Annotated in this window: 48 protein-coding genes and 1 riboswitch (1 of these 49 cut by a window edge); of the genes, 28 read left to right on the top strand and 20 right to left on the bottom strand. The window is 71.8% G+C overall.

What is annotated here, in order from left to right; translation table 11 throughout:
• Nucleotides 1-238 precede the first annotated feature (238 nt).
• From ACFXG1_RS03495 to ACFXG1_RS03480, 4 genes are all read right to left on the bottom strand, one after another.
• The gene (locus ACFXG1_RS03495) at nucleotides 239-556 is read right to left on the bottom strand and encodes a DUF6479 family protein (RefSeq protein ID WP_384715842.1); all 318 of its coding nucleotides are present in this window, start codon (nucleotides 554-556) and stop codon (nucleotides 239-241) included.
• Between the two features lie 116 nt (nucleotides 557-672).
• Nucleotides 673-1,026, bottom strand: coding sequence for a hypothetical protein (locus ACFXG1_RS03490; protein ID WP_384715845.1), 354 nt, complete (start codon nucleotides 1,024-1,026; stop codon nucleotides 673-675).
• Between the two features lie 151 nt (nucleotides 1,027-1,177).
• The gene (locus ACFXG1_RS03485; protein ID WP_384715848.1) at nucleotides 1,178-2,380 is read right to left on the bottom strand and encodes a type III polyketide synthase; all 1,203 of its coding nucleotides are present in this window, start codon (nucleotides 2,378-2,380) and stop codon (nucleotides 1,178-1,180) included.
• Nucleotides 2,381-2,637: 257 nt separating this feature from the next.
• Nucleotides 2,638-3,336: a maleylpyruvate isomerase family mycothiol-dependent enzyme gene (locus ACFXG1_RS03480; protein ID WP_384715851.1), complete on the bottom strand. Its 699-nt coding sequence runs from the start codon at nucleotides 3,334-3,336 to the stop codon at nucleotides 2,638-2,640.
• A 68-nt stretch (nucleotides 3,337-3,404) separates the two neighbouring features.
• Between ACFXG1_RS03480 and ACFXG1_RS03475 the strand changes: the two genes are divergently transcribed.
• From ACFXG1_RS03475 to ACFXG1_RS03460, 4 genes are all read left to right on the top strand, one after another.
• Nucleotides 3,405-4,130, top strand: a complete 726-nt coding sequence (locus tag ACFXG1_RS03475) for a hypothetical protein (RefSeq protein WP_384715854.1) — start codon at nucleotides 3,405-3,407, stop codon at nucleotides 4,128-4,130.
• Nucleotides 4,131-4,171: 41 nt separating this feature from the next.
• Nucleotides 4,172-4,750 carry a hypothetical protein gene (locus ACFXG1_RS03470; RefSeq protein WP_384715857.1) on the top strand — a complete coding sequence of 193 codons (579 nt, stop codon included), beginning with the start codon at nucleotides 4,172-4,174 and terminating at the stop codon, nucleotides 4,748-4,750.
• 164 nt (nucleotides 4,751-4,914) lie between these two features.
• Nucleotides 4,915-6,138 (top strand): Cmx/CmrA family chloramphenicol efflux MFS transporter, encoded by a 1,224-nt coding sequence (locus ACFXG1_RS03465; protein WP_384715872.1) that lies wholly within the window; start codon nucleotides 4,915-4,917, stop codon nucleotides 6,136-6,138.
• Nucleotides 6,139-6,285: 147 nt separating this feature from the next.
• On the top strand, nucleotides 6,286-6,888 hold the full coding sequence (locus tag ACFXG1_RS03460) for a Uma2 family endonuclease (protein ID WP_384715860.1): 603 nt from the start codon (nucleotides 6,286-6,288) through the stop codon (nucleotides 6,886-6,888).
• An 11-nt stretch (nucleotides 6,889-6,899) separates the two neighbouring features.
• Here ACFXG1_RS03460 and ACFXG1_RS03455 read toward each other — a convergent pair whose 3' ends face one another.
• Both ACFXG1_RS03455 and ACFXG1_RS03450 read right to left on the bottom strand, forming a co-directional pair.
• Nucleotides 6,900-7,166, bottom strand: coding sequence for a DUF4031 domain-containing protein (locus ACFXG1_RS03455; protein ID WP_384715863.1), 267 nt, complete (start codon nucleotides 7,164-7,166; stop codon nucleotides 6,900-6,902).
• Nucleotides 7,163-7,570 (bottom strand): hypothetical protein, encoded by a 408-nt coding sequence (locus tag ACFXG1_RS03450; RefSeq protein WP_384715866.1) that lies wholly within the window; start codon nucleotides 7,568-7,570, stop codon nucleotides 7,163-7,165. Before ACFXG1_RS03450 ends, ACFXG1_RS03455 begins: the two co-directional genes overlap by 4 nt.
• A gap of 149 nt (nucleotides 7,571-7,719) precedes the next feature.
• Between ACFXG1_RS03450 and ACFXG1_RS03445 the strand changes: the two genes are divergently transcribed.
• Both ACFXG1_RS03445 and murQ read left to right on the top strand, forming a co-directional pair.
• Entirely contained in the window at nucleotides 7,720-8,661 is a 942-nt protein-coding gene (locus ACFXG1_RS03445; RefSeq protein WP_384740598.1) for a MurR/RpiR family transcriptional regulator, read from the top strand.
• Nucleotides 8,662-8,672: 11 nt separating this feature from the next.
• Nucleotides 8,673-9,608 carry an N-acetylmuramic acid 6-phosphate etherase gene (murQ, locus tag ACFXG1_RS03440; protein ID WP_384710092.1) on the top strand — a complete coding sequence of 312 codons (936 nt, stop codon included), beginning with the start codon at nucleotides 8,673-8,675 and terminating at the stop codon, nucleotides 9,606-9,608.
• 107 nt (nucleotides 9,609-9,715) lie between these two features.
• Here the strand turns inward: murQ and ACFXG1_RS03435 are convergent, their stop codons facing one another.
• Nucleotides 9,716-10,279, bottom strand: coding sequence for a TetR/AcrR family transcriptional regulator (locus ACFXG1_RS03435; protein WP_384710095.1), 564 nt, complete (start codon nucleotides 10,277-10,279; stop codon nucleotides 9,716-9,718).
• 120 nt (nucleotides 10,280-10,399) lie between these two features.
• On the opposite strand from ACFXG1_RS03435, the gene ACFXG1_RS03430 reads away from it, so the two are divergent.
• Entirely contained in the window at nucleotides 10,400-11,029 is a 630-nt protein-coding gene (locus tag ACFXG1_RS03430; RefSeq protein ID WP_384710098.1) for a DUF2867 domain-containing protein, read from the top strand.
• Nucleotides 11,030-11,105: 76 nt separating this feature from the next.
• Here ACFXG1_RS03430 and ACFXG1_RS03425 read toward each other — a convergent pair whose 3' ends face one another.
• Nucleotides 11,106-11,474, bottom strand: coding sequence for a cupin domain-containing protein (locus ACFXG1_RS03425; RefSeq protein WP_384710142.1), 369 nt, complete (start codon nucleotides 11,472-11,474; stop codon nucleotides 11,106-11,108).
• Nucleotides 11,475-11,560: 86 nt separating this feature from the next.
• On the opposite strand from ACFXG1_RS03425, the gene ACFXG1_RS03420 reads away from it, so the two are divergent.
• Together ACFXG1_RS03420 and ACFXG1_RS03415 are read left to right on the top strand one after the other, a co-directional pair.
• Nucleotides 11,561-12,511 (top strand): GlxA family transcriptional regulator, encoded by a 951-nt coding sequence (locus ACFXG1_RS03420; protein WP_384710101.1) that lies wholly within the window; start codon nucleotides 11,561-11,563, stop codon nucleotides 12,509-12,511.
• A gap of 127 nt (nucleotides 12,512-12,638) precedes the next feature.
• Nucleotides 12,639-13,172, top strand: a complete 534-nt coding sequence (locus tag ACFXG1_RS03415; RefSeq protein WP_384710104.1) for a hypothetical protein — start codon at nucleotides 12,639-12,641, stop codon at nucleotides 13,170-13,172.
• Between the two features lie 44 nt (nucleotides 13,173-13,216).
• Here ACFXG1_RS03415 and ACFXG1_RS03410 read toward each other — a convergent pair whose 3' ends face one another.
• From ACFXG1_RS03410 to ACFXG1_RS03395, 4 genes are all read right to left on the bottom strand, one after another.
• The gene (locus ACFXG1_RS03410; RefSeq protein WP_384740612.1) at nucleotides 13,217-13,435 is read right to left on the bottom strand and encodes a DUF397 domain-containing protein; all 219 of its coding nucleotides are present in this window, start codon (nucleotides 13,433-13,435) and stop codon (nucleotides 13,217-13,219) included.
• Nucleotides 13,408-14,256 (bottom strand): helix-turn-helix domain-containing protein, encoded by an 849-nt coding sequence (locus ACFXG1_RS03405; protein ID WP_384710107.1) that lies wholly within the window; start codon nucleotides 14,254-14,256, stop codon nucleotides 13,408-13,410. The genes ACFXG1_RS03410 and ACFXG1_RS03405 overlap by 28 nt, the downstream gene beginning before the upstream one ends.
• Before the next feature lie 248 nt (nucleotides 14,257-14,504).
• Complete coding sequence (locus ACFXG1_RS03400; RefSeq protein WP_384710110.1) at nucleotides 14,505-14,798, bottom strand: DUF397 domain-containing protein; 294 nt, start codon at nucleotides 14,796-14,798, stop codon at nucleotides 14,505-14,507.
• Complete coding sequence (locus ACFXG1_RS03395; RefSeq protein WP_384710113.1) at nucleotides 14,774-15,622, bottom strand: helix-turn-helix domain-containing protein; 849 nt, start codon at nucleotides 15,620-15,622, stop codon at nucleotides 14,774-14,776. Before ACFXG1_RS03395 ends, ACFXG1_RS03400 begins: the two co-directional genes overlap by 25 nt.
• 179 nt (nucleotides 15,623-15,801) lie before the next feature.
• Between ACFXG1_RS03395 and ACFXG1_RS03390 the strand changes: the two genes are divergently transcribed.
• The 5 genes from ACFXG1_RS03390 to ACFXG1_RS03370 all read left to right on the top strand — a co-directional run bounded on the left by ACFXG1_RS03390 (nucleotide 15,802) and on the right by ACFXG1_RS03370 (nucleotide 19,532).
• Nucleotides 15,802-16,014, top strand: a complete 213-nt coding sequence (locus ACFXG1_RS03390) for a hypothetical protein (protein WP_384740591.1) — start codon at nucleotides 15,802-15,804, stop codon at nucleotides 16,012-16,014.
• Complete coding sequence (locus tag ACFXG1_RS03385) at nucleotides 16,011-16,283, top strand: hypothetical protein (RefSeq protein WP_384710119.1); 273 nt, start codon at nucleotides 16,011-16,013, stop codon at nucleotides 16,281-16,283. Before ACFXG1_RS03390 ends, ACFXG1_RS03385 begins: the two co-directional genes overlap by 4 nt.
• A gap of 519 nt (nucleotides 16,284-16,802) precedes the next feature.
• Nucleotides 16,803-17,219: a hypothetical protein gene (locus tag ACFXG1_RS03380; RefSeq protein WP_384710122.1), complete on the top strand. Its 417-nt coding sequence runs from the start codon at nucleotides 16,803-16,805 to the stop codon at nucleotides 17,217-17,219.
• Nucleotides 17,219-18,643, top strand: a complete 1,425-nt coding sequence (locus ACFXG1_RS03375) for a hypothetical protein (protein WP_384710125.1) — start codon at nucleotides 17,219-17,221, stop codon at nucleotides 18,641-18,643. The genes ACFXG1_RS03380 and ACFXG1_RS03375 overlap by 1 nt, the downstream gene beginning before the upstream one ends.
• Nucleotides 18,644-18,647: 4 nt before the next feature.
• Nucleotides 18,648-19,532 carry a hypothetical protein gene (locus tag ACFXG1_RS03370; RefSeq protein ID WP_384710128.1) on the top strand — a complete coding sequence of 295 codons (885 nt, stop codon included), beginning with the start codon at nucleotides 18,648-18,650 and terminating at the stop codon, nucleotides 19,530-19,532.
• Nucleotides 19,533-19,557: 25 nt separating this feature from the next.
• On the opposite strand, the gene ACFXG1_RS03365 is transcribed toward ACFXG1_RS03370, so the two are convergent.
• A complete protein-coding gene (locus ACFXG1_RS03365) occupies nucleotides 19,558-20,490 on the bottom strand; it encodes an SIS domain-containing protein (protein ID WP_384710131.1) in 933 nt (310 codons plus the stop codon).
• A gap of 459 nt (nucleotides 20,491-20,949) precedes the next feature.
• On the opposite strand from ACFXG1_RS03365, the gene ACFXG1_RS03360 reads away from it, so the two are divergent.
• From ACFXG1_RS03360 to otsB, 3 genes are read left to right on the top strand one after another with little or no spacing between them, the layout of a single operon-like run.
• A complete protein-coding gene (locus tag ACFXG1_RS03360; RefSeq protein ID WP_384710148.1) occupies nucleotides 20,950-22,170 on the top strand; it encodes an extracellular solute-binding protein in 1,221 nt (406 codons plus the stop codon).
• Between the two features lie 51 nt (nucleotides 22,171-22,221).
• Nucleotides 22,222-22,503: a DUF3263 domain-containing protein gene (locus tag ACFXG1_RS03355; protein ID WP_384710134.1), complete on the top strand. Its 282-nt coding sequence runs from the start codon at nucleotides 22,222-22,224 to the stop codon at nucleotides 22,501-22,503.
• Nucleotides 22,504-22,512: 9 nt separating this feature from the next.
• A complete protein-coding gene (gene otsB / locus ACFXG1_RS03350) occupies nucleotides 22,513-23,406 on the top strand; it encodes a trehalose-phosphatase (protein WP_384710137.1) in 894 nt (297 codons plus the stop codon).
• Between the two features lie 70 nt (nucleotides 23,407-23,476).
• On the opposite strand, the gene ACFXG1_RS03345 is transcribed toward otsB, so the two are convergent.
• The 3 genes from ACFXG1_RS03345 to ACFXG1_RS03335 are packed head-to-tail and all read right to left on the bottom strand — an operon-like array spanning nucleotide 23,477 to nucleotide 26,358.
• On the bottom strand, nucleotides 23,477-24,895 hold the full coding sequence (locus tag ACFXG1_RS03345; RefSeq protein WP_384710139.1) for a trehalose-6-phosphate synthase: 1,419 nt from the start codon (nucleotides 24,893-24,895) through the stop codon (nucleotides 23,477-23,479).
• Between the two features lie 30 nt (nucleotides 24,896-24,925).
• Nucleotides 24,926-25,369 (bottom strand): hypothetical protein, encoded by a 444-nt coding sequence (locus ACFXG1_RS03340; RefSeq protein WP_384740584.1) that lies wholly within the window; start codon nucleotides 25,367-25,369, stop codon nucleotides 24,926-24,928.
• A gap of 38 nt (nucleotides 25,370-25,407) precedes the next feature.
• Nucleotides 25,408-26,358, bottom strand: coding sequence for a glucosyl-3-phosphoglycerate synthase (locus ACFXG1_RS03335; RefSeq protein ID WP_384709562.1), 951 nt, complete (start codon nucleotides 26,356-26,358; stop codon nucleotides 25,408-25,410).
• A gap of 210 nt (nucleotides 26,359-26,568) precedes the next feature.
• Nucleotides 26,569-26,760, top strand: a riboswitch (SAM riboswitch).
• 17 nt (nucleotides 26,761-26,777) lie between these two features.
• On the opposite strand from ACFXG1_RS03335, the gene thrC reads away from it, so the two are divergent.
• The 10 genes from thrC to ACFXG1_RS03285 all read left to right on the top strand — a co-directional run bounded on the left by thrC (nucleotide 26,778) and on the right by ACFXG1_RS03285 (nucleotide 39,065).
• Entirely contained in the window at nucleotides 26,778-28,112 is a 1,335-nt protein-coding gene (thrC, locus tag ACFXG1_RS03330; protein ID WP_384740581.1) for a threonine synthase, read from the top strand.
• Nucleotides 28,113-28,252: 140 nt separating this feature from the next.
• Nucleotides 28,253-28,531 (top strand): MoaD/ThiS family protein, encoded by a 279-nt coding sequence (locus ACFXG1_RS03325; protein WP_384709568.1) that lies wholly within the window; start codon nucleotides 28,253-28,255, stop codon nucleotides 28,529-28,531.
• Nucleotides 28,532-29,010: 479 nt separating this feature from the next.
• Nucleotides 29,011-29,214 carry a cold-shock protein gene (locus ACFXG1_RS03320; RefSeq protein WP_006348514.1) on the top strand — a complete coding sequence of 68 codons (204 nt, stop codon included), beginning with the start codon at nucleotides 29,011-29,013 and terminating at the stop codon, nucleotides 29,212-29,214.
• Nucleotides 29,215-29,612: 398 nt separating this feature from the next.
• Nucleotides 29,613-31,235 carry a chaperonin GroEL gene (gene groL, locus ACFXG1_RS03315; protein WP_384709573.1) on the top strand — a complete coding sequence of 541 codons (1,623 nt, stop codon included), beginning with the start codon at nucleotides 29,613-29,615 and terminating at the stop codon, nucleotides 31,233-31,235.
• Between the two features lie 344 nt (nucleotides 31,236-31,579).
• The gene (locus ACFXG1_RS03310; RefSeq protein ID WP_384718594.1) at nucleotides 31,580-33,136 is read left to right on the top strand and encodes an alpha/beta hydrolase; all 1,557 of its coding nucleotides are present in this window, start codon (nucleotides 31,580-31,582) and stop codon (nucleotides 33,134-33,136) included.
• A gap of 71 nt (nucleotides 33,137-33,207) precedes the next feature.
• Complete coding sequence (locus ACFXG1_RS03305; protein WP_384718596.1) at nucleotides 33,208-34,758, top strand: alpha/beta hydrolase; 1,551 nt, start codon at nucleotides 33,208-33,210, stop codon at nucleotides 34,756-34,758.
• 169 nt (nucleotides 34,759-34,927) lie between these two features.
• The gene (locus ACFXG1_RS03300; RefSeq protein WP_384740575.1) at nucleotides 34,928-35,338 is read left to right on the top strand and encodes a RidA family protein; all 411 of its coding nucleotides are present in this window, start codon (nucleotides 34,928-34,930) and stop codon (nucleotides 35,336-35,338) included.
• A gap of 231 nt (nucleotides 35,339-35,569) precedes the next feature.
• Nucleotides 35,570-36,631 carry a Clp protease N-terminal domain-containing protein gene (locus ACFXG1_RS03295; protein ID WP_384740572.1) on the top strand — a complete coding sequence of 354 codons (1,062 nt, stop codon included), beginning with the start codon at nucleotides 35,570-35,572 and terminating at the stop codon, nucleotides 36,629-36,631.
• Nucleotides 36,632-36,685: 54 nt separating this feature from the next.
• The gene (gene aroQ / locus ACFXG1_RS03290; RefSeq protein WP_384740568.1) at nucleotides 36,686-37,369 is read left to right on the top strand and encodes a gamma subclass chorismate mutase AroQ; all 684 of its coding nucleotides are present in this window, start codon (nucleotides 36,686-36,688) and stop codon (nucleotides 37,367-37,369) included.
• Between the two features lie 256 nt (nucleotides 37,370-37,625).
• The gene (locus tag ACFXG1_RS03285) at nucleotides 37,626-39,065 is read left to right on the top strand and encodes an aldehyde dehydrogenase family protein (RefSeq protein ID WP_384713253.1); all 1,440 of its coding nucleotides are present in this window, start codon (nucleotides 37,626-37,628) and stop codon (nucleotides 39,063-39,065) included.
• On the opposite strand, the gene ACFXG1_RS03280 is transcribed toward ACFXG1_RS03285, so the two are convergent.
• The 4 genes from ACFXG1_RS03280 to ACFXG1_RS03265 form a co-directional block, all read right to left on the bottom strand.
• Nucleotides 39,055-40,476, bottom strand: a complete 1,422-nt coding sequence (locus ACFXG1_RS03280) for a PTS transporter subunit EIIC (RefSeq protein WP_384713256.1) — start codon at nucleotides 40,474-40,476, stop codon at nucleotides 39,055-39,057. The genes ACFXG1_RS03285 and ACFXG1_RS03280 overlap by 11 nt on opposite strands.
• Entirely contained in the window at nucleotides 40,473-42,908 is a 2,436-nt protein-coding gene (locus ACFXG1_RS03275) for an NACHT domain-containing protein (RefSeq protein ID WP_384713259.1), read from the bottom strand. The genes ACFXG1_RS03280 and ACFXG1_RS03275 overlap by 4 nt, the downstream gene beginning before the upstream one ends.
• A 464-nt stretch (nucleotides 42,909-43,372) precedes the next feature.
• The gene (locus ACFXG1_RS03270; protein ID WP_384713261.1) at nucleotides 43,373-44,137 is read right to left on the bottom strand and encodes a hypothetical protein; all 765 of its coding nucleotides are present in this window, start codon (nucleotides 44,135-44,137) and stop codon (nucleotides 43,373-43,375) included.
• Nucleotides 44,134-44,961: an iron-containing redox enzyme family protein gene (locus ACFXG1_RS03265; protein ID WP_384713264.1), complete on the bottom strand. Its 828-nt coding sequence runs from the start codon at nucleotides 44,959-44,961 to the stop codon at nucleotides 44,134-44,136. The genes ACFXG1_RS03270 and ACFXG1_RS03265 overlap by 4 nt, the downstream gene beginning before the upstream one ends.
• A gap of 354 nt (nucleotides 44,962-45,315) precedes the next feature.
• Here ACFXG1_RS03265 and ACFXG1_RS03260 point away from each other — a divergent pair, with 354 nt between their 5' ends.
• Nucleotides 45,316-45,605, top strand: partial view of an ROK family protein gene (locus tag ACFXG1_RS03260; protein WP_384713267.1) — the start only. The gene runs 649 nt beyond the window's last position; only the first 290 of its 939 coding nucleotides appear in the window; it begins with the start codon at nucleotides 45,316-45,318; the stop codon falls past the right edge of the window.

The raw sequence follows: 45,605 nt of genomic DNA, 5'->3' as shown, positions 1-45,605 counted from the left end.
GGGTTTTGGGGGGGGGCCACCGGCGGTGGGCGGGGGTCCTCCCCGCCGGGTCGTTGGGTGGGGGGGGGGGGGGGGGGGGCACTCGGTCGGCGCCCCGGGGGGGTTCCCCCGCCCGGGGCCCCTTCCGTATCGCCGGACGGAGGTCCGTACAACGGTGCCGCATACGGTCACCCGCCGACGGGCGGGCCTTCTGTCCTCCGTCCGGGGTCCACCGGATTCCGCCGGACCCGGTCCGGGCTCAGCCGCCCAGTCCGCCGCTGCCGAAGGAACCGCTGTGGGCGTTCGGCCCGTGCTTGGGCCGGGACTCCCGCCCCTTGCCGGTGCTGTGGCTGCTGTGCGGACGCATGTTGTACGGGAGCAGCCGTCCACCGTCCTGGGGGAAGGCGTCGGGGCCGTCCTCCTCACGGACCTCCTCGACGTGCTCACTGTGCTCGGGGCGGTGCGGCTGCTCGTCGGGGCGCGGAGTCACCAGATTCGCGCGCCGCCGGCCGTCCCACCACATCGCGGCGCAGAGCATGCCCGCGAGGAGGAGCCCGAAAATGATCATTCCGGCCATGTCCGCCTCCGTATGACGTGGCACCCGGGGTGCTTCCCCGCCTTCCAGTGTCACCCCACTGGATGATTCCGGCACATTTCCGATATCTGTGCCCCTCCCCGAGGGCCCCGGGTGCCTCAGTCGAAGACGACGGACCGCACCTTCAGCCGCTCCGACGCCCCGCCGGTCTCCGGCCGGAGCCGGAAGACGGCGCCCGTACAGCCCGATCCGGAGTAGACCGTCGCCCAGGAGTCGGTACGGTTCTTCGGCGAGTGGCCGGGCTCGGGGTTCTCCGGGCCGACCCCGGGGAGGTCCAGGCACTCGCCGCTCGGCGGGTTGTTCAGGAAGCCGGAGGCCTGGTAGCCGTCGACGGTCGTGTAGTCGTAACGGAACTGCCCCGTGGCGGCGGAGGCGGAGGCCGGGACGGCCACGAGGAGCAGGACGGCGCCGAGGGCCGCGGTGCCGGCGGTGACGGCGGAACGAAGACGCATCAGACGCATCAAGGGGTCTTTCTGCTGGTCGGGCGGTTGCCGTGGCGATTCATGCCCGGTGGGCCGCCCCGCATCCGCGCGTCACACGCACGGATGGTGGGGAAACGGTCCGGCATCACCCGAACGGCGCAGGGCGCGACGGCGGGGCCGGTCAGCCGGTGCCGGTGGTCCCGCCGGGCCACCCGGTCCCTGCGGTCCGCCCGGCGCGGCTGGCCTGCCCGGCCTGCCCGGCCCGTTCGGTCCGTGCGGCCCCGTCGTCGTGCCAGGAGCCGGCGAGCACCTCGGTGGTGAACCCGGGCCCGAAGGCGACGATCAGACCCCGCGATCCCGGCTCCGGGGTGCCCGACTCCGGGGAACCGTCCCCGTGGTGCCGCCGGAGGACGTCGAAGACGGAGACGCTGGAGGTGTTCCCCATCCGGGCCATGCTCTCCCGGCTGTGCCTCAGAGTCCCCGGCCGCAGCCCGAGGCCCTCTTCCACGCCGTCCATGATGACCGGCCCGCCGGTGTGGGAGACACAGAATTCCAGCTCGTCCGGCTTCCAGCCGAGCTCGGTGAGGAAGGCCTCGATCTCGGGAATCACCCGGGGCACCGTGGAACGCACCCGGGGATCGGTCCGGAAGTGGAAGCCCTCCTCGGTGGTGCTGCCCGTGATCACCGACTGGGATTCGGGGAGCAGATGCTGCCGGGCGGCGTGGATCCGGAAGCCCGTGGCCCCGGGGGTCGCGCGGCGCAGTACGGCGGCGGCGGCGCCGTCGCCGAAGACGCCGTTGGAGATGAAGTCGCTCAGCGAGTGCTGTTCGGGCTGGAAGGAGAGGGAGCTGAGTTCGGCGGCGACGACGAGGACCGTCGCTTCGGGGTAGCCCTGGAGGAAGTGGAACGCCTCCGCGAGGGCGGAGGCCCCGGCGGCGCAGCCCAGTTGCTGGATGGGGGTGCGCCGTACGGTCGGCCGGAGGCCGATCTCCTGGGCGATGTAGGCGTCCGGGCCGGGCAGCGCGTAGCCGGTGCAGGAGACGAAGACGAAGGCGTCGACGTCGGCGGGGTCGGTTCCGGCGGACCGGAGGGCCCGCTCAGCGGCCGAGGCCCCGAGCCGGACGACCTCCTTCCGGTAGTGGGCGTTGCGCAGGCCGAAGGAGCGGGGCGCGAGGATGGCCGGCAGGTCGGCGACCAGGCTGCGGGTCCGTACGGTGGTACTGCGCATCAGGTCGAGGCCGCGCTCGACATGGGGTATTCGGGCGAAGTGGTCCCCGAGGGCGCTGATCATCTCCTCCTGGGTGACCACATGGTCGGGGAGGACGACGGCGGGGCGGTGGATGGCGACGCGGGTACGGGGTTCCCGCTCGGGTGTGATCGTCACCGGTGCTTCCTTCATAGGTGGGGGGAGTGCGCGGATTCGGTGATGTGTTCGATGGGGGGTCCGCGCGTTAGGAAGCATGCGTCTCCGGATATCGCCCGGCAAGATCGACTTTCGGACAGCAGGAGCTCTCGAAGGTCGCCGAACGGCCTGCTCAGCAAGGGTCGTTGGCTTGAAGGGGGCCCGGCGGGGCGCGGGGACGCGCCGGCCGGGCCGCCGGGCGCGGGGCCTCTCGGCCGCCGCGTACCGACCCGGGGCGGCTATGCGAAGAAGACCAGTTCGGCCTCCGTCGCCCCGGTCAGCTCATAGCGCGTCCCCGTCAACGGACGCCCCGTGACCAGCCGGATCAGCGTCCCGGCCGGTCCCTTGTACAGGGCGGGCCCGGGGTTGTCCGCGCCGAGGACGAGCGGCGACCCGTGTCCGTCGAGCCGGGCCAGCAGCGGCTGGGCGCGGCGGGCCCGGCTGAGCGCGGCGAGCAGTGCGAGGGCGTGGGGCAGCCCTTCGCCCTCGTACGCCCCCGGTTCGCCGAGCGCGTCCCGCAGATCGCCCGCGTGCACCCACTCGCCGAAGCCGATGCCGTCGAGCTTGCCGTGCCCGGCGGCGGCGATCACCGGTCCCGCGTCGGTGAGCAGCCGTTCGAAGTCGTCGACGAGGTCCCGGTTCGACCGGTCGGCGACGCCCGCGATGTCGCGGTCGTTGGACGCGGGCGAGAAGACGTCCTTCTCGTAGCGGTTCTCGACCACCCGGGACAGTACGGTCACGCAGTGCGCGACGATATGCCGCACGGTCCAGCCGGGACAGCAGGTCCGGATCGCGAAGTCGTCGTCGGGCCGGGCCCGCAGCAGCGGGATCAGCGCGTCCCGCTCGGTCCTGAAGAGGAGGCCGGGCAGCTCCGGATCGCGGACCGGGCCGGTGCTCGTGGGGTCGGCGGGCCTGGTGGGTTCCGTGGTGGGTTCCATGGGGCCAGCCAAGCAAATGAGGGGGACCCGGGGCCAGGCTTCGTACCGCCCGGTTCTACAGTCGGCGCATGACCGCCGACTCCCCGTACGAGCCGTCCGACCCGGCCGTGCTGTCCGTGCTGCACGCGCGCTGGGCGCGGGCGCTGACCGGAGCACGGAACGTCCCCACCGCCGCACCCGGTCCGGGCCCAAGTCCCGCACCCGGTCCCGGCCGCGATCCGCGGCCGTACGCCGAGGAGCTGCTGGCCCGCTGGTCGGAGCCGCAGCGCCGGTACCACGGTACGGACCACCTGGTCGCCGTACTCGACCGGATCGACCTCGTCGCCGACCACGCCGCCGATCCCGACCTGGTCAGGATCGCGGCCTGGTTCCACGACGCGGTGTACCGCCCGGACCGCGCCGAGAACGAGGAGCGGTCGGCCCGGCTCGCGGAGCGCGCCCTCCCGGAGGCGGGCCTCGACCCGGCGGCGACGGCGGAGGTGGCCCGTCTGGTGCGGCTCACGGTCTCGCACGCGCCGGGCCCCGGCGACGCCAACGGCGCCGCGCTCTGCGACGCCGACCTGGGGGTCCTGGCGTCCGACCCGGAGGCGTACCGCGCCTATGCCGACGCGGTACGGGAGGAGTACGCCTTCGTCCCCGACGACGCGTTCCGGCGGGGCCGGGCGGAGATCCTGCGCCGGCTGCTGGAGCTGCCCCGGCTCTTCCACACCCCGTACGGCACCCGGGAGTGGGAGTCGGCGGCCCGGGCGAACATGACGGCCGAACTGGCGCGCCTCACCGCCGGGGCGGGCTGATCCACCGCTATAGGGTGTCGCCACACTCCTGGGGGTTGATCATGGTGCTCGTTTCTTCCGTCCCGCCCGCCACTCGATGGGCGCGCGGTCCCGTCGCGGTGGCCGCGCTGTCCGCCCTGCTGCTGCTCACGGGCTGTACGGACGGCGGTGACGACCGCCCCGCCGCGGCCCGCTCGTCCGCCGCGGCGCCCGCCGCCGGAAAGGACGCGATCTCGCGGGAGGTATCGCTGCCGCCGAAGGCGCGTACCGCCGAGGAGGTCCACGGCGCCGTACTGAACAAGATCGCGGAGGGCGAGGGGCGGTACGGCTCGGGGACCGGCTCGCCCTGCTCGACGGCGTCGGCCCGGATGTTCACGGAGAAGTGCGCCGCCGCCGCTGCCGCCACCGACGAGGCCGCGGCGCTGGCCCTGCGGGAGACCGCGGGACGGGAGGGCTTCGCGACGCTGACCGGCGTGGCGCGGAAGCTGCGGGACGCGGTCGGGACGTACGGAAGGCTGGAGTGCGCGAAGGCCCCCGCCGCGGAGTCGGCCAGGACCGCCTGCCGGGCCCCGGCGGCCCTGATCGCGCAGGGATACGAGGACCTGCGGGGCGGTGCGAACGCGGCGCTGACGGGCGGATAGTCGCCGGTCCCGCGCATCAAGGCTCTGTTGCGGAAAGGTGTCATCACCGCGGGCGGGGAATGCGTACGGCGTCCCCGGCGGTTCCCCTTGTCATGCCCGAATCCGCTCCCGTGCCGCCCCCCGCCCCCACCACCACCGTGACCGCCTCGCCCGAACGCCCCGGGATGCCGCTCGCGGTCTACATCCTCGGGCTCTCCGTCTTCGCCCTCGGCACCAGTGAGTTCATGCTCTCCGGGCTGCTGCCGCCCATCGCCGACGACATGGACGTCTCGATCCCGCAGGCGGGGCTGCTGATATCCGCCTTCGCGATCGGCATGGTCGTGGGCGCCCCGCTGCTCGCGGTCGCCACCCTCAAACTGCCCCGCAAGGCCACCCTGATCGCCCTGATCTCCGTCTTCGGCCTGGGCCAGGTGGCCGGCGCGCTGGCGCCGACGTACGAGATCCTGTTCGTGTCCCGGGTCGTCAGCGCGCTCGCCTGCGCCGGTTTCTGGGCGCTGGGCGCGGCCGTCGCGGTGGCGATGGTCCCGGTGAACTCCCGGGCGCGGGCCATGGCCGTGATGATCGGCGGACTGTCGATCGCCAATGTGCTGGGCGTCCCCCTGGGCGCCTTCCTCGGTGAGCAGCTGGGCTGGCGCTCCGCGTTCTGGGCGGTCGGCATCGCGTCGGCGGTGGCGCTGGTCGGCGTGGTGACCAAGATCCCGCACATCCCGGTCCCCGCCGAAAAGCCCCGGCTGAAGCGCGAGCTGTCGATCTTCGGCGACCGGCAGGTCTGGCTCGCGGTGGTCATCACGGCGCTCGCGGGCGGCGGCGTCTTCGCCGCGTTCTCGTATCTCGCCCCGCTGCTCACCGATGTCGCGGGCATCGGCGACGGCTGGGTCTCCACGGTCCTCGCGCTCTTCGGCATCGGCGCGCTGGTCGGTACGACGATCGGCGGCCGGGTCGCCGACGCGCATCTGTTCGGCGTGATGATCAGCGGTATCGCGGCGTCCACGGTCTTCCTGGCGGCGCTCGCGGTCTTCGCGACCGTACCGGCGGTGGTGATCGTCCTGGCGTTCCTGCTGGGTGTCTCGGCGTTCTACACGGCCCCGGCGCTGAACGCCCGGATCTTCAATGTGGCGAACGCGGCCCCGACGCTCGCGGCTGCGACCACGACCGCCGCGTTCAACCTGGGCAACACCGTGGGCCCCTGGCTCGGCGGCACGGTCATCGACGCCGACCTGGGCTACGAGTCCCCGGCCTGGGCGGGCGCGGCGATGCTGATCACGGCCCTGGCCCTGGTGATGGTCGCGATGCGCCTCCACGGCCGCTCGCGGGTGGTCACGGGCTCCGCCGCGCTGGCGGTCCACGCGGACGCGGTGCCGACCGGGACGGGCGCGGAACGGATCTGAGCCGCCGCCCGGACGCCCCGGACGCCCCGGAGCGTCCGGGTTCCGTTCGTCCGTCACCCGATCGTGGAATGCTGGCCGAAGTGGACGACGCGTGCGGCGCCACCTACCTACGTTGGCTCCGTCAGGCCATGGGGGAAGGGATCCGCGATGACAGCCGCGAAGACCGAAATGGTCCAGATGTCGCATGACCGACTGTGGGACTTGCTCCTGGACACCTGGCGAGAGCTGGACGTGCCCGAGGGGTGGCACGCGGAAATCGGTGAAGGACGGATCCGCCTGGTTTCGCCTCGGCACGCACAGCACAACCGGATCACGGCCAAGCTGCAACGGGCTCTGCTCACCGTGCTTCCCACCGAGTGGGAGATCTTCCAGACCCTGGGGATCCAGATCGTCGCCTCCGAGAAGCTCTGCATCCCCGATCTGGTCGTCGTCCCCGACGATGTGGTCGCCGCCGTGCCCGCCGGGAGGAACACTCCCGTGGACGCGGGGGAGGCGCTGCTGGTCGTCGAGGTCACCTCACCGTTCAACGCGGACGACGACCGGGTGACCAAGCGCGACGCGTACGCGCAGGCGGGGATCCCGACGTATCTCCTCGTGGACCGCTTCGACCGGCACGGGCCGACGTCGACGCTCTTCACCGAGCCGAAGAACGGCGCCTACCTGCTCACGCGGCGCGTACCGTTCGGCGACCAGCTCCACCTCCCCGAGCCGTTCGACCTCAAGATCGACACCTCGGCCTTCCCGGTTTGAACCGCGACGGGCTACGCCGGCCCGTTCCTGCGGTGGCGGAGGCCCGCCGCCAGGAGCAGGCGGACGATCTCGCGGCTGGGGATCTCGACGGCGCCCGCCGCGACGGCGTCGCGGTAGCGGTGGATCGGGACGTCGTAGTGGTCGCGTTCGAAGGCCCGGCGCGGGCAGCCGATGGAGGCGGCGAAGGCGTGGAGTTCGTCGTACGAGACATCGCTGATCAGGTGCGACCATGTCGTGCCGTGCCCCGGCCAGGTCGGCGGATCGATGTAGACGGTCATCCGGCGGTGTCCGCACCCGCCGCGCCGCCCGTGCCACCGGCGCCGCCCGCGCCGAGCGTTCCCACCCTGGCCACGACCACGCCCGCCTGCTCGCAGACCCAGTGGGGGTCATCGCCCAGTTCGGGCTCGACGCCGAGGGCGTGCGGGTCGCCGGTGTCGCAGACCGGGCAGAGGGGCCAGCGGCCGTGCCGCTCCAGCAGGGCGTCCTGGACGTCCTGGGCGACGAGTCCGGTGACGTAGGAGACGCCCTCCGGCCACTGCTCCACCCACCAGCGGCGATGGACGACGGCCTCCTCCACCAGGGAGACCACGTCGGCGTCCGCGACGTCGCGGGCCGCGAGGTCGGCGAGGATCAGGGCGCGGGCGGTGTGCAGCGCCTGCTCCAGGGGGTCGGCATCGTCCATGCCGCCATTGTCCCGCACCCGTCGGCCGACCCGAAGGTCCCGTCGCGTCCCAGAGGCCCCACGAGCTGGTCTTTCCTTGCCCGACCTATACCAACGGTTACCGCCGGGGGTCTTGACCGGCCCCATGATGTGAAAATAGCTTTCATACCATGGGTAATTCGGTGAAGGAAATTTTCAACAAGGGGGCAGCCGCCAGCGACACACCGCCCGCGCCCGCCGCCCTCGCCGCCAAGGTCCGTACGCTCGCCCCCTCCATGACCCGCTCGATGCAGCGGGTCGCCGAGGCCGTCGCCGACGATCCGGCGGGCTGCGCCGCCCTCACGGTCACCGGGTTGGCGACCCGGACCGGTACGAGTGAGGCCACCGTGGTCCGTACCGCCCGGCTGCTCGGCTACCCGGGCTACCGCGATCTGCGGCTCGCCCTCGCCGGGCTCGCCGCCCACCAGCAGTCCGGGCGCGCGCCCGCCGTCACCGCGGACATCGCGGTGGACGACCCGATCGGGGACGTCGTCGCCAAGCTCGCCCACGACGAGCGGCAGACCCTCGCCGACACCGCGGCCGGACTCGACATCAGCCAGCTCACCGCCGCGGTCGTGGCCGCGGCGACCGCCCGCAGGATCGACGTCTACGGCGTCGGGGCGTCGTCGCTCGTCGGTATGGACCTGGTGCAGAAGCTGCTCAGGATCGGGCTGATCGCCCACGCCCACGCCGATCCGCATCTCGCGGTCACCAACGCGGTCCAGCTCAGGACCGGCGACGTGGCGATCGCCATCACGCACTCGGGCTCCACGGGCGACGTCATCGAACCGCTCCGTACCGCCTTCGAACGCGGTGCGACGACCGTCGCGATCACCGGCCGCCCCGACAGCCCGGTCACGCAGTACGCCGACCATGTCCTGACCACGTCGACCGCGCGGGAGAGCGAGCTGCGGCCCGCCGCGATGTCATCGCGTACGGGACAACTGCTCGTCGTGGACTGCCTGTTCATAGGTGTGGCGCAGCGGACGTACGAGACCGCGGCGCCCGCGCTCGCCGCCTCCTACGAGGCCCTCGCGCACCGGCACTCCCCCCGGACCACCACCCATCGATGAAGGAGTCGCCCATGACGTCCGTCCCGCCCGCGTACCGCGAACTCGGCGCCCAGCTGGCCGCGCTCACCACCGAGGCGTTCCGGCCCGATCTCGCGGAGATCGACCGGCTGCCGACGCTCGGCATCGCCCGGCTGATGAACACCGAGGACCGTTCGGTCCCCGGCGCCGTCGCGGAGCAGCTACCCGTCATCGCCGCGGCGATCGACGCGGCGGCGGAGCGGATGGCCCGCGGCGGCCGGCTGATCTACGCGGGCGCCGGTACGGCGGGCCGGATGGGCACGATGGACGCGAGTGAGTGCCCGCCCACCTTCAATACGGCCCCGGAGCAGGTCGTGGGCCTGATCGCGGGCGGGCCCGCGGCGTTCGTCACGGCCGTCGAGGGCGCGGAGGACCGGGAGGACCTGGCCGCGGCGGACCTGGCCGGGCTCGGTCTCGGCCCGGACGACACGGTGGTCGGGATCTCCGCGTCCGGCCGTACGCCCTACGCGGTCGGCGCGGTCCGCTACGCCCGGGGCGTCGGCGCGCTGACCATCGGCCTCTCCAACAACGCGAACAGCCCGCTCGCGGCGGCGGCCGACCACGGTGTGGAGGTGGTCGTGGGACCGGAGCTCCTCAGCGGCTCCACCCGGCTGAAGGCCGGTACGGCCCAGAAGCTGGTGCTCAACATGATCTCGACGATCACGATGATCCGGCTCGGCAAGACGTACGGGAACCTCATGGTCGATATGCGCGCGTCCAACGACAAACTCCGGGCCCGCTCGCGCCGAATCGTTTCTTTCGCCACGGGTGCCACGGCCGAGGAGATCGAATCGGCCCTGGAGGCCACGGGCGGCGAGGTGAAGCCCGCGATTCTGATGATCCTCGCCGACACCGACGCGAAGTCGGCGACCCGGCTGCTGGAGGAGTCGAACGGCCATCTGCGGGCGGCGCTGCGGGGCGACGGCTGAGGCGAGCGGGCACCGGCCGTAACGGGTGGGCCCCGGCCGTTCCGGTGCCCCGCTCCGGTGCCCGGTTCCGGTGACCCGCACCGGTCACCGGCACCGGCCCGGCCCCGTCAGGCGTGCAGCATGTCCCGGATCATCTCCATCACCTCGCCCCGGCTGTACTCCCCGTGGTCCACCGCCACGTAGTGGTAGCCGATCCGGAGGGAGTACGCGAGCATGCTGCGCGCCTCGACGTCCTTCTCGTCCGCGCAGAACTCCCGGAACAGCGTGCGCAGATACTCCATGCGCCGGTTGTCGACCCGTCGCAGCCTGCGGGCGACGTCCTCGTCGCGGCGGGCCCAGTCCCGCACGGCCAGGTCGACGGCGATGCTGGTGGCGGGTTCCTCCTCGGCCCGGACCGCGACGATCCCGAAGAGCCGCGCCAGCTTCTTCCTGGCATCACCGCCGTCGCGCTCGACCCGGGCCACCACACCGTCCGTGCCCGAGCTCTCCCACGCGTCCAGTATCTCGGCGAGCAGCGCGTCCCGGTTCGCGAAGTGCCCGTAGAAGCCGCCCTTGCTGACGCCGAGCGCCTGGGCCAGCGGTTCGATCCGGACCGACTCGGGGCCGCCGGCGGCGAGCGCCCGCAGCCCCTCCTCGATCCACTTGCCTCTCGGTGTTCTCGTCACGCCCACGTTCCGACTCCTCATCCGCCCGCATCCGCCCAGGATCTATACGGGAACGTATAGACGGCACCGTATAGATCCGTCTAGTCTCCCTCTATACGCCACCGTATAGTCAAGGGGGGCAACCGCATGAGGCTGCCGAGCAGCGCGCACACTTCCCGCCCCTGGCGGATCCACGCCATCGCGGAGGACTTCGCCCTCGCGGACGTCTGGCGACTGCCCACACCGGGCGGCCCGGACGATCTGATCCATCTCGTACGCCAGTTCGCCGGAACCGCCCAGGACGGGGCGGCGGCGGTGCCGGAGCGGTCGGCTTCCCCGTTCGCGCATCCGGTGGCCGCCACCCTGTTCCTGGTCCGCTGGAAGCTCGGCGCCCTCCTGGGCTGGGACAAACCCGGTACGGGAGTCGGCGCCCGGGTCCCGTCGCTCCGCGAACGGCTCCCGGACGATCTGCTCGACGGGCCCCGGGGCCCGGATCTGAAGCCCGTCCCGTTCAGATCCGTCTACCGGACCCATGACGAGTGGATCGCCGAGGTCGCCAACAGGACCGTGCACGCGGCGATGCACATCGGCTGGGTGCCGGACGGCGCGGGCGGCCACCACGCCCAGATGGCCGTCCTGGTGAAGCCCAACGGCCTCTTCGGCCGCATCTATCTGGCGGTCATCAAGCCGTTCCGCCGTCTCGGCGTCTATCCGGCCATGTTCAAGGCCATGGGCCGCCGCTGGGAGGAGACGGCACCTCTCCGCACGGCCGGGTGAGCCCGACGGGGTCCCTGGGGTCACGGGGGTGCTCCAGGGGCCCGTCGGCCTTCCCCTTCCCGGGCGGCGGCGCGCGTCAGCCCTCCGGGTAGAAGACGAAGATCGTGCAGCCCGTCGCCGACTGCGGTACGTGCGAGGAACCCGCGGGCGCGTGGATGAAGCTGCCCGCCGGATAGTCCCGTTCGCCGTCGTTGAACACCCCGGAGACCACGAAGACCTCCTCGGGGCCGGGGGCGTGGACGTCGATCCCCTCCCAGCAGGAGCCGGGATCCATCTCCAGGACCTGCGCCGAAGCGCCGTTCCCGCCCGCCCACAGGGGGCGCTGCCGGATCCCCGGGAACAGCTCCCGTACGGGCGCGTCGGCGACGGCCGACCACACATAGCCCGCGTTGCCGTGTTCCGTCGCCTCGTTCTTCTCGTTCTTCTGGTTCTTCTCGTTCTTCATTGCGTCGTTCGTCATGCCGTCCAGCCTCGCGCCCGGCCCCCGGTCCGCCGAGTGTCAGAAAAGACGTCCTAGGATACTTTCCTGCCATGCATCGCGTCACGGCCCTCGTGCACCCGCCGCAGTCGACCTTCGAACTCGCCTGCGCGGCGGAGGTGTTCGGGGTCGACCGGCCGGGTATCCCGTCCCGCTACGACTTCTCCGTCTGTACGGAGCACCCCGGCCAGGTCCCCACCATCGCCGGCTACGACATGCTCGTCGCCGAAGGACTCGACGCGCTCTCCCGCGCGGACACCGTGGTCGTCCCCGGCCGGCTGCCGATCGGGCGACCGCCGTCCCCGCGGACCGTCCGCGCCCTGCGCCGCGCCCATACCCGGGGCGCGCGGATCGTCAGCATCTGCTCGGGCGCCTTCGTCCTCGCGTACGCCGGTCTCCTCGACGGCCGCCGCGCCACCACCCACTGGGGCCAGGCGGAGGAGTTCGCCGCGCGCTTCCCGGACGTCCGCCTCGACCCGGACGTCCTCTACGTGGACCACGGCGACGTCGCCACCAGCGCGGGCTCCGGCGCCGGGATCGACCTCTGCCTCCATCTCGTCCGGAACGACCACGGCGCCCGGCACGCCGCGCGGATCGCCCGCAATATGGTGATGCCCCCGCACCGCGAGGGCGGCCAGCTCCAGTACGCGGCCCCGCCCCACCCCGCCGACTTCGACGGCACCCTCGCCCCGCTGCTGGAGTGGGCGGTGGAACGCATCGGCGACCCGGTGGACCTCGGCGACCTGGCCGCCCACGCTGGCCTCTCGGTCCGCACCCTGGCCCGCCGCTTCACCGACCAGCTCGGCACCAGCCCCGGCCGCTGGCTGCTCGCCCAGCGCATCGCCACGGCCCGCGAACTGCTGGAGACGACGGACCTCCCCCTCGACACGGTGGCCCGCCGCGCCGGCCTCTCATCCGCGACAAACCTCCGCCGCCGCTTCCTGGCCTCGGTGGGAACGACTCCGGGCGCGTACCGAAGGGCGTTCCGGGCGACGCCGCGTTGACCGCGATCCCCCCTTTGTTCGACCCGTTCACGCGGTGAGGTGAACCTCGGAGCCCGCCGGGTTACGGCGGCGGGCGGAACGGAAGGGTGACGAGTGGTATCAGCGGGCTCGGCAGAAGGAGCAACACATGTCAACGGTAGGTACGCGCCGGGGGCGGGCTTCCCTGATGGTGGCGGCGGGCGCGGCAGTCTGCGTCACCGCCCTCGGCCTTCCGGCCACCGCCCAGGCCGCGCCCGTGAGCGCGGAGAGCTTCAACTGGCACTGCGCCGGAGAGGCGGGCTGGCACTACCCGGAGAGCACGTTCGAGGTACGTACCCTCCTGTGTCTGGGCGAGAAGTTCGGGCAGCTCACGCCGACGCTCACCTCCGAATGCAAGATCAACGGAAATTTCGGCTGGGCTCCGGCCCAGTGCGACGCCAAGGATCTGCGCTTCCGGCTCACCGACCCGAACGGCAAGGTCCACAACGGTTCCATGCCCGATGGAACCGGCTCGCACTGGGACAACTACGGCACGCCCGAGGTGTCATGTGTCGTCGGCGACTGGAAGTTCGAACAGTCTTCGACACACCGCCGCTACGGCGACAGCCCCACCTGGAATCCGCCCGGCCCCTGGGCCGACACCTCCTCCACCCGGACCGTCCACGTCAGCGCCTGCACCTGAGCCGCTCCCGCCGGCCCGCCGTCGCGGCGGGCCGGCCGCGGCCGTCAGGCGGTGAGCACGGCCGATTTGACGGCCGTGACGAAGGTCGACCAGCCGGCGGCCGGGAAGATCAGGACGGGGCCGTCCGGGGTCTTGCTGTCACGGACCGGGACCACCGCCGGGAGTCGTGCGATCTCGACGCACGCGCCGCCGTCCTGGTTGCTGTGGCTGCTCTTGCGCCAGGTGACGGCCGCGTTCAGATCGACGAGGGGGCGTCGCACGATGCGTCCTCCAGCATTCCCAGGATGAAAGTTCGCGACTCGGCCGGGGAAAGCGCCAGGTCGCGTACGGCATCGTAGGCGAGCCAGAGCCGGTTGACGGCGGCCCGCTCCTCCACCAGATAGCCCGCGTAGCCCGTCTCCACCCAGGCCACGGTGTGGTCGTCCGGGGAGCGCAGGAACATCGTGTCGGTGTTCGTCAGGCTGTGGATCCCCGCCGTCTGGCGCACCACCTGGATGGTGACATTGGGGAGTTCGCCCATCGCCAGCAGATGCTCCAACTGCCTACGCCACGCGTCGGGGTCGGCCAGCGGCGTCGTCAGCACGGCCTCGGAGAGAATCGTCCGAAAGTGTGTCGTCCCGTCCACGGTCAACAGCTCCGCGCGGCCCGATCTGGCCTCCACCTGCCGGTCCAGCTCATGGCCTGTGAGACCGCCGGCGGTGAGCAGTTCGGTCGCGTACTCCTTGGTCTGGAGCAACCCCGGCAGCAGACCGACGGCGTAATGCCACAGGCTCACCGCCTGCGCCTCCAGCAGCATGTAGCGGCGGTACTGCGCCTTGAACTGGGTGGGGTCCGCCAACGCCAGCTCCCACAAGGCGATCAGCCCGCCTTTCATGCCGTAGTGCTGGTCCAGCGCCTCCGCGACATCCGAGCTGCCGAGGCTCTCGCCCTTCTCCAACTTCCCGAACAGGGACCATTCCCAGCCCAGCGCGTCGCCCAGCTTGCGCAACGTTTCGCCACTCTCCGCGCGGCGGAGGCGGAGCTCCTCCGCGAACCGTTGGCGAGGGGACTGGCTGCGCCCCGTGGTGGCTCTCCTCGACCCCATGACGCTCCCTCCGGGGATGGTGAACTGTGCGGCCGGATGGCATGGCATGAAGGGGTCGTTCGCCGTACTCGCCCCCCGTCAGGGCTCATTCTCGTTGCACTCGGCATACACAACACACCCAACACCCTTATGCCGTATCGGCAAATGGGGGAATTATCGGTTGAGCGGTTACGCAGAGCGAGCCCAACACCACGACCGATGGCACTGACAGCCATCGGTCGCGGCGGGGCCGTTCGGGTCGGATTCGATCAGGAGGGGAGCGTGCCCCTCTTGACCGCCGTGACGAACGTGGACCAGTCGGCGGCCGGGAAGATCAGGACGGGGCCTTCGGGGGTCTTGCTGTCACGGACCGGGATGACGGCGGGGAGGTTCGCGGCGATCTCGACGCACTCGCCGCCGTCGGAGTTGCTGTAGCTGCTCTTGAACCAGGCAGCGGTGGCGAGAAGGTCGTCGGAGACCTCCAAGCAGGCGCCGCCATCAGGGTTGCTGTGGCTGCTCTTGCGCCAGGTGACGGCACTCAGGTCGAAGGTGGGGCGTCGCATGGCACTTCCTCCAACATCCGCAGGATGAATGTCCGCGACTCGGCAGGGGGCAGCGCCAGGTCGCGTACCGCATCGTATGCGACCTGAAGACGGTCAACAGATGTGCCTTCTTCGATGAGTTCACCTCGGTATGCGTTCTCCGTATAGGCCACGGACTGCCCGCCCGTAAGCCGGAGAAACATCACCGTCGTGCTGTCGAGACCATGCAGGCCAGCCCCTTGGAGCAGCACCTGGAGCGTGATCCTCGGGTGGTCCGCCATGGTGAGCAGATGTTCCAGCTGCCCTCGCCATACGCGAGGATCACCAAGAGGTGTACGCAGGACCGCCTCCGACAGGATCGTTCGGAAGTACGGTATGTCGTCGCCCACCAACAGCGCCCGTCGACTGGCTCGCGCCTCTACCTGCTGGGTTAGTTCCACACCGCCCGCGCCGCCTGCCGACAGCACCGCCGTGGCATAGCCGTCCGTCTGGAGCAGGCCAGGCAGAACGCTCACAGCAAAGTGCCAAAGGCTTGTGGACTCGGCCTCCAGCTTCATATAGCGCCGGTACTGCGCCTTGAACTGCGTCGAGTCCCCCAGCGCCAACTCCCACAGCGCCAGCAGTGCTCCCCGCATCCCGTAGTGCTGGTCCAGCGCGATCGCGACCTCAGGGCCGCCGATCGTCTCGCCGTTCTCCATCTTGCCGAACAGCGACCAGTCCCAGCCCAGCCGGTCGGCCAGTTTGCGCAGGCTCTCGCCCGACTCGATCCGTAGTGCTCGTAGTTCCTCGGCGAACCGCTGGCGCGGAGATTGGCTGCGGCCCGTCGTCGCTTTCCTAGGTGGCATGGCGCCCCCTTCCAACCGTGTGGAAGTAACTCCCGGACGGTGTGGAAGTAGCCGCCATACACGTTGTCGCTCGCAAGGTCCGGGCCCAAGCTCAGTGACGCTCGGGACACGCAGAGTAGCCCAACTCCCGTATGACATACAGGCAAACGGGGGAAATATCAGGATTGGAGCAACCGCTCATGGCGGACGGGAAGATCAGGCAGGCCGAGGAAGCGTGCGACGCGCTCGGCGAAGCGCTCGCGCGGGCCGGGGTGCGGCTGCCGTCGCTGGGGGTGGATCCGTGTACGTACGCCGCCGCCGATCCGCTGCCGCTGATCGAGCTGGGGCGCGTCGCGCCCCCCGTCGCGCTCGCCCTCGCGGCCGTGGTGGAGCGGGGGGCGGGGCGGGCGTGAGCCGTACGTCCGCCGCCCGGTTCCCGTGGCGCGGTGTGTGGCCCGCGCCCGCGCGGCCCGGGGACGGCAACGCCTGGGTGACCGGCGGCTGCTGGCTCTACTGCGGGCGGCGGGGCGTGCCCGTGCTGTGGATCGGCTCGGTCCGTACGCCCGCCGCGATCGGCGATCTGTACGCCTGCGGGGGCTGCGTCAACGAAATGGCCCTGCGGGTCCGTGAGCAGGCACTGGCCCGGGACGCCGCATACACCGGCATCCGAACGGCAAGGTGAACACGGGTGGACCCCCGCGACGCGGCAACGTCCGGGGGCACGGCCCATCAGCCGACTCTCGAACAAGGAGCTGACGAACGTGAGGGACCTTAGCCCGGACGTGGTCGCGCGTCCGTACGTTTTCCGGATTTCGGCCGGACCCCTGCCGCTGGTGGCCGGAGTGCGACCGGTGGCCGGGTCATGAACGGCGAGGGGCTGACGCGGACGCCCCCGCCCGCCCGGACGGCGATCTGCTGCGACTGCGGGCGGCCGACGTACGCGCCGGTCGCCGTACGGCACGTCGAACGGGCCGACGGCGCGGGATGGACGGTGTACGCGTGTCCCCTCTGCGCTCCGATACTGGCGCCGGGCCCGATCCCGGGCGAGATCCCGCCGTCCGACTCCCCCTGACGCCCGGGCCGCGCGGTCCGATGCTTGAGTCGCGGCCCTTCGGGGGAAGGCACTCATGGCGACGGAGGGCCCGCCGGGCCCCGGTCGCCGATTCATCTCATCGTGATGCACGTGCCGTCAGGGGGACGCATGTCATTCGAGGACGAATGGAATCAGCTCAAGGAGGACGCGTTACGGCGTCGTTCCGAGACCGGGATGCGGCTCGCGTCCACCGCCGGGCCCCCGGGTCCCGCCGCCGGGGATCTCGGGCTGCAGGACGGTCCGATCAGGACGAAGACGTCGCAGCTCTTCACGGCGCAGGCCGAGGCGAAGGGGAAATCGCGGCTCGACGACGCCGTCGCCGTCGGCACGTCGCACGCGGGGTGGGAGTCCGGCGGCGCGAGCGACGAGTGCGTCGAGGCGTGGCAGCGGCGGCTCAAGGAGCTGGCGACGATGGCGGAGGGCGCCGCGAACGCCGTCACCGCCGCCATGGACCAGCAGATCGGCGACGACGTCTCCGTCGCCACCCGGATCCGGATCAACGCGGACGCGCTGGAGGAGTCCTGATGGTCTCCGTACCGGAATTGGACACCGCGAAGCCGCAGCAGTGGCGCGACGCCGCCGACGACGTCATACGGGCCGCCCAGCAGTGCGAGGCGTTGGGCGCGTTCGCGCGGGACGAGATCGGCCGGACGCTGTCCAGGTGCTGGGCGGGGGACGCGGCGCGCGGCGCACGGGAGGCGTTCCACAAGAACGCCGGGGACTACGAGGCGGCGGCCGTCGCCCTGCGGGCGCTGGCGAAGACGTACGACGGGCTGGCCGACACGATCACCAACGCGCAGCGGGATCTGCGCAGTGGTGTCGGCTACGCCGCTTCGCACCATCTCACCGTCGACGACAGTGGTCGGGTCCGGTTCCTTCCCACGGGGAACGAGGGCGAGCAGAAGGACATGACCCAGGAGGTGAACCAGGCCGCCGAGACCATCGGCACCGCCCTGGCCACAGCCAGTCGCGCGGACCGCGACGCCGCCCGTGACATGCGGACCATCGAGGGAATGACCAAGCTCGGTGACGCGAACATGGCCCGGGAGGCGCTGGACCCGAACAGTCCGCTGGCCATCGCCCTGCGGCTGAGCGGCGGACGGGACGGCGTCCACCATCTCAACGTCCCGCCGAGCGTGCTCGCCGCCGTGAACAAGGCGTCGGCGGAGACCGGGATCAGCCGGAAGCTGCTGCTGGCGACCCTCTGGCAGGAACAGCAGTGGTATCAGAACTGGAATCCGAGCGGCCGCGGCTTCCTCACCGAGATGGGGCGGTTCGCCAACTGGGCCGCGATCGCCAGCGGTCAGGTGACGGACAAGTCACTGGGGATCGTGCACATCAAGCCCGACTCGGCCCGTGCCGTCGCCACCAGGTACGAGTCCTCTTTCCAGCTGGAAGGCGGCCGCCCCATCAAGGACCTCTCCAACGACGAACTGGCCGTTCTGATCGAGAACGACCCCGAACTGAGCGTGCGCTTCGCCGCGCACCATCTGAAGATGATCGAGGAGAACCAGCACGGCGCGTCCACCGACAAGCAACTGTTCCTCCTCTACGCCGCGGACACACCGCAGATGCGGGAGAGCAATGAGCAATACGGGGACGAATCCGGGCCGCGCGGTGGCGCCATCAAGCCTCGGGGCAACAACTGGGACAGGATCGAACCGCATCTCGACGACGCGATGGCGTGGAACGAACTGACCGAGAGCGAGCGTGACCGTGCCTTCGAGCAGGTCAGATCGCAGGTGCCGGCGGGCGATCACGTATCGGTCGACTCGGTGATGCGTCATGACGGCGCCGCCGGGAAGGGCACGGGCGAGCGCGAGCCGGAGGTCTACGAGCCGGGGCTGATGCCCCCGCCGCCGAGGAAGGACCAGATCTACGAGGACCCCTGCCCACCGACCCCGACCCCCAGCCCGGGGCCTTCGCCCACTCCGCGACCGGGAGGCTGAATCCATGGGGAAGACCGCGCGCCTCGCGGTCGGGCTCCTGCTCGTGTCCGTACTGACGGCGTGCGGTCTCGGCGCCGGTACCGAGAAGAAACCGCCGGTACCGGTGCCCTCCCAGGTGCCCGAGGACATCCGTTTCGCCTCGGCCGACGAGGTACTGACCGCGCTCGTCGCGGCGGGCATCGACTGCAAAGCCACCTGGTACACCGACGAGCCGTCGAACAGCGGGTCCCGGGCACGCTGCACCTTCACCAGCGACGGCAAACCGGTCGATGCCGAGATCTCGGTATTCAACACCGCGGTCGGGGACCCGGCCAGGTTCGGCAACGCGATCGACGTCAGCCGAAGGCCGCCCTACCGGCAGACTCTGGTCGCGGGGGCCAACTGGATGGTCCGGGTCAAGGTGGGAGACACCACGCGGTACGCCAAGAAGGTCGCCGAGGCGCTCCGGGGAGTCGTCCTCCCCCCGCTCCGCGACCTCCCCGACATCCCCGACGATCCCCGGTACGGCGATCTCGACGCGCTCGCCGACGCGATGGACCGGGCAGTGGGCTGTACGGAGCGCAAGACGGCCGGGGGCGTCCTGCGGTGCCGTACCAAAGCGTGGAAGCCGGGCTTTCCCTGCGCCGAACCGAAGGACGACTACGACGTCACCCTGATCCGGTACGGCACGGTCGCCGAGCGCCGGGACGACCTGCTGATGAAGCTGGCCGAGACGAACGCCATGTGGCGCATCGCCACCGCCGGGAACTGGCTGATGGTCTTCCGCCACACCCAGACCCGGGACAAGGCGGTCGAGAAGCTCGGCGCGGCGGCGGTCGACGGCGACGACCGGACGTCGGACGTACCGATCCACCTGGAGTCGCCGTGCGACCCGGACCACCGCACCTGAGCCCGGAGGCCCCGCCCGGCCCCCCTCAGCCCAGGATCACGCTCCGCGACAGGTTGCGCGGCCGGTCCGGGTCGTAGCCCTTGGACTCCGCGAGGGTGACCGCGAGGCGCTGGGCGCGGATCAGGTCCGCGAGGGGGTCGCAGGGGGTGTTGGCGACCAGGGTGCCGCCGACGCCGGCGACATCCGCCGCCAGGCCCTCGGGGAGCGGGCCGAAGGTCCAGGTCACGCGGCCGGGGGCGGTGATGGAGATCGGGCCGTGGCGGTACTCCATGGCCGGGTACGCCTCCGTCCACGCGCCCGCCGCCTCCCGCATCTTCAGGGCCGCCTCCTGGGCCAGGCCGTAGGTCCAGCCGCGGCCGAGGAAGGTCCACTGCTCGGCCGCGACGACGGCCTCGGGGAGGGGTTCGGTGAGGGCGAGTTCGGCGTCGACGGCCGCGTCGGCGACGGACTTCACGCCCAGGGCGGCGGGGAGTTCGCCGAGTCCGGCGCGGAGGAACGCCAGGGCCGTGGTGGCGAACCGGGTCTGGACCACGGACTCCTCGTCCGCCCAGTCCAGTACGGCGACGGCGTCGGCCGCCGCCATGACCGGGGTGTTCGGGTCGGCGGTGAGCGCCAGGGTCGGAATCCGGCCCTTCAGTCCGCCGAGGAGGTCGAGGACCTCCGTCGTCGTACCGGACCGGGTGATGGCCACGACCCGGTCGTACGCGCGGCCCGCCGGGAACTCGGACGAGGCGAAGGCGTCGGTCTCGCCGAGGCCCGCGGCCTCGCGCAGGGCGGCGTAGGCGATCGCCATGAACCACGACGTACCGCAGCCGGTGACCGCGACCCGCTCCCCCGGCGCCGGGAGCCCTTCAAAGGACCCGGCGGCCTCGGCGGCACGGCGCCAGGACGCGGGCTGGGTCGCTATCTCGGCGGCGGTACGGGACGGAGTGGCGGACGGCGTGGGCGTACGGGACATGCGTCGGGCTCCTTGAGCTTGAGTGCTGTCGGCTGTTCCAGCCTGATCCACAGACACTGCCTAGCAGCAGGTCACCCCGGTCGGCAATGGGGTCCCGTAGCACGACCCCAGTTGGCCGAATTGGTCTGGACCGGTGGGCGGAATGAGTGATCGACCCGTTGCCGAAAGGAGACCCCGTGGCGTAGACCTCTGTTCGGAGTTGGTGAACAATCGCTCGACAATCCGGGCGGTGGACACGGGGGCTCGTGCGGCTCCCGGGAGCCCACGAGGACGCCGGGACGAGCGCGCGAGCCGCGCGTACGCAGCTCACCCGGCCCGCCGGACCGACATGCGGCGGGCTGTCGGCGATCAGATGGGACACCCTCCGTGCGACAGCACTTCCTCCGCAGCAGATCCACCCGGCCCGCTTTCCGGTACGGGCGCGTCGGCGCGTCCGCCGCGGCCCTCGGGCTGACCGCGATGACGCTGGCCGGCTGTAGTTCCGACGAGCCGGGCGATGTCACGCTCACCCTCATCGCCGCCGACTACGACGTCGACGGCGGCCAGAGCAGCAGGGCGTACTGGGACGGTCTCGTCGCCGCGTTCGAGGCGAAGAACCCGCGGATCGACGTCGACGTACGGATCGAGCCGTGGACGAACGTCGACCGTACGGTGCAGGACCTGGTCAAGTCGGGCAACGCACCCGATGTCGCCCAGATCGGTGCGTACGCCGACTACGCCGCCGAGGGCAAGCTGTACGACGTCGACCAGTTGCTGTCCCTGGGCACGATGACCAACTTCCTCCGTCCCCTCGCCGTCGCGGGCGAGCACCGGCGCACGCAGTACGGGATGCCGTTCGTGGCCTCCACCCGGCTCCTCTTCTACAACAAGAAGCTGTTCGCGGAGGCCGGGATCGAGGAGCCGCCGAAGTCCTGGGAGGACCTGCGGGACACGGCGGAGCGGCTCAAGGAGAAGACCGATGTGGTCTATCCGTTCGCCCTGCCCCTCGGGCCCGAGGAGGCCCAGGCCGAGACGTTGAACTGGCTGCTCAGCGCCGGGGACTCGTACACCGTCGCCGGGGCGGGCTACACCATCAACTCCGCGCGGAACGTCTCGACCGTCACCTGGATGAAGCGGAACCTCGTCGACAAGGACCTCACCGGGCCCGTCACCCCCGGCCAGCTCAACCGCAAGGAGGCCTTCGCGGCCTTCGCGCGGGGCGAGGTCGGGATGCTCAACGGTCATCCGTCGCTGCTGAGGATCGCCGACAAGGCGGGGATCGAGCTGGGCACGGTGGCGATACCCGGGCCCGACGGCACCCCGCAGAACGCGATGGGCGTCGCCGACTGGATCATGGCGTTCAAGGAGAACGGGAACCGGTCCGAGGTCGGGAAGTTCCTCGACTTCGTCTACAACGACGAGAACGTGATGGCCTTCGCCGGGCAGAACAACCTGCTGCCGGTGACGACGAGCGCGTTCGACGCGATGCGCGAGGATCCGAAGTACGCGGAGCTGCGGGGCTTCCTCGACGAGCTGCCGGACTCCGTCCTGCCGCCGGTCGGCAAGGTGTCCTGGGCCGCCGTCAGCGCCGATATCAAGCAGAACATCGGACGGGCGGTGGCGCCGGGCGGGAACCCGAAGGCGGTACTGGACGCGATCGACCGGAAGGCGGAGGAAGCGGAGATCGCCGAGGAGGAGTAGGGGGGCGGGGTGCGGGGGCGGGTGTCGGTGGCAGCGGCTATTTTGGGTCGTATGGGCGGCGACACGGGCACAGACGCGGATACGGGCTCCGGGAGGCCCCGGGGCCGCCGTGAGCTGTCCGACCGCGACCGTGCCGTACTCGCCCTGGAACGGCGTACCTGGGCCGGTCCCGGGGCTAAGGAACGGGCCGTACGGGAGGAGCTGGGGATGTCCCCCGTCCGCTACTACCAGCTGCTGAACGCCCTGCTCGACGACGAGCGGGCGCTCGCCCACGACCCCGTTACCGTCAACCGGCTCAGACGGGTGAGAGACGAGAAACGCGAGCGCCGATAGGGTCGTGGCATGGGCAGCTCTCCGCACGTCCCGGACGCTTCATCGTCATCCGCACGCGGGCTCCCGGAGCCGTCGACGCCCGCCGGGCGGGACGGACTCGCCGCGCTGCTGGCCCGGCCCGAGAAGGCCGTGATCGCACTCGACTTCGACGGCACGCTCGCCGATATCGTCCCCGACCCCGAACAGGCCCGCGCCCACCCCGGCGCGGCCCCCGCCCTGGCCCGGCTCGCGCCCCGGGTCGGCCATGTCGCCGTGGTGACCGGCCGTCCCGCGGGTGTGGCGGTACGGTACGGCGGCTTCGCCGGGGTCGAGGGGCTCGCGCATCTCGTCGTACTCGGCCACTACGGCTCCGAACGGTGGGACGCGGTGACCGGCACCGTCCGGACCCCCGCGCCGCATCCCGGGGTCGCGGCGGTACGCGCCGAACTGCCGGGCTACCTGGACCGGTTCGGCGCGTGGCGCGGCACCTGGATCGAGGAGAAGGGGCAGGCCGTCGCGGTCCACACCCGGCGGGCGGAGGACCCCGCGGCCGCGTTCGAAGCGCTCCGCGAGCCCCTGGCGGCGCTGGCGTCCCGGCACGGGCTCGTCGTGGAACCCGGCCGGATGGTCCTCGAACTCCGCCCGCCCGGGATGGACAAGGGCGTGGCACTCGCCGAGTACGTCCGCGAGGTGGGCGCGGAGTCCGTGCTGTACGCGGGCGACGACCTGGGCGATCTGCCGGCGTACTCGGCGGTGGAGAAGCTGCGGTCGGACGGGATGGGGGGTGTGCTGGTGTGCAGCGGCAGCACCGAGGTCACGGAGCTCTCGGACCGCGCGGACCTTCTGTTGGCCGGCCCCTCGGAGGTGGTGTCCTTCCTGGACGCCCTCGCGACGGAGCTGTCCCCGCTCGGACGAGATACCTAGGGGCGCGAGGAACTGCGCGAACAACCCACCACCGGGGCGCGGGCGACACTCAAGGGTCATGGGGGTGGCGCTACTCCGGGGCGAGGGCCTCCAGTTGGTCGAGGAACCAGCGGCGCGGGGGGAGCGACGTGGCGGCGGTGGCGAGGCGCGCCGTGCGGTCGGCGCGGACCGCGGCGGGGAGCGTCAGGGCCTCGTGGAGCGCCGAGGCCGTGGCGATCACGTCGTACGGGTTCACCACCACGGCGTCCGCGCCCAGCTCCTCGTACGCCCCCGCCTCCCGTGACAGCACCAGCGCGCAGCCCGCGTCCGAGACGACGGGGATCTCCTTGGCGACCAGGTTCATGCCGTCGCGGATGGGGTTGACGAGGGCCACGTCGGCCAGCCGGTACGCGGCCAGTGACCGGGCGAAGTCGTCCTTCACATGGAGGACGACCGGCGTCCAGCCCGCCGTCCCGTACTCCTCGTTGATCGCGTCGGCGAGCCGCCGCACCTCCGCCGTGTAGTCGCGGTAGACGGCCAGATCCTGCCGGGAGGGGTAGGCGAAGGCGACATGGACGACGCGTTCATGCCATTCGGGCCGGGTCGCCAGCAGATGGCGGTAGGCCAGCAGACCGCGGACGATGTTCTTCGACAGCTCCGTGCGATCGACCCGGACGATCGTCTTCCGGTCGGCGCCGCCGATCTGCTCGCGCAGGGCCGTCATGCGTTCGTCCACGTCGGGGCGGTGGGCCCGCTCCCGGAGGAAGTCCGCGTCGGCGCCGAGGCCGTGGACCCCGATCCGGGTGCCCTTGAGGGCGTCGGGGCCCAGGACCTCCGTGACGCAGGCGGTGAAGGCGTCGGCCCAGCGGTGGGTGAGGAAGCAGGTGCGGTCGGCGCCGAGCAGGCCGCGGAGGAGTTGTTCGGCGATGTCGTCGGGGAGCAGCCGGAAGTAGTCCGGCGGGGCCCACGGGGTGTGGGAGAAGTGGCCGATCCGCAGGTCGGGGCGGAGCTCGCGGAGCATGCCGGGGACCAGGGCGAGGTGGTAGTCCTGGACGAGGACGGCCGCGCCGTCGGCGGCCTGGTCCGCGAGCGCCTCGGCGAAGGCGCGGTTGTACGTCTCGTACGCGCGCCACCGGCGCCGGAACTCCTCGTCGAAGACGGGTTCCAGGGGGGTCTGGTACAGCATGTGGTGGACAAACCAGAGCACCGAGTTCGCGATGCCGTTGTACGCGTCGGCGTGAATGGCCGGATCGATGTCCAGCATGAGGACGCCGTCCTCGGCGACGCCGCGCCGGACGGCCTCGCGGTCGCCGTCGCCGAGGGCGGAGCAGACCCAGAGGGAGTCGTCGCGGGAGCCGATGGCTGAGAGACCGGAGACGACGCCTCCGCCGCCGCGTCTCGCGTCGAGTTCACCGTCGTCGCGGAGGGTGTACGAGACGGGGCCTCGGTTGGAGGCGACGAGAACGCGGGCACGGGCGTCGGCCGGCGGGGCCGGGTGCTCGGGGACCATGTAGCGGAACCTAGCCGCGCGGACGCCGGGTCAAACGTCCGTTCGCCCGTCGTGGCGCGGTTCACGCCGTCCGCGGACCGCCGCGACGGCGACCACCCCGGCCGCGGCGACGGCTACTCCGATGCCGCCGAGCAGCCAGACGCGCTCCGGGCGCTCGGCGCGGCCGGTGGGGGCGAGCGCCGGGGCCTCGGGCACCCCGGCGGCCACGGTCCCGGGGGTGCCGGTCGCCGCGGGGGTGATCGTCGCCGCCCGGGCGGGCGCCGCGCCCGCGACCGCCGCGACGATCAGGACCAGCAGGGCGAGCAGCCCGGCGAGGCGCAGGGCCCGGCGGCGGCGCCGTGGTGGGGCGCCCCGGGTGCCGCGTCGTGCGGGGGGCCTCCGGTACGGCGTCCGCCCGTGCGGGATACGGGGGACGCGGGAGCGGCCGGGGGCGGACGACGGATACCGGGGCCGGGCGATGCGGGCATAAACCATACATAGGATATTCATCCCCGTTTGCCCGAAAGGTCGTTTTATGCGGCGCGACGCGCCGCATACTCACCGATCTCGCGCATCGGCGGACGTTCCACCGTGTCCACCGTGTGGGTCAACGGCACAAAGCCCTCCTCGCCCCGTTCGAACTGGGTCAGCGACGGCCGCACCAAATGTCCGCGCGAGAGTCGCAGTTGCGCCGTGCGGTAGATCGCCGCCGCCATCCGGCCGAGCGCCCTGCCGTCCTGGTGGCGGTGCTTGCGGGAGCCCACGTCCACCTGCGCCAGCGCGTCGAGGCCCACCGTCTGCACCGCGTCCACCAGCAGCGCCAGCTCCACCCCGTAACCCACGGGGAACGGCAGCCGCTCCAGCAGCGTGCGGCGCGCCGCGTACTCCCCGCCCAACGGCTGGACGAAGCCCGCCAGCCGGGGCCAGTGCAGATTGAGCAGCGGCCGCGCCACCAGCTCCGTGACCCGGCCGCCCTGACCCGCGGCCTCACCGAGCGGGCGGTCGTACATCGCCTTGACGAACTGCACCTCGGGGTCGGTCAGCAGCGGGCCGACGATCCCGGAGACGAAGTCCGCCGAGAAGTCCCGCAGATCGGCGTCGACGAAACAGACGATGTCACCGCGGGTGACCATGAGGGACCGCCACAGCACCTCGCCCTTGCCCGGCAGCGCCGGTATCCGGGGCAGGATCGCGTCCCGGTGCACCACCCGCGCGCCCGCCGCCGCAGCGACCTCGGCCGTCCGGTCGGTGGAGCCGGAGTCGATCACCACCAGCTCGTCGACGAGCTGCACCTTCTCCATCAGCTCCCGGCGGATGACCGTGACGATGTCACCGACCGTGGCCTCCTCGTCGAGCGCGGGCAGGACGACACTCACCGTCGGCGACGGGGTGGCCGACCGCTTCGCGGCGACCAGCCGGGACAGCGGGCGGTCCGCCGCCGACCAGGAACGCGTCGCCAGCCAGCGCTCTACCTCTTCGAGCACGTGCCCTACTCCTCAGTCGCTCGGTCTGCTCCGGCGGCCCCCGCGACCCCGTCGCGGGGGCCGGTGACCCGGGTCGTGCCTTGCCGTGTGATCCATCTCGCGGTACGGACGACTATCTCAACCCTCCGGACCTTCGGTTACAGTCTTGAACAACGCGGATGACCGTCGTATGTCGGGGTCCGCCGTTCACCACGTTCAACAATCGAATACCGCTCATCCAGAGGGGCAGAGGGATACGGCCCGTTGAAGCCCCGGCAACCCTCCAGCCGGTCTCCGTCGTCACGGCGCACACAGTGCGTACAGCGCGCAGTGCGTACAGCACGCGCGGACGCCGCGAGGCTCCCGGCTCGGGAAGGTGCCAAGTCCGTCTCATGGCGAGATGCGCCATGAGGAAGATGAGGAGAAAGGGCCTCGCCTCCATGGCTGCGCAAACCGCACCGAACACCGTCAGCACCGCGACCGCGACTGACGCGACCAGCGCCACCTCCCCCGCCACGTCCTCCGTGGACCTCGGCTCCGCCGTCGCCCTCTCCTGTCGCGAGTGCGGCGAGCGCACCCCGCTCGGCCCCGTCTTCGCCTGCGCCGCCTGTTTCGGGCCGCTGGAGGTCGCGTACGAGCTGCCGGCCGGGGACCCGGAGGCCCTGCGCAAGACGATCGAGGCCGGACCCGACAGCATCTGGCGTTACGCGCCGCTGCTGCCCGTCCCCGCCGACGTGGCCGACAAGCCCAATCTGAACCCCGGCTTCACCCGGCTGGTCAAGGCCGACCGGCTCGCCGCCGAGCTGGGCGTCACCGGTGAGCTGTATGTGAAGGACGACTCCGGCAACCCGACCCACTCCTTCAAGGACCGGGTCGTCGCGATCGCCGTCGAGGCCGCCCGCGCCTTCGGCTTCACCACCCTCTCCTGCTCCTCCACAGGCAACCTGGCCGGCGCCGTCGGCGCCGCCGCCGCCCGCGCCGGATTCCGCTCCTGCGTCTTCATCCCGCACGACCTGGAGCAGGGCAAGGTCGTCATGGCCGCCGTCTACGGCGGCGAGCTGGTCGGCATCGAGGGCACGTACGACGATGTGAACCGCTTCTGCTCCGAACTGATCGGCGACCCGATCGGCGAGGGCTGGGGCTTCACCAACGTCAATCTGCGGCCGTACTACGCCGAGGGCTCCAAGACCCTGGCGTACGAGATCTGCGAGCAGCTCGGCTGGCGGATCCCGGACCAGATCGTGATCCCGGTCGCCTCCGGATCCCAGCTCACCAAGATCGACAAGGGGCTCAAGGAGCTGATCGACCTGGGTCTGGTCGAGGACCGGCCCTACCGGATCTTCGCCGCCCAGGCCGAGGGCTGCTCGCCGGTCTCCGCCGCCTACAAGGCGGGGCACGACGTCGTACGCCCGGTGAAGCCCGACACCATCGTCAAGTCCCTCGCCATCGGCAACCCGGCCGACGGACCGTACGTCCTCGACATCGCCCGGCGCACCGGCGGCGCCGTGGAGGACGTCACCGACGAGCAGGTCGTCGACGGCATCAAGCTGCTCGCCCGAACCGAGGGCATCTTCGCCGAGACCGCGGGCGGCGTGACCGTCGGCGTGGCGAAGAAGCTGCTGGACGCGGGGGTGCTCGACCCGGCGCTGACCACCGTCGTCATCAACACCGGCGACGGACTCAAGACGCTGGACGCGGTCGCCCCGACCACCGGCCCCAGCGCCGTCATCCGGCCCAGCCTGGACGCGTTCCGCGAGGCGGGTCTCGCCCACTGACCGGCCCGGCCGTACCGTCGGCCCGTCGGTCACACGGTCGTACGGCCGGTCGGTCGAACGGCCGGCCGTACCCGCCCCGCCGCCGGGGCGCCCCGTCCCAGCCCCCCGTCCCCTCCCGCCCGAGGAAGGCACCACTCACCATGAGCGTCAACGTCCGCATCCCGACCATCCTGCGCACCTACACCGGCGGCAAGGCCGAGGTGACGGCCGACGGCGGCACCCTCGCCGAGGTCATCGCCGACCTGGAGAAGAACCACACGGGGATCTCCGCCCGCGTCCTCGACGACCAGGGCAAGCTGCGCCGCTTCGTCAATGTCTACGTCAACGACGACGACGTCCGCTTCGAGCAGGGCCTGGAGACCGCCACGCCCGACGGCGCCGGGATCTCGATCATCCCCGCCGTCGCCGGCGGCTGCTGAAACGCGCCGGACCGCGCGCCCCCGCGCTGCCACGCGCCCCCGCGCACGGTCCGTGTCATAAGCCGTAGGGCTCATGACACTCGGTAATGGGAATGGCCCCCTCCGTAAGACATCCGGAGGGGGCCATTCTGCATGGTTGAGCACGCTAGAATTGGGGAACACCCCGCAATCCGGCATCACGCGCCAGGTATGAGAATGCGCCCGGGCTCGATAAGAAGCAGCCAATGTCTGACATCAATCTGTCTCATAGGTTCCTTTTGTCCGGCCGGATTTGCCCCGTAATTCCCTGAATTCAGGCCAATTACCCGATAGTAGCCTTCCGGATTTCTCGTCCGACTGACCTGTTGCAGAGGGCAGTTGTGCAGATACATTCAGCCGCGGTCGACGCGTTCCGGCGCACACCTGTGAGGTCGGGTGAGGTCTGACCCGGGTCCGCGAGGTGCGGTCCTGTGCAAGGGCCAGTAATAGGGGAGTTAGGCATGGCTCAGGGCACCGTCAAGTGGTTCAACGCGGAGAAGGGGTACGGCTTCATCGCGGTCGACGGTGGTGCGGATGTTTTCGTCCACTACAGCGCGATTCAGATGGACGGCTATCGCACCCTGGAGGAGGGGCAGCGGGTCGAGTTCGAGATCTCGCAGGGTCAGAAGGGCCCGCAGGCCGACATGGTCAAGCTCTCGGCCTGACCGGACCTTCTCAACGCGTCCGCGTCACCGACGCACGCACTCAATATAAGGGTCCGCATCCCGCTCGCCGGGGTGCGGACCCTTGCGTTTTCCCACCCCGGCACCTTCGTCCGCCCATGGCCGGTACGCCCTCGCGCCGTCCACCGGCGCTTGCGCCCACCCCGCCGCCCGACCACCGCCCCTCGTCGACGCCCTATCGGGCGGCCTTGCACTCTCGGGGGTCGAGTGCTAATCATTGGCGTTAGCACTCTCCGGGTGAGAGTGCTACCGAAGGGCCGAGTCGGTGAGGTCAGCCGACCGTGTGGCGCATGGAGCCGCACGGCGTGGCAGGCCGTCCGTCGCGGGCGCAGACGCGGTCCGATTTGAGCTTCCCACCCAGTCCGTGGAGGACACTTCACATGGCAAAGATCATCGCGTTCGACGAGGAGGCACGGCGCGGTCTCGAGCGCGGGATGAACCAGCTCGCCGACGCCGTCAAGGTCACCCTTGGCCCCAAGGGCCGTAACGTCGTCCTCGAGAAGAAGTGGGGCGCCCCCACGATCACCAACGATGGTGTTTCCATCGCCAAGGAGATCGAGCTCGAGGACCCGTACGAGAAGATCGGCGCCGAGCTGGTCAAGGAAGTCGCCAAGAAGACGGACGACGTCGCCGGTGACGGTACGACCACGGCCACCGTGCTCGCCCAGGCGCTGGTCCGCGAGGGCCTGCGCAACGTGGCGGCCGGCGCCAACCCGATGAGCCTGAAGCGCGGCATCGAGAAGGCCGTCGAGGCCGTCTCCGGTGCCCTCCTCGAGCAGGCCAAGGATGTGGAGACCAAGGAGCAGATCGCCTCCACCGCCTCCATCTCCGCCGGCGACACCCAGATCGGCGAGCTGATCGCCGAGGCCATGGACAAGGTCGGCAAGGAAGGCGTCATCACCGTCGAGGAGTCCCAGACCTTCGGTCTGGAGCTGGAGCTCACCGAGGGTATGCGCTTCGACAAGGGCTACATCTCGGCGTACTTCGCCACCGACATGGAGCGTATGGAGGCCGTCCTCGACGACCCGTACATCCTCGTCGTCAACTCCAAGATCTCCTCGGTCAAGGACCTGCTCCCGCTGCTGGAGAAGGTCATGCAGTCCGGCAAGGCGCTGCTGATCATCGCCGAGGACGTCGAGGCCGAGGCCCTGTCGACGCTGATCGTCAACAAGATCCGCGGCACCTTCAAGTCCGTCGCCGTCAAGGCCCCGGGCTTCGGCGACCGCCGCAAGGCGATGCTGAACGACATCGCCATCCTCACCGGCGGCACGGTCGTCTCCGAGGAGGTCGGCCTCAAGCTGGAGAACGCCGGTCTCGACCTGCTGGGCCGCGCCCGCAAGGTGGTCATCACCAAGGACGAGACCACCATCGTCGACGGCGCCGGTGACAGCGACCAGGTCGCCGGTCGGGTCAACCAGATCCGTGCCGAGATCGAGAACTCCGACTCGGACTACGACCGCGAGAAGCTCCAGGAGCGTCTCGCGAAGCTGGCCGGCGGCGTGGCCGTCATCAAGGCCGGCGCCGCCACCGAGGTGGAGCTCAAGGAGCGCAAGCACCGCATCGAGGACGCCGTGCGCAACGCCAAGGCGGCCGTCGAGGAGGGCATCGTCGCCGGTGGCGGCGTGGCTCTGCTCCAGGCTTCCTCGGTCTTCGAGAAGCTGGAGCTCGAAGGTGACGAGGCGACCGGCGCCAACGCCGTGAAGCTCGCGCTGGAGGCCCCGCTGAAGCAGATCGCCGTCAACGCCGGCCTCGAGGGCGGTGTCGTCGTGGAGAAGGTGCGCAACCTGACCCCCGGCCACGGTCTGAACGCCGCGTCCGGCGAGTACGTGGACATGATCGCCGAGGGCATTCTCGACCCGGCGAAGGTGACCCGTTCCGCGCTGCAGAACGCCGCGTCGATCGCCGCGCTGTTCCTCACCACCGAGGCCGTCATCGCCGACAAGCCGGAGAAGGCCGCCGCGGCCGCTCCGGGCGGTATGCCGGGCGGTGACATGGACTTCTGATCCCGGGAGCTTTTCCCAGGATCGGCGGACCGGTCGTCCCGAAGGGCGGCACCCCTCTCCCAGGGGTGCCGCCCTTCGGCGTATCCGGGAAATCCGTTCCCCGTACCGGTATTCATCCGGTGCCGGGCACCGCCGGTATTCGCCCGTTCGTTCACCCCCGTTCAGTGGCGACCGGTAATCGCCCCCCGACAGTGGCCGAATTCAGCTGCGTCTGAGGAATGACCGGTACCGGGTGCCATGGGACCCCGGACATAGCTGATACCGACTTTCGGGATGATTCGCGGTCGCCGTCGGGTCGGGCAGGGTCGTGGGTGTCCCGGAAACCGAACGGAAGGAATTGCTCCGTGAAGGTAAGACGCCTGGTGCCGACCGTCGCGGTGAGTGTGCTGGCGAGCCTGACCCCGGCACTGGCCGTCGCGGCACCGGGGGCGCCGACACCAAGAGGTGTTCACGCGCGTACCGCCGACGCGATATCCGGACCGATGACGGAATGGCGGCGCTGCCGGGCCGACGGCCCCGCCGATGTCCAGTGCGCGACCCTGAAGGTGCCGCTCGACTACAGGAAGCCCGGCGGCCGGAAGATCGATGTGGAGATCTCCCGGATCGGCGCCGCCGACCCGGCCCTGCGCCGCGGCGTCCTGCTCTTCAACCCGGGCGGGCCCGGCGGCCCCGGACTCGATTTGCCGGGCGAGATGCGCAAACGGCTGCCGAAGGCCGTACTCGACCGGTACGACCTGATCGGCTTCGATCCGCGCGGGATCGGGAAGAGCACCCCCGTGGTCTGCGGACTGAGCCCCGAGGAGGTCGCGATCGAACGCCCCTACAAGAAGGAGACGTTCGCCCGCGACACCGCCCTGTCCCGGTCCTTCGCCGAGAAGTGCCGGACGAAGTACGGGGCGGACCTCATCCACTTCAACACCCGTAACACCGCCCGTGACATGGACTCGATCCGGGCGGCGCTCGGCGAGAAGAAGATCAACTACTTCGGGATCTCGTACGGAACGTATCTCGGCGCCGTCTACACCGAGTTGTTCCCGCACCGCTCCGACCGGATCGTGCTCGACAGCGCCGTCGACCCCAAGCGGGTCTGGCGGAAGGACTTCCGGCTCTGGGCGTCGGAGACCGAGAAGGCGTTCCACCGGTGGACGCGCTGGGCGGCCGAGCGCGACGCCCGCTACGGCCTCGGCGGCACGCCCGACGCGGTCGCAGAGACCTTCTGGAACATCGTCGCGCAGGCCGAGCGGAAGCCGATCGAGCTCGGAACCCAGTGGTACGACGGCGATCGCATCCGGGCCGCGATGCGGCCGGCGTTCTTCACCCGGGCGACGGCGAGCGAGTACACCGCCCTCCTGAAGGAGGCGGCGGCCGGGAAACCCGTCGACGCCGGCCCGCCGGTCTACGACCTGCCCGAGGACTTCGTCTCCGCCCTGTGGACCGTGACCTGCGGCGACGAGAACTGGCCGACCGATCCGCGGACATACGCCCGCCAGGCGGCCCGGGACAAGATCCGCTACCCGGTCTACGGCGACTACGCGTCCCACATCAACCCGTGCGCCTTCTGGGACCGGACCGCCGAACCCACGACGACGGTGGACAACGGGGTCGGCGCGCTCATCGTGCACAACGAATGGGACTCCCAGACCCCGCTGCCGGACGCGATCGGACTCCGCGAGGACATGAAGGGCGCCCGGCTGGTCCTCGTCGACGAGGGCGAGGGCCACGGCGTCTACGGCTCCGGCGTCAGCAGCTGCTCCGACCGGCTGACCGACACCTATCTCGTCACCGGGCGGCTGCCCGCGAAGGACACCGTGTGCCGACCGGACCCGGGTGTCGCCGAGAACCCCGGGCTGCGGGACGAACCGCCGCTGCTCGCGCCCCTGGTCCGCGGCGCGACTCCGTGACCCGCGGGTCCCGGGCCCGTACCACCCGTACTCCCGTATCTGCTTCTGTTTCCCCCCGGAAAGGAACGTACGTGCAGTCTGGACGTCTCATATCCGTGGCCGCGGTGAGCGCCGTGGCCACCCTGACCCCTCTGATCACCGTCGCCTCCCCGGCCGTGGCCGCGCCGCCGGACCGTACGGCAAAGGTGGCGACGGCGACGGCGGCCGCCCAGTCGCCGACATGGGCGCGTTGCTCCCCCGACCACCCCGAGTCCTTCCAGTGCGCCACGCTGAAGGTGCCGCTGGACTACCGGAAGCCGGGCGGCAAGAAAATCGATGTGACGATCTCTCGGATCCGGGCGGCCGATCCCGCAACCCGGCGCGGGGTGCTCCTCTTCAACCCCGGCGGCCCCGGCGGCTCCGGCCTCGGCGACCCGCTGCACTGGGGCGAGCGGCTGCCCCGGTCCGTACTCGACCAGTACGACCTGATCGGCTTCGACCCGCGCGGGGTGGGGGCGAGCACCCCCGTGGAGTGCGGCACGGCCCCCGCCGAGCGCAAGCTGTTCGACCCGTACACGAAGGCGTCGTTCCCGGCGAGCGTGTCCTGGGCGAAGGGCGTCGCCGACAAGTGCCGGACCAAGTACGGCTCCGATCTCCAGCACTTCACCACCCGCAACACCGCGCGTGACATGGACTCCATCAGGGCCGCGCTGGGCGAACGGAAGATCAACTACATCGGGGTCTCGTACGGCACCTATCTCGGCGCCGTCTACACCCAGATGTTCCCGCACCGCTCCGACCGGATGGTCCTCGACAGCGCCGTCGACCCGAAGCTGGCCTGGCGGAGCATGCTCCAGTCCTGGGCGTACGGGGCCGAGCCCGCGTTCGACCGCTTTGTGAAGTGGGCGGCCGGGGAGAACGACCGGTTCGGCTTCGGAGCGACCCCGAAGGCCGTGGCGAAGACGTTCTGGGACATCGTCGCCCAGGCCGAACGGGAGCCGCTCCGCCTCGGGGACCTCACCGTCGACGGGGACCAGGTACGCGACTACATGCGGGCCGCCTTCTTCTACCGGGAGGTCGGCGCGGCGAACCTCGCGCTGTTCAAGGAGGCGGCGGCGGGCAAGCCCGTACCGACTCCCGGCATCGGCACCATGCCCGACAACGACATCTCCCTCTTCAACGCGGTGGCCTGCGGTGACACCGCTTGGCCGAGGAATCCGGGAACATACGCCAGGGACGCGGCCCGGGACGGCAAGCGGTACCCGCTGTACGGGGACTTCGCTGCCAACATCACCCCGTGCGCCTTCTGGGACGCGCCCGCCGAGCCCACCACCGAGGTCGACAACACGGTGAAGTCCCTGATCGTGCAGGCGGAATGGGACTCGCAGACCCCCCTGTACACGGCTCAGGGGATGCACCGGGCGCTCAAGGGCTCCCGGATGGTGACCGTCGACGAGGGCGAGGCCCACGGCGTCTACACCTACGGCATCAGCGCCTGCGCCGACGCCGTCACCACGAAGTACCTGGCGACCGGCGAACTACCGGGCAAGGACGTGACCTGCGCGGCGAACCCGCCCGCCGGTCCCACGGCGAAGAAGCCCGGGGCGGCGCCGGAGCTGCCGGTCCTGCCGAACCGCTTCTGAACCGGCCCCCGGCCCACTGACCGAGGCCGTCCGGAACTCCTCGACGCCCTCCCGCCCCCGTGGCGGGAGGGCGTCCCGTGCCCGTGCCCCGGGCGTCCGCGACCGGGGGTTGTCGCCCGCCCGCAGAAAACGGAGTGCGTACCTCCAGTCCGGTCCGCAGACTGAGACCATGACCGACAAGATCGAACGCATCAATCCCGAAGGACTCCACTCCACCCCCGGCTACCACCACATCACCGTCGTCGAGGCGGGCCGTACCGCCTATCTGTCGGGGCAGTGTCCCCTCGACGACTCCGGCGAAGTCGTCGGCAAGGGCGATCTCGACGCCCAGATCGACCAGGTCGCGGCCAACGCCCTGACCGCCCTGAACGCGGTGGGCGCGGGTCCGGAGCATGTGATGCGCTCGGTGATCTATGTCGTCAGCCCGGACGACGAGGTACTGGCCAAGGCGTGGTTCCGGCTGAACGACTCGGTGATCGCCCGCGCGTTCTCGACCGCGAGCACCCTGCTCGGCGTGGCCCAGCTCGGCTACCCGGGTCAGCTGATCGAGGTGGATCTGACGGCGTCCCTGCCGGACTGATCCGCCCCGGTCGGCCGTGACCGGCCCGCCCGCCCCCACCGGACCCCGCGGCCCGGGCCCATCGACCGGGCCCGGGCCGCCTCGCCTTCCCCGGCGGACTCCGCCGACCGCCGACCGTCGACCTTCGTCGCCGGCTCGTGCGACGAATGGCGGACGCGCCCCTTCCACCGGCCCCGGCAATCTGTATCCGGCACCGAGAACGGTGCGGACCACGGGCCCGAGGAGCATCGGATGACGAACGCGCAGCTCGACATCGGCTGGAAGGTGATCGGGATCCTGGGCGCCGCGTGGGGCGCCACCGATACCGACACCATGGGCACCGAGGACCTGCTGGCGGGGATCTCCTACACCAAGGGCCCGGCCCGGGACGCGCTGGCCGCCGAGGCCGTGACCATGATCGCCGTCGCGGCGATCCTGCGCGACCGGCGGGGCGGATCCGGCGCCACCTCCTGGACCGCGGACGACGACACGGCGCACAGCGTCTCGTCGCACGAGATCCTCGGCGAGGACGGGGACGAGGGCCGGCTGCTGACGGGCGCCGCGGTCCGGGCCTTCGCCCACGCCTACGAACTGGCCGGGTCCGAGGCCGCCGGCGCGGACTCCGGTATCGGCAAGATGCTGCCCGAGCATCTGCTGCGGGGCCTGCTGCGGGACGGCGGCAACCGCTGCGCCGAGGTGCTGGCGCTCTGCGGTACGACACCGGACGCGGTACGGGCCCGGCTCGACGGGGACGTCCCGGACGCGGCGGCAGCGGCGGGTGGAGACGGCGCGCCGGGTACGGGGGTCCCGGCGCCCCGCCTCGACCCGCTGCTGCTGGGGACCCGGGATCTGCTGATCGGCCGCCGCCAGTACCCCGTGAACCGGCTGCGGCGCTGGCTCCTCCGGGGCGTCAACTGGGCCACGGCGCCGGTGAACTGGGTGCACCACGAGAGCTTCGAGCAGGCCAGGGCCCTGGGGAGTCAGACCCCGGGCACCGAGCACGTCCTGCTGGCCGCCCTCGCCACGTACGAGGTCGCCGCCGCCCATCCGCATCTGGCCCGGGAGGGGGTGACCGGGACGAACACCCGCCAGCTCGGCGGCGAGCGGCTGGCCGCCATGGGCCTCGACTACGCGACCGTACGGGCGGCGCTCGCGGCCGGCCCCGAGCTGGGTACCGACGCGAAGCCCGCGGAGAAGTATCTGGAGGCCGCGCGCGAGGACCACGGAACCGGCCCCCTGGTGGAAGCCCTCCTGCTGGACGGGACCCGCGCCGGACGGCTCGTACGGCGGTCGCGGGACGCGGGTCCGCAGTGACCGCCCTGCGGCCGACCACCGCCGGGCGACCGTCGAACCGAGGGGAACGACTCCGTGTTCAACCGCACCACGAAAAGCACGCACACCACCACCGGTACCAGTACCGGTACCGGCACCGCGCGCCGGGCCTTGGGCCGTATCGCCCTCTCCGCCGTCGTGGCGGCCGGGGTGCTGGGCGCCGTGGCGGGCCCGGCCAACGCGCGCACGGCCGCGCCGGTGTCGGTGCCGGGGTCGGCGTCGCCGCCCTCGTCGTATGCCCTGATCCTGCCGCTGACCGGCCTCTCCGCGGAGCGGCTGGCCACCGCCGACCTCGTGGCGGCGGCGAAGTGGGGCACCGGAAGCCCCATCGACGACCCGGCTCGTGAGCAGGTCGTCCTCGACTCCGTACGGCAGCAGGCGGAGGCCGCCGGGGCCGATCCGGAGGCGACGGTCGCGGTCTTCCGCGATCAGATCGAGGCGAACAAGCTGGTCCAGCGGGGGCTGCACCGGCTGTGGGACGCGGATCCGTCGAAGGCGCCCGCCGAGCGCCCCGATCTGACGGAGGTCCGCAAGGAGATCAACCGCATCAACACCGAACTGGTGCGGGCCGTCGCGGCGTCGGACCGGGCGCGTGCCGCCCGTTCCTGCCGCGGGGTACTGGCCGTGACCGCCGTACACGTACGCCATGAGAAGCGGCTCGACCGGCTGCACACGATGGCGCTCGTGCGGGCGGTCCCGTCGGTGTGCGCGAGCCGGTGACCGCTTCCCGTACCGGCGGCTGATCCGCGTACCGCCGTCCCACCGCTCGGGACCGCGGTACGCGAGGCCGGTACGGGCCACCGCTCGCGCACACCGGAACCGTCCGGCGGCCGTCGGTCCACCCGCGCGGGGGGCGCGTGGACCGACGGCGGCCGGGCTTCGTGCGTCCCGGGCTCTCGACGGCCCGTGTCCCGGCGTTGGATCATCGCGGGACCGGGCGACGGGGCCGGACGGACGGACCGAGGAGCGCACCCTCATGACCACCGCACACCAGCAGTTGTTCATCGCCGGAAGGTATTCGGAGGGGGCCGGGGGCGCCCGTACGGAGGTGACGAGCCCGGCCACCGGGGAGATCGTCGGCTCCTTCCCGCCGCCCACCGCCGCCGATCTCGACACGGCGGTACGCGCCGCCCACACGGCACAGCGGGAGTGGGCCCGGGTCAATGTCTGGGAGCGGGCCGAGGTCTGCCGCCGGATCGCCGGCGAACTCGACGCCCGGCGCGCCGAACTGGCCCGCCTTCAGACCCTGGAGCAGGGCAAGCCGCTCGCCGAGTCGATCGCCGACGTCACCGAGGCGGCGCAGCTCTTCCGGCTGCACGCGGAGGACGCCGTGCGGCTGCACGGCGAGACGCTGCCGTCCCGGGACGACTCGAAGCGGATGTTCACCTTTCACCGGCCGGTCGGGACCTGGGGGGTCATCACGCCCTGGAACTTTCCGCTGCTGATGTTCGCGGAGTTCGCCGCGCCCGGTCTCGCGACCGGGAACGCGCTGGTGGTGAAGCCGCCCGAGAACACCCCGCTGACGGTGCTGCGGGCGATGGAGGCGCTGGTCGCGGCGGAGCTCCCGGCGGGTCTGGTGAGTGTGCTGCCCGGGGACGGGGAGTTCGGTGACGCGCTGGTCCGGCATCCGGGGATCCACGCCGTCGGGTTCATCGGCTCGTCCGCGACCGGGTCGAAGATCACCGCGGCGGCGGGTCTGAAGCGGTCGCTGATGGAGTGTTCCGGCAACGGGCCTCTGGTCGTCCTCGCGGACGCGGATGTCGAGGCGGCGGCAAGGGCGGCGGTGGACGGGGCGTATCCGTGCGCGGGCCAGGTGTGCTGTGCGACGGAGCGGGTCGTCGTCCACACCGATGTACACGACGCTTTCGTGGCGGCGGTGCTGCGGGAGTCGGAGCGGGTGGTGCTGGGCGACCCGTTCGACGCGGGGACCCTGCTGGGTCCGCTGAACAACGAGGGCGTGGCGGCGAAGATGGACCGGCATCTGGCGGACGCGCGGGAGCGGGGCGCGCGGGTGCTGCGGGGCGGTCGGCGGCGGGCGGGGATGCCGACGGACCTGTATTACGAGTTCACGGTGGTCGACGGGGTGCCCGAGGACAGTCTGCTGGCGAAGGAGGAGTCCTTCGGTCCGGTCGTGCCGGTCATCACCGGCCGGGACGAGGACGATCTGCTGCGGATCGCCAACGACGACGCGCTGGGGCTCCAGGGCGCGGTCTTCACCCGAAGCATGACGTCCGCGTTCCGGTTCATGGAGGAGATGCAGGTCGGGCAGGTGCTGGTGAACGAGTCCAACAACTGGTGGGACATCAATATGCCGTTCGGCGGCGCGGGCGGCCGGGGCACGGGCTGGGGCCGGATCGGCGGCAAGTGGACACTCATGGATATGACGGACACCCGGACGGGAGTGATCAGCCTGTAGCGGTTGGCCCGGGCGCGGCGGGGGCGGGTGCCTCGGGGGCGGCCCGTTCCTCCGGCGCCTCCCGCGGCCGGTCGTGCTCGGCGAGCATGGCGCGGGTGAAGCCGAACCAGTAGGTGGCGGCGAACCCGGCGGCGTACCCGGTCAGCAGTCCGCCCCCGTACACGGCGGCCGTCGTCCACATCCCCTGGTCGCCGCGGAGCAGCGGGAAGAGGGCCCAGCCGGACGGGCCGATGGCGGTGGCGCCGACGTGGTCGCCGAGCATGGCGAAGACCCCGACGACACCGCCGCCGAACGCGCCCCCGACGCAGGCGGTCACGAACGGCCGCCCGAGCGGCAGGGACACCCCGTAGATGAGGGGTTCGCCGACGCCGAGGAGCCCGGCGGGCAGGGCGGACCGTACGGTGCCGCGTACGGCGGGGTTGCGGGGCAGCCGCGCGTACACCGCGACCGCCGCGCCGACCTGGCCCGCGCCCGCCATCGCCAGCATCGGCAGCAGCACGGTGGCGCCCTGCTGCTCGATGAGGGTGGCGTGGACGGGGATCAGGGCCTGGTGGAGGCCGAGCATCACCAGCGGCAGGAACAGCCCGCCGAGAACGAATCCGGCACCGGCCCCGCCCGCCGAGAGCAGCCGGTCGGTGGCCGCGCCGACGGCGGCGGCGACCTCCCCGGCGGCGTACATCAGCCCGTACAGGGTGACGAGCCCGGCGACGATCACGGTCACGGCCGGGGTGACCAGGACATCGAGCGCGGCGGGCACCCGGCCCCGGCACCAGCGCTCCACGCCCACGGCGACGAGGGCGGCGGCCAGCGCGCCCAGGACGCCGCCCTGGCCGGGGTGGAGCCGCTCCCCGAAGACCTCGATCCGCTCGACGCCGGGGAAGACGACGACGGCGGCGACCGCGCCCCCGAGTACGGGCGTACCGCCGAACTCGGCGGCCGTGTGGTAGCCGACGAAGACGGCGATCAGCGCCATGAAGCCGCCGGAGATCGCCGCGAGGGCGGGGGCGAGGCCCGGGGCGATACCGGAGTTGGTGAGGACTCCCGCGATCCCGGCGACGATGCCGCAGCCGACGAGGGCGGGGATGAGCGGCACGAAGACGTTCGCCACCCGCCGCAGCGCGCCCTTGAGCCCCTCAGATCGTTTCTCCGGCCCGCGCAACTCCTCGAAGGCGCCGGTCACCCGGCTGACGACACCGGGCCCGAGGACGATCTGGTACGAGTCCCCGTCCTCGACGACTCCGAGCACCGCGGGATGCCCACCCAGTTCGGTGTGGCGTACGGCGTCCCGGTCGTGGAGCCGGAGCCGGAGCCGGGTCATGCAGTGGGCCACCGCGCGGACGTTCCCGGGGCCGCCGACGTACTCCAGCAGGGCGCTCGCGGTGGCTCGGGGATCGCTCTCCTGTCCGGTCATGCGCGGATGTCTACCCCGGCCGGGGTGCTCCCGGTCGATCCGCCCGGCGGGTTCACCGGAGCGACGGCACCGCCGTCGGGGCCGGGGCCGCCCGGGTTACGGGCGGGCGGGGTACGGGCGGGCGGGACCACGGCGCCCGCCAGGTGGTTCTGCAACCGGGCGTGGCGGAACTGGTAGAGGGGGCCGACCCGGCGCAGCAGGCCGAGCCGGTGGGCGTCGGCCAGGAACGCCTGGAGCCGCCACGGCAGCCGCCCCCGGGCGGCGAGTACGGACCGGGCGAGGGTGTAGTGCGGCCAGGCGTGGGCGACCAGGGCCAGGGTCATCCCGATGGCGCCCCAGGAGAGCAGGCTGAACAGGACGTTCCGGGCCAGCTCGACGATCGGGCTCTCCCGGGCCTCGAACAGGTCGAGCGCCGCGTTGGAGACGGCCAGCAGGAACGCGCCGAGGACCGCGTTGACGACGGCGACGAGCCGGTCGGCCCGGACGGACGAGACGGCGGTGGTGAGGTCGTCGGCGGAGACGGTGTCCCGGGTCCACCGCAGGGCGGCCTGCCCGATACCGACGGCCGCGCCGAACGCCAGCCCGAAGGGCACCGCCGACCGCCAGATGTTCGCCTCTTCGACGTCGTACGTCTCGATCACGCCGTACAGCTGGAGGGTCGCGGCGCCCAGGGCGGCGGTGACGGCGACGGTGATCGCGGCGGACGGCAGCCGGCGGCGCCAGTGCCGGAGGGTGAAGGTGCCCTGGCTCGGCAGCTCCGGCGGGGTGGGCTCACCGGCGCTCAGGAGGACCATTAGCAGGGCGAAGCTGATCCAGCACAGACAGCGCAGCACGAACTCCACGCCCACCGGGTTCCCCGCCAGCACGCAGTCCAGCAGATAGACGACGGCGCAGCCCGCCGCGCCGCCGCAGACGGCGGAGACCCCCACGGCCACGCCCCGGCGGACACCGTTCCCGGTACGGTCCGTGAGCCGGGCGCCGGCCAGCTGGACGCAGATCAGGGCGACGACCCAGGGGGAGACCATCAGGGGCACGTTGAGCAGGAGTTCCGGTGTCTCCAGAATCGTGGCCTCCGCCTGCCAGATCAGCATGGGGAGGATCAGGGGGACCGACAGCAGGATCGCGACGAGCCCCCAGAGCAGGGCGCGGGGAGCGGGCCGTGAGGCGGCCGGGACCCAGCGGTACAGCCGCCACCAGGCGAAGTCGTAGGTGCCTTCGGCCTCCAGACGGGCCGCCAGATAGCCGAAGTACCGGTGGGCGTCCCTCGGGCCCCAGGGGCACCCGGCCGGGTCCCGGCGCCGGGCGCGGCCGTAGAGGGTGGGGAGGTAGGCGTCCAGCAGATGGTGTTCGACGGCCGGGGTGTCGGGGAAGCGCCGGTCGTCGGTGAGTTCGGCCGGGTCGCCGGGCGCGTCGGCGTAGACGGACCGGGCGAGCGACACCATCAGCGGATTGGTGAGCATCCGGGCGGCGGGGCCCGCGGGACGGTACCCCACATGGGCGGCCAGTTCGTCCCAGGAACGCTGGCGGGGTCCCGGCGGGGTGGCGAGCCGCAGCAGGGCGAGGGCGTCCCCGGGCCGTACCGGCGCTGGGGTGATCACCGCGGCCCCGGTCAGCACTCCGGCGTCGGCGACGGCCGCGGTGTAGTCGTCGGTACGGCAGGTGAGTACGAGGGGCGCGCGGGGGTCGAGGGTGTCGTTGAGGGCCGTGAGCACCTCGGCGCGGCCGGGTTCGGGGCGCTCGTCGAGACCGTCGAGTACGGGCAGGATGCGGCCGTCCGCGAGGAGGTCCCCGATCGCGGAGGGGCCGAAGGTCTCGACGTCGGCCAGGGCCGGATAGTCGGCGGCGATCCGGCGCCGCAGCCAGCCCCGCACGCTGTCGCGCGCCGGGTCGAACGAGGCGAGCGACAGCAGGACAGGGACCGGCTCGTCCGGGTCGCGGTCCCGCAGCAGGGCGAGGGTGAGCAGGACCGCGAGGGTCGTCTTGCCCGACCCGGCCGGGCCCAGGGCGACCAGTCGGCGGCGGGCCAGACCGCGGAAGGCGGCCGCCAACTCCTCCGGCGCGTCGGCCCGGCAGGTGACCGGGCCCCCGATGAGCTGCCGGTGGTCGCTGACACCGGGCCGGGGGCAGTCGGTCCACAGCACGGGCAGCGGCGCCGGGTCGAAGAGCTGCCGCAGCACGGCCTCGTCCTCCCACTGCGAGCGCACCAGCCGGGCCAGCAGCTCCGCGGCCTCCGCCACCTGCCCGGACGCGGACCGGCCGTGGCGGGGTCCGCGCCGCCAGGCCCAGACCGCCATCACACCGAAGAGTCCGATCGCGGCCCCGACCACCGACCCGGCGTTCCCGACGGCCTGGGGCCAGCGGGCCCAGACGGCCGAGAGACCGATCGTCAGTACGGCGCACGCGAGCCATGTCAGCGCCCATCTCGGCCGCATCGCCACCTCCGTGCTGTCGTGGGCCGGCCGCGGGGGCCGCGGCGTACGACGGGCATACGGGTGGGCGCATGGCGGGTCGTCGTACGGGCCACGAACCCCGATCGTCGTCGCGGGGCCTGCCCCGCCGCAGCCGTACGCCCCGGGCCCACCCGCACGGGTGACGGTCCGACAGCTCATCGGCGTACGGCGGCGGGTCGCCGCTTCCCGGTGCACAAGCACGCTCGGAATGGGATATGATCATCACAGAAGACGCGCCGGGGAGACCCGGAGAAGCGGCTCACGCGTTGGTGGTCCAAGGAAAGACACCCCACTTCCCGTGGGGGGATGCAGGTGCAAGGCCTGCCCAGCGCTCGGAAAGAAGGCCCCGGTCTCCACGAGGAGACCGGGGCCTTCTGCCGTATCCGTGTACGGAACGGGCCGGGGGTCCGGGGGGTCCACAGGGCCGGACGCGCGGCTTCGCGGACTCACCCCGGTCCCGCGCCCCCGGCGCTCGCGGCGCTCCCCGCGTCGAAGGCGGTACGGATCGCCCGGCGCAGTTCCTCGATCCGCGCGTCGGCGGGCCCGGTGCCGTCGGACGGTGTGTCGAGCCGGAGCAGCAGTGCGCAGATCCGGTCGTCGTACTCGGCCGAGTACCGCTCGGTCCCCGCGCAGCGACGGAACCCCTGACTCTCGATCAGCCGGTGCTGGCCGCCGTCCATACCGCTCAGACAGAGCAGCGCCGGGGCTTCCAGGGCGCGGGCCAGCGCCACGATCACCGCGACCGTGAAGCGGCCCAGCCCCCGGCCCCTGGCGGCCGGGTCCACGGCCAGGCGGCCCGGCTCCCAGACGGCGGCCGGGTGGGTGCCATGGGCGTGGAGGAGTTCCGCGTACGCCTCGGGGCCGAACTCCCGGGGTGCCCAGAAGTGCCCGGCCACGGCGGGCGGCGACAGCCGGGCACAGGCCACGAGCGGGGCGTCCGGCGCCGGGCCGGCGAAGACGGACACCTGGTAGGAGCCGAGGTCCTGGGCCTGTGCGTCGGTGTAGGCGCCCGCCGCGTCACGGAAGCCGGGGCGGCGGCCCCCGGCGTACAGGACGCGGGCGCGGAACGCCCGTATCGCCGTCAGTCCGGCGTCGTCGGCGTCCGTACGGCTGATGTCGAGCCGCAGGCCCTCCCGGGTCAGCCGGATCGCGCCGGGCGCGCTTGGCCCGCCTGGCGGGCCGGGGGCGAGGAAGGGCGTCGGCGCGGTCACCCGGCGGCCGTGCGGGTCGCCTTCGCGGCCGCCGCGTACGCCGCCACGTCCGCCGTGGCCAGGGCGACCGTCTCCGCGATGAAGCCGCCGTACGCCGCGAGCGCCCGCTGCCCGGCGTCGGTCATCGCGGGCAGCAGATACGGCTGCGCACCGAGCACCTCCCGCATCTGGCGCCGGTTGAACGCCGTGTGCGCGACGTCCAGTTCGACATGCTCGGCCAGGAAGCTGTACCGGCTCGGGTCCGGCCCCAGGACCCGGCGGCAGTTGTCCAGCAGCCGGGGCCCGACGACGACCGCGAGGCGCTCGATCTCGTACTCGACGGCGATCTGCGCCTGGGGCGTCGCCCCGCCGATGACCTCCTCGTGGAGTCCGGCATAGACGTGCGTGCTCCGCAGCGGCGCCTCCCCGAGCAGCGCTTCGGCGTCCGCCCGGCCGCCGAGGCGCTCGCCGATCCAGGCCGCGATCCGCCCGGCGTCGGCGACCATCAGCCCGTCGTGCCCGGCCTCGGCCCGCGCGTGTGCCTTCAGGGCGCGGCCGAGCCGCGGGCTGTCCCGCTTGACGCACTCCTCGCCCGCGCGGGTGATCCACGACTCGACGGGCGCGGTCATCGCCGTGCCGTGCGCGCTGTACCGCAGCATCCAGTGCGCGAACAGCGCCGGGTCGCAGTCCGGGGACATCACGGTACGGAGCGCCTCGGCGGACTCGAAGAGGTCGCGGTGCGGGGCGAGACCGGCCTCGTACGCGTCATACAAGTCGGTGGACGGGTCGGTGGACGGACCGGCGAACGGTTCTGCGGACGGATCGGTGGACGGTTCTGTGCTCATCGCGGGCCTCCGGGGCGAGCGGGTCGGAACAGGCCGTACGCGGACCCGCCGACGGGCCGCCCCTCAGGATCGCAGCGGCGGACGACGGAGGACAGACGCCGCCACCGGGTGATAACGGGGCGGAGGCGGCGGCACGCGCCCCGGGACCCACCTCGAAAGCGCTTACTGAACCCCCACTCCGCACACCCACTCCCTCCCCCATCGGAATCCAACCTTCCGGGATGCGGCATAGGCGAATTGCCCCGTCTTGACATGCGATATCCCGGCGATTCTCGGCGCCATCATTTGTATGATTGCGCAACAATTAGGTGTAGTGGACTAGACCTATCCCCCGTCGCCCGCCAAACTGTCGGCGTGAGACACGTCATCGCCCTCGATGTGGGCGGCACCGGCATGAAAGCCGCCCTCGTCGGGGTGGACGGCACGCTCCTGCACGAAGACCGGCGGGCGACGGGACGCGAGCGCGGGGCCGATGCCGTCGTGCAGTCGATCCTCGACTTCGCGGAGGAGCTGTTCGACTACGGAGTGGCCCAGTTCGGGCGGAGCGCCCGGGCCGCCGGGGTGGCCGTGCCCGGGATCGTCGACTCCGAGCGGGGGATAGCGGTCTACGCGACCAACCTCGGCTGGCGTGACGTACCCATGCG

The organism is Streptomyces sp. NPDC059248, from assembly GCF_042753905.1.
Lineage (GTDB): Bacteria > Actinomycetota > Actinomycetes > Streptomycetales > Streptomycetaceae > Streptomyces.
Note: the sequence above shows the minus strand (reverse complement) of the source record. Positions and strands in the feature narration are given on the sequence as shown.

What these genes read in the sequence shown, in the direction of transcription:
- ACFXG1_RS03495 (WP_384715842.1), bottom strand. Translation starts at nt 556, where the DNA reads ATGGCCGGAATGATCATTTTCGGGCTCCTCCTCGCGGGCATGCTCTGC.
- ACFXG1_RS03490 (WP_384715845.1), bottom strand. Translation starts at nt 1,026, where the DNA reads ATGCGTCTTCGTTCCGCCGTCACCGCCGGCACCGCGGCCCTCGGCGCC.
- ACFXG1_RS03480 (WP_384715851.1), bottom strand. Translation starts at nt 3,336, where the DNA reads ATGGAACCCACCACGGAACCCACCAGGCCCGCCGACCCCACGAGCACC.
- ACFXG1_RS03475 (WP_384715854.1), top strand. Translation starts at nt 3,405, where the DNA reads ATGACCGCCGACTCCCCGTACGAGCCGTCCGACCCGGCCGTGCTGTCC.
- ACFXG1_RS03470 (WP_384715857.1), top strand. Translation starts at nt 4,172, where the DNA reads ATGGTGCTCGTTTCTTCCGTCCCGCCCGCCACTCGATGGGCGCGCGGT.
- ACFXG1_RS03465 (WP_384715872.1), top strand. Translation starts at nt 4,915, where the DNA reads ATGCCGCTCGCGGTCTACATCCTCGGGCTCTCCGTCTTCGCCCTCGGC.
- ACFXG1_RS03460 (WP_384715860.1), top strand. Translation starts at nt 6,286, where the DNA reads ATGACAGCCGCGAAGACCGAAATGGTCCAGATGTCGCATGACCGACTG.
- ACFXG1_RS03455 (WP_384715863.1), bottom strand. Translation starts at nt 7,166, where the DNA reads ATGACCGTCTACATCGATCCGCCGACCTGGCCGGGGCACGGCACGACA.
- ACFXG1_RS03450 (WP_384715866.1), bottom strand. Translation starts at nt 7,570, where the DNA reads ATGGACGATGCCGACCCCCTGGAGCAGGCGCTGCACACCGCCCGCGCC.
- ACFXG1_RS03445 (WP_384740598.1), top strand. Translation starts at nt 7,720, where the DNA reads ATGGGTAATTCGGTGAAGGAAATTTTCAACAAGGGGGCAGCCGCCAGC.
- murQ (WP_384710092.1), top strand. Translation starts at nt 8,673, where the DNA reads ATGACGTCCGTCCCGCCCGCGTACCGCGAACTCGGCGCCCAGCTGGCC.
- ACFXG1_RS03430 (WP_384710098.1), top strand. Translation starts at nt 10,400, where the DNA reads ATGAGGCTGCCGAGCAGCGCGCACACTTCCCGCCCCTGGCGGATCCAC.
- ACFXG1_RS03425 (WP_384710142.1), bottom strand. Translation starts at nt 11,474, where the DNA reads ATGAAGAACGAGAAGAACCAGAAGAACGAGAAGAACGAGGCGACGGAA.
- ACFXG1_RS03420 (WP_384710101.1), top strand. Translation starts at nt 11,561, where the DNA reads ATGCATCGCGTCACGGCCCTCGTGCACCCGCCGCAGTCGACCTTCGAA.
- ACFXG1_RS03415 (WP_384710104.1), top strand. Translation starts at nt 12,639, where the DNA reads ATGTCAACGGTAGGTACGCGCCGGGGGCGGGCTTCCCTGATGGTGGCG.
- ACFXG1_RS03405 (WP_384710107.1), bottom strand. Translation starts at nt 14,256, where the DNA reads ATGGGGTCGAGGAGAGCCACCACGGGGCGCAGCCAGTCCCCTCGCCAA.
- ACFXG1_RS03400 (WP_384710110.1), bottom strand. Translation starts at nt 14,798, where the DNA reads ATGCGACGCCCCACCTTCGACCTGAGTGCCGTCACCTGGCGCAAGAGC.
- ACFXG1_RS03395 (WP_384710113.1), bottom strand. Translation starts at nt 15,622, where the DNA reads ATGCCACCTAGGAAAGCGACGACGGGCCGCAGCCAATCTCCGCGCCAG.
- ACFXG1_RS03390 (WP_384740591.1), top strand. Translation starts at nt 15,802, where the DNA reads ATGGCGGACGGGAAGATCAGGCAGGCCGAGGAAGCGTGCGACGCGCTC.
- ACFXG1_RS03380 (WP_384710122.1), top strand. Translation starts at nt 16,803, where the DNA reads ATGTCATTCGAGGACGAATGGAATCAGCTCAAGGAGGACGCGTTACGG.
- ACFXG1_RS03375 (WP_384710125.1), top strand. Translation starts at nt 17,219, where the DNA reads ATGGTCTCCGTACCGGAATTGGACACCGCGAAGCCGCAGCAGTGGCGC.
- ACFXG1_RS03370 (WP_384710128.1), top strand. Translation starts at nt 18,648, where the DNA reads ATGGGGAAGACCGCGCGCCTCGCGGTCGGGCTCCTGCTCGTGTCCGTA.
- ACFXG1_RS03365 (WP_384710131.1), bottom strand. Translation starts at nt 20,490, where the DNA reads ATGTCCCGTACGCCCACGCCGTCCGCCACTCCGTCCCGTACCGCCGCC.
- ACFXG1_RS03360 (WP_384710148.1), top strand. Translation starts at nt 20,950, where the DNA reads ATGACGCTGGCCGGCTGTAGTTCCGACGAGCCGGGCGATGTCACGCTC.
- ACFXG1_RS03355 (WP_384710134.1), top strand. Translation starts at nt 22,222, where the DNA reads ATGGGCGGCGACACGGGCACAGACGCGGATACGGGCTCCGGGAGGCCC.
- otsB (WP_384710137.1), top strand. Translation starts at nt 22,513, where the DNA reads ATGGGCAGCTCTCCGCACGTCCCGGACGCTTCATCGTCATCCGCACGC.
- ACFXG1_RS03345 (WP_384710139.1), bottom strand. Translation starts at nt 24,895, where the DNA reads ATGGTCCCCGAGCACCCGGCCCCGCCGGCCGACGCCCGTGCCCGCGTT.
- ACFXG1_RS03340 (WP_384740584.1), bottom strand. Translation starts at nt 25,369, where the DNA reads ATGGTTTATGCCCGCATCGCCCGGCCCCGGTATCCGTCGTCCGCCCCC.
- thrC (WP_384740581.1), top strand. Translation starts at nt 26,778, where the DNA reads ATGGCTGCGCAAACCGCACCGAACACCGTCAGCACCGCGACCGCGACT.
- ACFXG1_RS03325 (WP_384709568.1), top strand. Translation starts at nt 28,253, where the DNA reads ATGAGCGTCAACGTCCGCATCCCGACCATCCTGCGCACCTACACCGGC.
- ACFXG1_RS03320 (WP_006348514.1), top strand. Translation starts at nt 29,011, where the DNA reads ATGGCTCAGGGCACCGTCAAGTGGTTCAACGCGGAGAAGGGGTACGGC.
- groL (WP_384709573.1), top strand. Translation starts at nt 29,613, where the DNA reads ATGGCAAAGATCATCGCGTTCGACGAGGAGGCACGGCGCGGTCTCGAG.
- ACFXG1_RS03300 (WP_384740575.1), top strand. Translation starts at nt 34,928, where the DNA reads ATGACCGACAAGATCGAACGCATCAATCCCGAAGGACTCCACTCCACC.
- ACFXG1_RS03295 (WP_384740572.1), top strand. Translation starts at nt 35,570, where the DNA reads ATGACGAACGCGCAGCTCGACATCGGCTGGAAGGTGATCGGGATCCTG.
- ACFXG1_RS03285 (WP_384713253.1), top strand. Translation starts at nt 37,626, where the DNA reads ATGACCACCGCACACCAGCAGTTGTTCATCGCCGGAAGGTATTCGGAG.
- ACFXG1_RS03280 (WP_384713256.1), bottom strand. Translation starts at nt 40,476, where the DNA reads ATGACCGGACAGGAGAGCGATCCCCGAGCCACCGCGAGCGCCCTGCTG.
- ACFXG1_RS03275 (WP_384713259.1), bottom strand. Translation starts at nt 42,908, where the DNA reads ATGCGGCCGAGATGGGCGCTGACATGGCTCGCGTGCGCCGTACTGACG.
- ACFXG1_RS03265 (WP_384713264.1), bottom strand. Translation starts at nt 44,961, where the DNA reads ATGAGCACAGAACCGTCCACCGATCCGTCCGCAGAACCGTTCGCCGGT.